General features: G+C 73.0%; 56 protein-coding genes and 1 pseudogene (2 of these 57 only partly in view). 24 read left to right on the top strand and 33 right to left on the bottom strand.

Annotated features, from left to right (window positions below; translation table 11 throughout):
• The 7 genes from AC3ET4_RS01565 to AC3ET4_RS01535 all read left to right on the top strand — a co-directional run.
• Positions 1–692, top strand: partial view of a sugar ABC transporter substrate-binding protein gene (locus tag AC3ET4_RS01565; RefSeq protein WP_431945085.1) — the 3' portion only. 313 nt of this gene lie to the left of the window's left edge; the window shows 692 of its 1,005 coding nt (coding positions 314–1,005); its start codon lies off the left edge, out of view; its stop codon occupies positions 690–692.
• On the top strand, positions 692–1,771 hold the full coding sequence (locus AC3ET4_RS01560) for an ABC transporter permease (RefSeq protein ID WP_431945083.1): 1,080 nt from the start codon (positions 692–694) through the stop codon (positions 1,769–1,771). The genes AC3ET4_RS01565 and AC3ET4_RS01560 overlap by 1 nt, the downstream gene beginning before the upstream one ends.
• A 5-nt stretch (positions 1,772–1,776) precedes the next feature.
• Positions 1,777–2,670 carry an ATP-binding cassette domain-containing protein gene (locus AC3ET4_RS01555; RefSeq protein ID WP_431944985.1) on the top strand — a complete coding sequence of 298 codons (894 nt, stop codon included), beginning with the start codon at positions 1,777–1,779 and terminating at the stop codon, positions 2,668–2,670.
• Positions 2,671–2,861: 191 nt separating this feature from the next.
• A complete protein-coding gene (locus tag AC3ET4_RS01550; RefSeq protein WP_431944983.1) occupies positions 2,862–3,773 on the top strand; it encodes a sugar phosphate isomerase/epimerase family protein in 912 nt (303 codons plus the stop codon).
• A gap of 31 nt (positions 3,774–3,804) precedes the next feature.
• Positions 3,805–4,824 (top strand): Gfo/Idh/MocA family protein, encoded by a 1,020-nt coding sequence (locus AC3ET4_RS01545; RefSeq protein ID WP_431944981.1) that lies wholly within the window; start codon positions 3,805–3,807, stop codon positions 4,822–4,824.
• A 201-nt stretch (positions 4,825–5,025) separates the two neighbouring features.
• Positions 5,026–6,069: a Gfo/Idh/MocA family protein gene (locus tag AC3ET4_RS01540; RefSeq protein ID WP_431944979.1), complete on the top strand. Its 1,044-nt coding sequence runs from the start codon at positions 5,026–5,028 to the stop codon at positions 6,067–6,069.
• Positions 6,070–6,275: 206 nt separating this feature from the next.
• On the top strand, positions 6,276–6,944 hold the full coding sequence (locus tag AC3ET4_RS01535; protein WP_431944977.1) for a hypothetical protein: 669 nt from the start codon (positions 6,276–6,278) through the stop codon (positions 6,942–6,944).
• A gap of 28 nt (positions 6,945–6,972) precedes the next feature.
• Here the strand turns inward: AC3ET4_RS01535 and AC3ET4_RS01530 are convergent.
• The 14 genes and pseudogenes from AC3ET4_RS01530 to AC3ET4_RS01465 form a co-directional block, all read right to left on the bottom strand.
• A pseudogene (locus AC3ET4_RS01530) lies at positions 6,973–7,711 on the bottom strand (SAM-dependent methyltransferase).
• Between the two features lie 137 nt (positions 7,712–7,848).
• Complete coding sequence (locus AC3ET4_RS01525) at positions 7,849–8,238, bottom strand: hypothetical protein (RefSeq protein ID WP_431944976.1); 390 nt, start codon at positions 8,236–8,238, stop codon at positions 7,849–7,851.
• A 175-nt stretch (positions 8,239–8,413) separates the two neighbouring features.
• The gene (locus AC3ET4_RS01520) at positions 8,414–9,640 is read right to left on the bottom strand and encodes a cytochrome P450 family protein (RefSeq protein WP_431944974.1); all 1,227 of its coding nucleotides are present in this window, start codon (positions 9,638–9,640) and stop codon (positions 8,414–8,416) included.
• A gap of 81 nt (positions 9,641–9,721) precedes the next feature.
• The gene (locus tag AC3ET4_RS01515; protein WP_431944972.1) at positions 9,722–10,699 is read right to left on the bottom strand and encodes a sugar kinase; all 978 of its coding nucleotides are present in this window, start codon (positions 10,697–10,699) and stop codon (positions 9,722–9,724) included.
• Positions 10,700–10,708: 9 nt separating this feature from the next.
• Positions 10,709–11,599: an SMP-30/gluconolactonase/LRE family protein gene (locus tag AC3ET4_RS01510; protein WP_431944970.1), complete on the bottom strand. Its 891-nt coding sequence runs from the start codon at positions 11,597–11,599 to the stop codon at positions 10,709–10,711.
• A complete protein-coding gene (locus tag AC3ET4_RS01505; protein WP_431944968.1) occupies positions 11,596–12,231 on the bottom strand; it encodes a bifunctional 4-hydroxy-2-oxoglutarate aldolase/2-dehydro-3-deoxy-phosphogluconate aldolase in 636 nt (211 codons plus the stop codon). The genes AC3ET4_RS01510 and AC3ET4_RS01505 overlap by 4 nt, the downstream gene beginning before the upstream one ends.
• 27 nt (positions 12,232–12,258) lie before the next feature.
• Positions 12,259–13,056, bottom strand: coding sequence for a hypothetical protein (locus tag AC3ET4_RS01500; RefSeq protein ID WP_431944966.1), 798 nt, complete (start codon positions 13,054–13,056; stop codon positions 12,259–12,261).
• A complete protein-coding gene (gene dgoD, locus AC3ET4_RS01495) occupies positions 13,050–14,195 on the bottom strand; it encodes a galactonate dehydratase (protein WP_431944964.1) in 1,146 nt (381 codons plus the stop codon). Before dgoD ends, AC3ET4_RS01500 begins: the two co-directional genes overlap by 7 nt.
• A complete protein-coding gene (locus AC3ET4_RS01490; RefSeq protein ID WP_431944962.1) occupies positions 14,192–14,953 on the bottom strand; it encodes a FadR/GntR family transcriptional regulator in 762 nt (253 codons plus the stop codon). Before AC3ET4_RS01490 ends, dgoD begins: the two co-directional genes overlap by 4 nt.
• Before the next feature lie 49 nt (positions 14,954–15,002).
• The gene (locus tag AC3ET4_RS01485; protein ID WP_431944960.1) at positions 15,003–15,761 is read right to left on the bottom strand and encodes an SDR family NAD(P)-dependent oxidoreductase; all 759 of its coding nucleotides are present in this window, start codon (positions 15,759–15,761) and stop codon (positions 15,003–15,005) included.
• A gap of 55 nt (positions 15,762–15,816) precedes the next feature.
• Positions 15,817–17,928 carry an alpha-galactosidase gene (locus AC3ET4_RS01480; protein WP_431944958.1) on the bottom strand — a complete coding sequence of 704 codons (2,112 nt, stop codon included), beginning with the start codon at positions 17,926–17,928 and terminating at the stop codon, positions 15,817–15,819.
• A complete protein-coding gene (locus AC3ET4_RS01475) occupies positions 17,925–18,845 on the bottom strand; it encodes a carbohydrate ABC transporter permease (RefSeq protein WP_431944956.1) in 921 nt (306 codons plus the stop codon). The genes AC3ET4_RS01480 and AC3ET4_RS01475 overlap by 4 nt, the downstream gene beginning before the upstream one ends.
• The gene (locus tag AC3ET4_RS01470; RefSeq protein WP_431945081.1) at positions 18,845–19,741 is read right to left on the bottom strand and encodes a carbohydrate ABC transporter permease; all 897 of its coding nucleotides are present in this window, start codon (positions 19,739–19,741) and stop codon (positions 18,845–18,847) included. The genes AC3ET4_RS01475 and AC3ET4_RS01470 overlap by 1 nt, the downstream gene beginning before the upstream one ends.
• Positions 19,742–19,743: 2 nt before the next feature.
• Complete coding sequence (locus AC3ET4_RS01465; RefSeq protein ID WP_431944954.1) at positions 19,744–21,036, bottom strand: ABC transporter substrate-binding protein; 1,293 nt, start codon at positions 21,034–21,036, stop codon at positions 19,744–19,746.
• 441 nt (positions 21,037–21,477) lie between these two features.
• Here AC3ET4_RS01465 and AC3ET4_RS01460 point away from each other — a divergent pair, with 441 nt between their 5' ends.
• Positions 21,478–22,299, top strand: coding sequence for an HAD hydrolase family protein (locus AC3ET4_RS01460; RefSeq protein WP_431944953.1), 822 nt, complete (start codon positions 21,478–21,480; stop codon positions 22,297–22,299).
• Positions 22,300–22,344: 45 nt separating this feature from the next.
• Here the strand turns inward: AC3ET4_RS01460 and AC3ET4_RS01455 are convergent, their stop codons facing one another.
• The 4 genes from AC3ET4_RS01455 to AC3ET4_RS01440 form a co-directional block, all read right to left on the bottom strand.
• Positions 22,345–23,277 (bottom strand): LysR family transcriptional regulator, encoded by a 933-nt coding sequence (locus tag AC3ET4_RS01455; RefSeq protein ID WP_431944951.1) that lies wholly within the window; start codon positions 23,275–23,277, stop codon positions 22,345–22,347.
• Between the two features lie 4 nt (positions 23,278–23,281).
• Positions 23,282–24,475: a glycine C-acetyltransferase gene (locus AC3ET4_RS01450; protein ID WP_431944949.1), complete on the bottom strand. Its 1,194-nt coding sequence runs from the start codon at positions 24,473–24,475 to the stop codon at positions 23,282–23,284.
• 63 nt (positions 24,476–24,538) lie between these two features.
• Complete coding sequence (gene tdh / locus AC3ET4_RS01445; RefSeq protein WP_431944947.1) at positions 24,539–25,567, bottom strand: L-threonine 3-dehydrogenase; 1,029 nt, start codon at positions 25,565–25,567, stop codon at positions 24,539–24,541.
• A 247-nt stretch (positions 25,568–25,814) separates the two neighbouring features.
• Positions 25,815–26,297 carry a peroxiredoxin gene (locus AC3ET4_RS01440; protein WP_431944945.1) on the bottom strand — a complete coding sequence of 161 codons (483 nt, stop codon included), beginning with the start codon at positions 26,295–26,297 and terminating at the stop codon, positions 25,815–25,817.
• A gap of 224 nt (positions 26,298–26,521) precedes the next feature.
• Here AC3ET4_RS01440 and AC3ET4_RS01435 point away from each other — a divergent pair, with 224 nt between their 5' ends.
• Entirely contained in the window at positions 26,522–27,124 is a 603-nt protein-coding gene (locus AC3ET4_RS01435; RefSeq protein ID WP_431944943.1) for a TetR/AcrR family transcriptional regulator, read from the top strand.
• Positions 27,125–27,328: 204 nt separating this feature from the next.
• On the opposite strand, the gene AC3ET4_RS01430 is transcribed toward AC3ET4_RS01435, so the two are convergent.
• Together AC3ET4_RS01430 and AC3ET4_RS01425 are read right to left on the bottom strand one after the other, a co-directional pair.
• Positions 27,329–28,144 carry an AIM24 family protein gene (locus AC3ET4_RS01430; RefSeq protein WP_431944941.1) on the bottom strand — a complete coding sequence of 272 codons (816 nt, stop codon included), beginning with the start codon at positions 28,142–28,144 and terminating at the stop codon, positions 27,329–27,331.
• Between the two features lie 34 nt (positions 28,145–28,178).
• The gene (locus AC3ET4_RS01425; protein WP_431944939.1) at positions 28,179–29,450 is read right to left on the bottom strand and encodes an ROK family transcriptional regulator; all 1,272 of its coding nucleotides are present in this window, start codon (positions 29,448–29,450) and stop codon (positions 28,179–28,181) included.
• A 139-nt stretch (positions 29,451–29,589) separates the two neighbouring features.
• On the opposite strand from AC3ET4_RS01425, the gene AC3ET4_RS01420 reads away from it, so the two are divergent.
• Genes AC3ET4_RS01420 through AC3ET4_RS01405 form a run of 4 tightly spaced genes read left to right on the top strand, consistent with a single transcriptional unit; the run spans position 29,590 to position 34,180 of the window.
• Positions 29,590–30,906: an ABC transporter substrate-binding protein gene (locus AC3ET4_RS01420; protein WP_431944937.1), complete on the top strand. Its 1,317-nt coding sequence runs from the start codon at positions 29,590–29,592 to the stop codon at positions 30,904–30,906.
• Positions 30,907–30,920: 14 nt separating this feature from the next.
• Positions 30,921–31,931 carry a carbohydrate ABC transporter permease gene (locus tag AC3ET4_RS01415; RefSeq protein WP_431944935.1) on the top strand — a complete coding sequence of 337 codons (1,011 nt, stop codon included), beginning with the start codon at positions 30,921–30,923 and terminating at the stop codon, positions 31,929–31,931.
• Positions 31,924–32,784 carry a carbohydrate ABC transporter permease gene (locus tag AC3ET4_RS01410; RefSeq protein WP_431944933.1) on the top strand — a complete coding sequence of 287 codons (861 nt, stop codon included), beginning with the start codon at positions 31,924–31,926 and terminating at the stop codon, positions 32,782–32,784. Before AC3ET4_RS01415 ends, AC3ET4_RS01410 begins: the two co-directional genes overlap by 8 nt.
• Positions 32,785–32,821: 37 nt before the next feature.
• The gene (locus AC3ET4_RS01405) at positions 32,822–34,180 is read left to right on the top strand and encodes a GH1 family beta-glucosidase (protein WP_431944931.1); all 1,359 of its coding nucleotides are present in this window, start codon (positions 32,822–32,824) and stop codon (positions 34,178–34,180) included.
• Positions 34,181–34,536: 356 nt separating this feature from the next.
• Here the strand turns inward: AC3ET4_RS01405 and AC3ET4_RS01400 are convergent, their stop codons facing one another.
• From AC3ET4_RS01400 to allB, 3 genes are all read right to left on the bottom strand, one after another.
• Positions 34,537–35,136 (bottom strand): SMI1/KNR4 family protein, encoded by a 600-nt coding sequence (locus AC3ET4_RS01400; protein WP_431944929.1) that lies wholly within the window; start codon positions 35,134–35,136, stop codon positions 34,537–34,539.
• A gap of 266 nt (positions 35,137–35,402) precedes the next feature.
• Complete coding sequence (gene alc, locus AC3ET4_RS01395) at positions 35,403–36,512, bottom strand: allantoicase (protein ID WP_431944927.1); 1,110 nt, start codon at positions 36,510–36,512, stop codon at positions 35,403–35,405.
• Positions 36,509–37,870: an allantoinase AllB gene (gene allB / locus AC3ET4_RS01390; protein WP_431944925.1), complete on the bottom strand. Its 1,362-nt coding sequence runs from the start codon at positions 37,868–37,870 to the stop codon at positions 36,509–36,511. Before allB ends, alc begins: the two co-directional genes overlap by 4 nt.
• A gap of 260 nt (positions 37,871–38,130) precedes the next feature.
• Between allB and AC3ET4_RS01385 the strand changes: the two genes are divergently transcribed.
• From AC3ET4_RS01385 to AC3ET4_RS01370, 4 genes are all read left to right on the top strand, one after another.
• Positions 38,131–38,895 (top strand): IclR family transcriptional regulator, encoded by a 765-nt coding sequence (locus tag AC3ET4_RS01385; protein WP_431944923.1) that lies wholly within the window; start codon positions 38,131–38,133, stop codon positions 38,893–38,895.
• 98 nt (positions 38,896–38,993) lie between these two features.
• Positions 38,994–39,479 (top strand): DUF2975 domain-containing protein, encoded by a 486-nt coding sequence (locus AC3ET4_RS01380; RefSeq protein ID WP_431944921.1) that lies wholly within the window; start codon positions 38,994–38,996, stop codon positions 39,477–39,479.
• Positions 39,479–39,715 (top strand): helix-turn-helix domain-containing protein, encoded by a 237-nt coding sequence (locus AC3ET4_RS01375; RefSeq protein ID WP_431944919.1) that lies wholly within the window; start codon positions 39,479–39,481, stop codon positions 39,713–39,715. The genes AC3ET4_RS01380 and AC3ET4_RS01375 overlap by 1 nt, the downstream gene beginning before the upstream one ends.
• Before the next feature lie 170 nt (positions 39,716–39,885).
• Entirely contained in the window at positions 39,886–40,770 is an 885-nt protein-coding gene (locus AC3ET4_RS01370) for an LLM class F420-dependent oxidoreductase (protein WP_431944917.1), read from the top strand.
• Positions 40,771–40,944: 174 nt separating this feature from the next.
• On the opposite strand, the gene AC3ET4_RS01365 is transcribed toward AC3ET4_RS01370, so the two are convergent.
• The gene (locus AC3ET4_RS01365; RefSeq protein WP_431944915.1) at positions 40,945–41,253 is read right to left on the bottom strand and encodes a DUF5955 family protein; all 309 of its coding nucleotides are present in this window, start codon (positions 41,251–41,253) and stop codon (positions 40,945–40,947) included.
• 158 nt (positions 41,254–41,411) lie between these two features.
• Positions 41,412–42,077: a histidine phosphatase family protein gene (locus AC3ET4_RS01360; RefSeq protein ID WP_431944913.1), complete on the bottom strand. Its 666-nt coding sequence runs from the start codon at positions 42,075–42,077 to the stop codon at positions 41,412–41,414.
• Positions 42,078–42,138: 61 nt separating this feature from the next.
• On the opposite strand from AC3ET4_RS01360, the gene AC3ET4_RS01355 reads away from it, so the two are divergent.
• On the top strand, positions 42,139–42,792 hold the full coding sequence (locus tag AC3ET4_RS01355; RefSeq protein ID WP_431945079.1) for a nucleotidyltransferase family protein: 654 nt from the start codon (positions 42,139–42,141) through the stop codon (positions 42,790–42,792).
• 170 nt (positions 42,793–42,962) lie between these two features.
• The gene (gene aceB / locus AC3ET4_RS01350) at positions 42,963–44,585 is read left to right on the top strand and encodes a malate synthase A (protein WP_431944911.1); all 1,623 of its coding nucleotides are present in this window, start codon (positions 42,963–42,965) and stop codon (positions 44,583–44,585) included.
• A gap of 77 nt (positions 44,586–44,662) precedes the next feature.
• On the opposite strand, the gene AC3ET4_RS01345 is transcribed toward aceB, so the two are convergent.
• Positions 44,663–44,983 (bottom strand): nuclear transport factor 2-like protein, encoded by a 321-nt coding sequence (locus AC3ET4_RS01345; RefSeq protein WP_431944909.1) that lies wholly within the window; start codon positions 44,981–44,983, stop codon positions 44,663–44,665.
• 255 nt (positions 44,984–45,238) lie between these two features.
• Between AC3ET4_RS01345 and AC3ET4_RS01340 the strand changes: the two genes are divergently transcribed.
• Positions 45,239–46,237 (top strand): hypothetical protein, encoded by a 999-nt coding sequence (locus tag AC3ET4_RS01340; RefSeq protein ID WP_431944907.1) that lies wholly within the window; start codon positions 45,239–45,241, stop codon positions 46,235–46,237.
• Between the two features lie 67 nt (positions 46,238–46,304).
• Here AC3ET4_RS01340 and AC3ET4_RS01335 read toward each other — a convergent pair whose 3' ends face one another.
• The 6 genes from AC3ET4_RS01335 to AC3ET4_RS01310 all read right to left on the bottom strand — a co-directional run bounded on the left by AC3ET4_RS01335 (position 46,305) and on the right by AC3ET4_RS01310 (position 50,325).
• Positions 46,305–47,690, bottom strand: coding sequence for an 8-oxoguanine deaminase (locus tag AC3ET4_RS01335; protein WP_431944905.1), 1,386 nt, complete (start codon positions 47,688–47,690; stop codon positions 46,305–46,307).
• 12 nt (positions 47,691–47,702) lie between these two features.
• Entirely contained in the window at positions 47,703–48,590 is an 888-nt protein-coding gene (gene pucL, locus AC3ET4_RS01330; protein WP_431944903.1) for a factor-independent urate hydroxylase, read from the bottom strand.
• A gap of 7 nt (positions 48,591–48,597) precedes the next feature.
• On the bottom strand, positions 48,598–48,936 hold the full coding sequence (uraH, locus tag AC3ET4_RS01325; RefSeq protein WP_431944901.1) for a hydroxyisourate hydrolase: 339 nt from the start codon (positions 48,934–48,936) through the stop codon (positions 48,598–48,600).
• Complete coding sequence (gene uraD, locus AC3ET4_RS01320) at positions 48,933–49,448, bottom strand: 2-oxo-4-hydroxy-4-carboxy-5-ureidoimidazoline decarboxylase (RefSeq protein WP_431944899.1); 516 nt, start codon at positions 49,446–49,448, stop codon at positions 48,933–48,935. Before uraD ends, uraH begins: the two co-directional genes overlap by 4 nt.
• Positions 49,449–49,696: 248 nt before the next feature.
• Positions 49,697–50,077: a helix-turn-helix domain-containing protein gene (locus AC3ET4_RS01315; protein ID WP_431944897.1), complete on the bottom strand. Its 381-nt coding sequence runs from the start codon at positions 50,075–50,077 to the stop codon at positions 49,697–49,699.
• Positions 50,074–50,325 carry a YkoF family thiamine-binding protein gene (locus tag AC3ET4_RS01310; RefSeq protein WP_431944895.1) on the bottom strand — a complete coding sequence of 84 codons (252 nt, stop codon included), beginning with the start codon at positions 50,323–50,325 and terminating at the stop codon, positions 50,074–50,076. The genes AC3ET4_RS01315 and AC3ET4_RS01310 overlap by 4 nt, the downstream gene beginning before the upstream one ends.
• A gap of 116 nt (positions 50,326–50,441) precedes the next feature.
• Here AC3ET4_RS01310 and AC3ET4_RS01305 point away from each other — a divergent pair, with 116 nt between their 5' ends.
• The 4 genes from AC3ET4_RS01305 (at position 50,442) to AC3ET4_RS01290 (ending at position 53,985) form a co-directional block, all read left to right on the top strand.
• Complete coding sequence (locus AC3ET4_RS01305) at positions 50,442–51,272, top strand: TIM barrel protein (protein ID WP_431944893.1); 831 nt, start codon at positions 50,442–50,444, stop codon at positions 51,270–51,272.
• A 15-nt stretch (positions 51,273–51,287) separates the two neighbouring features.
• Positions 51,288–52,187: a 2-hydroxy-3-oxopropionate reductase gene (locus AC3ET4_RS01300; RefSeq protein WP_431944891.1), complete on the top strand. Its 900-nt coding sequence runs from the start codon at positions 51,288–51,290 to the stop codon at positions 52,185–52,187.
• A gap of 399 nt (positions 52,188–52,586) precedes the next feature.
• The gene (locus tag AC3ET4_RS01295) at positions 52,587–53,312 is read left to right on the top strand and encodes a hypothetical protein (protein ID WP_431944889.1); all 726 of its coding nucleotides are present in this window, start codon (positions 52,587–52,589) and stop codon (positions 53,310–53,312) included.
• A 127-nt stretch (positions 53,313–53,439) separates the two neighbouring features.
• The gene (locus AC3ET4_RS01290) at positions 53,440–53,985 is read left to right on the top strand and encodes an EF-hand domain-containing protein (protein WP_431944887.1); all 546 of its coding nucleotides are present in this window, start codon (positions 53,440–53,442) and stop codon (positions 53,983–53,985) included.
• A gap of 109 nt (positions 53,986–54,094) precedes the next feature.
• On the opposite strand, the gene gcl is transcribed toward AC3ET4_RS01290, so the two are convergent.
• A protein-coding gene (gcl, locus tag AC3ET4_RS01285; protein ID WP_431944886.1) for a glyoxylate carboligase crosses the window boundary here: on the bottom strand, positions 54,095–54,565 show its 3' portion. Its footprint extends 1,317 nt past the window's final position; the window shows 471 of its 1,788 coding nt (coding positions 1,318–1,788); the start codon falls outside the window, past its right edge; the stop codon is at positions 54,095–54,097.

Here is a 54,565-nt window from a genome sequence, read left to right as displayed (position 1 = left end):
AGGTCGACGGCATAGCCGTCACCCTTGCCAAGCCCGACGCCATGAAGGACGTCGTCGCCAAGGCCGAGGCCGCGGGCATCCCGGTGGTCGGGTTCAACGCGGGCCTGGACGACTGGAAGGAGCAGGGGCTGCTGCAGTACTTCGGCCAGGACGAGAGCGTCGCCGGTGAGGCGCTGGGCGAGAAGCTCAACGACCTGGGCGCCCGGCACAACCTGTGCGTGATCCACGAACAGGGCCATGTCGCCCTGGAGGCCCGCTGCGCCGGCGTGAAGAAGACGTTCAAGGGGAAGACCGAGAACCTCTACGTCAACGGCACGGACATGCCGTCGGTGAAGTCCACGATCACGGCCAAGCTGAAGCAGGACGACGGCATCGACTATGTCGTCACCCTGGGCGCGCCCTTCGCCCTGACCGCCGTGCAGTCGGTGGCGGACGCCGGCAGCAAGGCGAAGGTCGGCACATTCGACCTCAACAAGGACCTGGTCAAGGCCGTCCAGGACGGCGGGGTGCAGTTCGCCGTCGACCAGCAGCCCTATCTGCAGGGCTATCTGGCCGTCGACTCCCTGTGGCTCTACAGGACCAACGGCAACGTCAGCGGCGGCGGTGTGGCGCCGGTGCTGACCGGCCCGGCCTTCGTCGACAAGGACAACGTCGCGTCCGTCGCCGCGTTCGCCGCGAAGGGCACCCGGTGATCCCTGTGCCGCGGACCGCCGCCCCAGCGCAGTCCCCGCCACCGCCCGCGGCCCCGGCCCCCTCGGCGGACGGCCGCGCCGCCGCACGCCCGCTGCTGCGCCGGGCACTGGCCCGCCCGGAGACCGGCGCGCTGATCGCCGCCGTCGCGGTCTACCTCTTCTTCTTCGCGGTGGCGCCGTCCTTCCGCGAGGCGGGCTCGCTGGCGACCGTGCTCTACCAGGCGTCGGTCATGGGCATCATGGCGCTGCCCGTGGCGCTGCTGATGATCGGCGGCGAGTTCGACCTCTCGGCCGGCGTCGCGGTCACCGCGTCCGCCCTGACCGCGAGCATGTTCAGCTTCCAGCTGAGCATGAACGTGTGGACCGGCGTGGCCGTCGCCCTGGTGGTGTCCCTGGGCGTCGGGACGCTCAACGGCTACCTGCTGGTGAGGACGGGGCTGCCCAGCTTCCTCATCACCCTGGCCACCTTCCTGATGCTGCAGGGACTCAATCTGGCGGTCACCAAGGTCTTCACCGGCAACGTCGCCACCGACTCCATCAGCGACATGGACGGCTTCGCCCAGGCGCGCGCGGTGTTCGCCTCGGAGATCGGCATCGGCGGGGTCCGGCTCAAGGTGACGGTGCTGTGGTGGCTCGGCTTCGCCGCGCTCGCCACCTGGGTCCTGCTGCGCACCAGGTTCGGCAACTGGATCTTCGCGGTCGGCGGCGACAAGGACAGCGCGCGAGCCGTCGGCGTACCGGTGGCCTTCACCAAGATCGCGCTGTTCACGGCCGTGGGCTTCGGCGCCTGGTTCACCGGCATGCACCTGCTGTTCTCGTTCCGCGCGGTGCAGTCCGGCGAAGGCGTCGGCAACGAGTTCCTGTACATCATCGCGGCGGTCATCGGCGGCTGCCTGCTCACCGGCGGCCACGGGTCCGCGATCGGGGCCGTGGTCGGCGCCTTCATCTTCGGGATGGTCTCGCAGGGCATCGTCTACGCCAACTGGAACCCTGACTGGTTCACGTTCTTCCTCGGCGTGATGCTCCTGATCGCCACCCTCGTCAATCTGTGGGTCCGCCGCACGGCGACCCGGAGGTGAGCCCGATGACCACCGCCAGCACCGCACCGGGCGGCGCCGCCCCCGCCCCCGCGCCCCTCGTCGACCTGGTCGGGGTGGGCAAGAGCTACGGCAACGTCCGCGCCCTGCACGGGGTCGAGCTGTCCGTCCGGCCGGGGCAGGTCACCTGCGTCCTCGGCGACAACGGCGCCGGCAAGTCCACCCTGATCAAGATCGTCTCCGGGCTGCACCAGCACACCGAGGGCGAGTTCCGCATCGACGGCGCACCTGTACGACTCAGCAGCCCGCGGGAGGCCCTGGACCGCGGCATCGCCGCCGTCTACCAGGATCTGGCGACCGTGCCCCTGATGCCCGTCTGGCGCAACTTCTTCCTCGGCTCCGAACTGACCCGCGGCCCCTGGCCCGTACGCCGCCTCGACATCGCCCGGATGAAAGAGACCGCGGACGGGGAACTGCGGGCGATGGGCATCGTCCTGGACGACCTGGAACAGCCCATCGGCACCCTCTCCGGCGGCCAGCGGCAGTCCGTGGCCATCGCCCGCGCCGTCCACTTCGGCGCGCGGGTGCTCGTCCTGGACGAGCCGACGGCGGCGCTGGGCGTCAAGCAGTCGGGGGTGGTCCTGAAGTACATCGCGGCCGCACGCGACAGGGGGCTGGGCGTCGTCCTCATCACCCACAACCCGCACCACGCGTTCCTGGTGGGCGACCACTTCTGCGTGCTGCGGCTGGGCACGCCGGAACTGAGCGCGGGCCGCGGGGACGTCACCTTGGAGGAGCTCACCCACCACATGGCCGGCGGCGCCGAACTGGCCGCGCTCAGGCACGAACTGAGCCAGGTCGGCGGTGTGGCCCCGGAGGAACCGCCCGAACCGGGGCTGCCCGAACGCGAGGAAGCGGGCGGGGGCCGCCCCGCCCCGTGACAGCCGCGGCGGCCTCCTCAGAGCTGACATGACGTCCGTATGTCAGGACCAACTCTTGACGGCTGCCCGGCCGGACGGCGAAGCTTCCAGCGGGACAACGGAGCTCCGCGGGCATCCGTACCACCGCCCTGCCGGGGCGCCCTGCCGAACCACGACCGGTCCCGCGGCGACCGGTGAGAGGAGCCCTCCTCATGACTGCCCCCTCCCCCGTTCTGGACCGGATCCGGATCGGCTCCGCGCCCGACTCGTGGGGCGTCTGGTTCCCCGACGACCCGCGGCAGGTGCCCTGGCAGCGCTTCCTCGACGAGGTCTGCGAGTCCGGCTACGAGTGGATCGAGCTCGGCCCGTACGGCTACCTGCCGACCGACCCCGCCCGGCTCACCGAGGAGACCGCGCGCCGGGGGCTGAAGGTCTCCGCGGGCACGGTCTTCACCTCCCTGCACCGCGGCCCGTCGGTGTGGGACGCCACCTGGGAGCACGTCGGCCAGGTCGCCGCGCTCGCCCAGGCCATGGACGCCCGGCATCTGGTGGTCATCCCCTCCTTCTGGCGCGACGACAAGACCGCCGAGGTCATCGAGCCGCGCGAGCTCACCGCCGAGCAGTGGGGACACCTCGCCACCGGCATGGAGCGGCTGGGCCGCCAGGTCCGCGACACCTACGGCCTGGACATCGTGGTCCACCCGCACGCCGACACGCACATCGACACCGAGGAGCACGTCGAGCGCTTCCTCGACGCCACCGACCCGGGCCTGGTGAGCCTCTGCCTGGACACCGGCCACTACGCCTACTGCGGCGGCGACAGCGTCAAGCTCATCGAGACCTACGGCGAGCGGATCGGCTATCTGCACCTGAAGCAGGTCGACCCGGAGATCCTCGCCGACGTCGTGAAGAACCAGATCCCCTTCGGCCCGGCCGTGCAGCGCGGGGTCATGTGCGAGCCCCCGGGCGGGGTACCCGCCCTGGAGCCGGTGCTGGCCGCGGCGCAGGGCCTGGGCGTCGACCTGTTCGCCATCGTCGAGCAGGACATGTACCCCTGCGAGCCGGAGCGGCCGCTGCCCATCGCGCAGCGCACCCGGAAGTTCCTGCGCTCCTGCGGTGCCTGACGCACCGCCCACGAAAGGGAAGACACGCATCATGACGCAGCACGGACCGCTCGGGGTCGCCGTCATCGGTACCGGCAAGATGGGCGCCGACCACGTACGCCGCATCAACGACGTCGTGAGCGGCGCCCGGGTGACCGCCGTCGTCGACGTCGACGCCGAGCGCGTGAAGGCGGTCGCCGACGGCATCGAGGGCTGCACCGCCTACACCGACCCCGCGGCGGCGATGGCCGCTGCCGATGTGGAGGCCGTCCTCATCGCCTCGCCCGGCCCCGCCCACGAGGCGGCGCTGCTCACGGCCTTCGCGCACGACCTGCCGGTGCTGTGCGAGAAGCCGCTCACACCGGATGCCGCCTCGGCGCTGCGGGTGATGGAGGCCGAGCAGAGGCTGGGGCACCGGCGGGTGCAGGTCGGCTTCATGCGGCGCTACGACGCGGAGTACACGAAGCTCAAGGCCCTGCTCGACAGCGGTGAACTGGGCCGCCCGCTGATGCTGCACAACCGGCACCGCAACGCGAGCATCCCGCCCGGCTTCACCAACGCCAACCTCGTCAACGACTCGCTCGTCCACGAGATGGACGTGACCCGCTGGCTGCTGGGGCAGGAGATCACCGCCGTCACCGTGCTGCGCCCGCGCCCGTCCTCCCACGCGCCGCAGGGCCTGGACGACCCGCAGTTCGTGGTCTTCGAGACCGACGGCGGGGCGGTCGTCGACGTCGAGGTCTACCTCAACTGCGGCTTCGGCTACCAGGTGCAGGCCGAGGCGGTCTGCGAACGCGGCAGCGCCCGCATCGGCGACGCGCACGACCTGCTGGTCAACACCGCGGGCCGCTGGGGCGGCAGGATCGCCCAGGACTTCGTGGAGCGCTTCGCCGACGCCTACGACCGCGAGGTCCAGGCGTGGGTCGACGCCACCCGGCGCGGTGAGGTCACCGGCCCCAGCGTCTGGGACGGCTACGCCGCCGCCGCGGTCTGCGAGGCCGGTGTCCGCTCGCAGAGCACGGGCGGGCGCGTCGAGGTCGAACTGGCCGACCGCCCCGCGTTCTACCGCTGAGGCGCCTTCCTCGACCTCCTGGATCCGGCGCGGGGTGGGAGGTCACTCCCTGGCCCCCGCCCGCGCCTCCCGCGCCTCCCGCGGACCCGTGGACCCGTGGACCCGCGAGTGCGCGATCGATGAGACGAGCGGGACCCGTGGACCGCGAGACCTGCGAGACCTGCGAGACCTGCGAGACCGTCAGAAAGGACCCGCACCACCATGCGCGTCGTCCTGTTCGGCGTGGGGCGCCTCGGCTCCTTCCACGCGGCCACCCTCCATGACCACCCCGAGGTCTCGGAACTCGTCCTCGCCGACGCCGACGCCCGGCGGGCCGCCGGGGCCGCCGCACGACTGGGCCCCGGTGTGCGGGCGGCGTCCTCGGTCGAGGCGGCGTTCGCCGAAGGCGCGGACGCGGTGGTCATCGCCTCCGCGACCTCCTCGCACGCGGAGCTGATCTCCCGCGCGGTGCGGGCCGGGCTCCCGGTGTACTGCGAGAAACCGGTCGCCCTCGACCTGGAGTCGACGGTCACCGCACTGCGCGAGGTGGAGGAGGCCGGCACCGTCCTGCAGATGGGCTTCCAGCGCCGCTTCGACCCCGGCTACCGGGCCGCCCGGGAAGCAGTCCGGGCCGGCCGACTGGGACGGCTGCACACCGTGCGGGCGCTGACCTCCGACATGGCGCCCCCGCCGCCGGAGTTCGTGCCGCTGTCCGGCGGGATCTATCGGGACTGCCTGATCCACGACTTCGACGCGGTGCGGTGGGTGACCGGACGCGAGGTCGTCGAGGTGTACGCCACGGGCACCGCGGGCGGCGCGGACTTCTTCCGCGCGGCGGGCGACGTGGACACCGCGGCGGCCCTCCTCACCCTCGACGACGGCACCCTCGCGACCGCCACCTCCACGCGCTACAACGGGGCCGGGTACGACATCCGCATGGAACTCGCCGGGACACTGGACCAGATCGCGGTCGGCGTCGGCCCCCGGACGCCGGTCACCTCCGTGGAACCGGGCGCGGCGCCGGGCGTGCCGGATCCGTGGACCGGCTTCGTGGACCGTTTCGGGGACGCCTACCGGGCGGAGATCGACGCCTTCCTGCGGGTGGTGACGGGCCGATCGGGCAATCCCTGCGACGGGCGGGAGGCGCTCGCCGCGCTGCTCGTGGCGGAGGCGTGCGAGGTCTCGCGCCGGGAGCGGCGCCCGGTCGCGATCGCCGAACCGGCCGAGGTCGCGGAGCGCCTCCGGGGGCGCGCGGGACGGTCATAGGGCCGCGTCCGGGACGGTGTCGGGCACGGTGTCCGTGACCGTGTCCGCGGCGGCGTCCGGGGCTGTCTGCGGGGTGACCGCACGGGACGTCGCCGGCATGTCACCCCGGCGGTCCGCTCCGGGTGGCGTGATCGCCTCCGGGGGTGCTTCCTGGATGCGTTCTGCCCCACCGGCCGAAGCCCGTGGGTTCCCTGCCGGGAGGCCGGATGGCGACGAGGATCCAGGCGCTGCGCACCCCCCGCGCGGCGGGACTGGTGGGGATCGCCTTCGCGGTGCTGATCGGCGCCGCCATCGTCCTGGTACGGGTCTCCATCCCCAGCGGTGAGGGCGCGCTGACCGCATCGCCCCTCAGCCACTCCGCGCGCGGCGGGGTGCGGACGGCGCTGGCCCTGATCCCCTTCGCGGGCGTCTTCTTCCTCTGGTTCATGGGCGCGGTGCGCGCGCACATGGGCGAGGGAGAGGACAAGTTCCTCTCGACGGTGTTCCTGGGCAGCGGCCTGGTGTTCGTCGCGACGCTCTTCGGCGCCGCCGCCGCGGCCGGCAGCCTGCTGGCCACCACGCAGATGGCCGCGCCCGGTGCGCCGCGGGCCGAGCTGTCGTACTTCGGACAGCACCTCACCTACAGCCTGCTGACGACGTTCTCGATGCGGATGGCCGCGGTGTTCGTGCTGTCGGCCTCCACCATCTCGCTCCGGCTCGGCTCGTTCCCGCGCTGGCTGGTGCTGCTGGGGTACCTCGTGGGCGTCGCCTTGCTGTTCGTGGTGCCGGGCGTGCCGCTGGCCGAGCTCGTCTTCCCCCTGTGGGCGCTGATCGTCAGCCTCCACGTCGTGGTCGCGAGCTTCCGTTCCCGGCCGCCGCGGCCGCGGGCCGTCTGAGTGGTGCCGTCGGTCCGAGCGGATGCCGTCAGGACGACGTGCGGCGCAGCAGCAGCGTGACGAAGCCGAGCACGCCGCGGTAGCCGCGCAGCCACTCGGCGCGGTGGACGGCGGCTGCCTCGAGGGCGGCCGCGCTGTCGGGGTCGCCGGGGTGGTCCAGGGCCCATTCGGCGAGGGAGCCCGTCCAGGACCACTCGTAGTCGTCCCACTCGCGCAGGGAGCTGACGTGGGCGAGGACGGGCGTCCAGCCGGCCTCGGCGATCCTTGTCCAGGGTGCTCGGCAGGTCCGCGTACTCCCCCATCTCCTGCACGAGGTCGGGGGCCGGTTCGCGCTCCCAGAATCCGTCGCCCACGAGGAGCATGCCGCCGGGGGCGAGGTGCGCGCGGGCCGCGGCGAGCGTCGGCATGAGGCCGCCGAAGGCGTGCGCGGCGCCGACGCTGAGGACGACGTCGAACGGCTGCGGGGAGGCGAAGTCCGCCGCGTCCCGCTCATGGAGCGTCAGCCGGTCGCCGACGCCGAGCGCGGCGGCCTCGCGAGCCGCCTTCGCCAGGGCGTCGGCGTCCAGGTCGACGCCCTCCGCGGTGACACCAGGCCGACCGGCGAGGGCCCGCAGGAGCCAGGCGCCCTCTCCGCACCCGAGGTCGAGGACGCGCTCGTCGCCGCGGCGGAGCGCCCGGTCGAGGAGGCGGCGCACCGCAGCGTCGTCGAGCGGGGCGGCGATGGGGTGGTGGGTGTGCGCGATGCGGGAGACACGGCGTCGTTCCATCCGAGAAGCCTGTCAGGGCGGGGGCCGGCACCGCATCCGGTTAGAGGTCGCGCATGCGGGGCCCGCGCCGGTGCCGGCCGGTCCCCACGAGGTGGTCGATGCACAGGGGCCGACCGCGGAGGGTGCGGGGGCGGCGGTCAGGCGTCGGGGTCGACGTCCGGATGCGTGAACCGCACGGGCTTGCCCAACGACCGGGCGTAGGCGATCTCGGCCCGGGTGCTGTCCCCGATGTAGTCGCCGACGACGAGCACGTCGTCGGCGAGCCGGATCTTCGCCCGGTGCAGATCGTCGAGCCGCGCCTTCAGCGCCTCGGCCTCGACGGGATCGGACCAGAGCGCGTGCGGCGACTTCATGTCGCAGCCCGGCTTGACGACGATCCTTCCGGCTGCCGTCTCCCGCAGATCGGCCTCGGCCATGTCGCTCATGAAGCGGGTGGAGCCGCAGATCACGACGATCCCCGGCAGGCCCAGCCGCTTCTTCGCGTCGGCGAGTTCCTGCTCGGGGGTGAGCGGTCGAGGGTATGACACGGGTTCCTCCCGGTGGTTGCGGCCGTACCCGCACGACCGTCTCACGCTCCGGCCCCAGGCCGGGAGGCGCGTCCTCGCGCTGATCGCCGCGCCCCGGCTCGACGACGCCACCGGACCGGCCGTCACCTGCGGTCACTGATCGCCTGAGGTCACTGATCGCCTGCGATCACCGACCTCACGGAACGGAGGATGAGACTCCCGGCGCGCCGCGCCCGGCGGGTGTGAAGCGTACGGGGAGCCGGCGCACACCGCGGATCAGCATTCCGGGGAGCCAGTCCAGCCCCGCCGGATCGGCGTCGAGAGCGAGGTCGGGGCAGCGCTCCAGCAGAGCGCGGACGGCGATGCGGCCTTCGAGCCGGGCCAGCGGCGCGCCGAGGCAGTAGTGCAGGCCGTGCCCGAAGGCCAGGTGGCCGCGGGTGTCCCGGCGGATGTCGAAGCGGTCCGGCTCGCTGAAGCGGCCCGGGTCGCGCGACGCGGAGGCCAGGGCGACGAGGACGGGGGCGTGGGCCGGGATGACGGTGCCCGCGATCTCGACCGGCTCCGTCGTGAAGCGGAAGGTGGCGGTCTCGACCGGGCCGTCGTAGCGGAGCATCTCCTCCACGGCGCCGTCGATGAGGCTCATGTCGGCTCGCAGGAGCGCCAGTTGCTCCGGGTGGGAGAGCAGTGCCCGGACGCCGCCCGAGATCAGGTTGACCGTGGTCTCGTGTCCGGCGATCAGCAGCAGGAAGGCCATCCCGCTCAGTTCGGTGCGCGAGAGCCGGTCGCCGTCCTCGGTCGTGGTGCGGATGAGGGCGCTCATCAGGTCGTCGCCGGGCGCGCGGCGCTTGTCCTCGATCAGCTCGTGGAGGTAGACGGCGAGTTCCTCGAAAGCCTTGCGCTCGGCGTCGGCGCCGGTCGGTGCGACGACCTCGTTCGACCAGGCGCGGAAGGCGGCCCGATCCAGGTAGGGCACACCGAGCAACTCGCAGATGACCGTGATGGGCAGCGGGTAGGCGAGGGCCTCGACGAGGTCGGCCGCGCCGTCCGGGCGGGCCAGCATCGCGTCGAGCAGGCCCGCGGTGATCGCCTCCACGCGCGGTGCCAGCTCCTCGACCCGGCGGCCGGTGAACTCCCGGGCCACCAGCCTGCGCAGACGGGTGTGCTCCGGGGGGTCGGTGACGAGCATGTGGCGGCCGAGGAGTTCCTCGTCATAGGTGACCAGGCCGAGCGCTCGGGCGTCCTTGGCGAACCGGTTGTCGGCGAGCACGGCCCGCGCCTGCTCGTGGCCGACGATCAGCCACAGCTCCCCTGTGTCGGCGGTGCGCACATGGTGCACGGGCCCCTGCTCGCGGAGTCTGGCGTAGACGGGATAGGGATCGGCGGTGAACTCCTTGCCGTATTCCGTGAGATCGACCGTTTCCATGGCCCGCACGGTAGCCGGGGGCCCGTCCCGGCACATCCCCCTGCGGGACGAGATGCCCCGGGAGGTCTCGCCCGCAGCGGTTCAGCCGATCGTGGCGGCACGCCAGGTCTCGTCGTCCGCCTCGAGCAGCGAGGCGAGGACGGCGGGCTCGGGGAGCGGCCCGTGGTCGGCGGCCACGCGCAGTGCCGAGGCGGCGGTCAGGTGGCCCAGCCGCAGGGCGCGCTCCACGGGAAGGGAGCGCAGCAGGCCGCTGAGGAAGCCCGCGGCGAAGGCGTCCCCGGCGCCGACCGGTTCGACCACGCGGACGGTGAGCGCGGGCACGCTGTGGGCGTCGTTCCCGGTGAAGGCCGTCGCGGCCCGGGAGCCGTCCTTGACGACCAGGACGCCGGGGCCGGGCAGCAGCTCACGGACCGAGCGGGCGTCGGTGATCCGCTCGCCCCACAGTGCCTGGGCCTCGTCGAGGCCCACGAGGACGATGTCGGCGCGGTCGGCGAGCGGTCGCAGGACGTCGGCGGCGGAGCGGCCGGTCCACAGCGCGGGGCGGTGGTTGACGTCGAAGCTGACGGGCCAGGGGCGGTCGGGGCGCAGCGCTTGTTCGACGAGGGCGTGGCAGCCGGGCGACAGGGCGGGCGTGATGCCGCTGAGGTGGACGAGCGCGGCCCCGGTCAGGGCCGGGTCGTCGAGCACGTCCGCGGTGAGGGCGGAGGCCGCGGACCCCGCGCGGTGGTAGTGGACGCGGGTGCCGTCCTCACCGGGGTCCTTCAGCAGGAGCCCGGTGGGCCGCGCGGGGTCGGTGCGCACCCCGGTGACGTCGACGCCGCCCGCGGCGATCCGCGCGCGGACGCGCCGGCCGAAGGGGTCGTCGCCGACCGCGGAGACCCAGCGGGCGGGGATGCCGTGGTCGGCGAGGAACAGCGCGACGTTGGACTCGGCGCCCGCGATGTCGACGCGCAGCAGATCCGCGTCGTCCAGCGGCCCGAGCGGGGTGGGCGCGAGGGCGGCCATGGTCTCGCCGACGCAGACCACGGGTCCGTGGCGCAGCGGCCGGGGGGTGCTCATCGTGGCTTCCTAGGGGGTGTCGGCGGGGTCCGCCGGGCGGTACGGGGCGGCCGGCGCTCCGGGCACGTCGACCCGGACGGCGAAGACGGCGCCGTCGAGCGGTCCGGGGGCGGCCAGGCCGATGTGCGCGCTGGTGACGAGGAGGGTGCGCCCGTCGGCGCCGCCGAGGCAGAGTCCGGCCGGCTGTCCGGCGGGCAGCTCGACGATCCGGTCGAGGCTGCCGTCCGGCAGGTAGCGGTGGACGCGTCCGGTGCCCCAGACGGCGGTCCACAGGCCGCCCTCGCTGTCGGTGGTCATGCCGTCGGGGCTGCCGTCGGTGACGGTGGCGAAGGTCTCGGGGGCGCCGGGGTCGCCGCTCGCGGGGTCGATCGGGTAGCGCCGGATGACGCCCCGCGCGCTGTCCGCGAGGTACATGACGGTGCCGTCGGCGGTGAAGGCCGGGCCGTTGGGGATCGTGATGCCGGTCAGCACACGGGTGACGCGGCCGTCGCGGTCCAGCCGGTAGAGCGAGCCGGCGTCCTCGGTGGTGTCGTAGGCCATGCTGCCCGCCCAGAAGCGGCCGTGCGGGTCGGCGACCCCGTCGTTCATCCGCGTCGGCACCGCGGCGCCGTCCTCGGGGCGGGCGATCCACTCGGTCCTGCCCGCGGGGCCTATGCGGCAGATGCCGGTGCCCGCGGCCGCGACCCAGTGGCCGGGGCGCCCCTCGACCGGCGCCACCGCACCCAGGGGGCACGGCAGGTGCGCGATGAGCCGGTGCGACTCGGCGGGGCCGTCCGCGGCTGCCAGCAGCCGACCGCTGAGGATGTCGGTGAGCACCGCGCGGCCGTCCGTCCAGCGGATGCCCTCGCCGAGTTCGAGGCGGTCGGTTCCCAGGACCGCCGGGGGCACGGTGGCGGTCATGCGCGGTCCTCCGCCCGGACGACGTCCAGGAAGGCGCGGGCCCGGTCGCGCAGGGCGGCGACACTGCCGCCGTCCGCGGCGTCGCCGATCAGGGGCGACCCGACGCCGACGGCGACGGCGCCACCCCGCAGGTAGACCTCCGCGGCCTGCGCGTCCACGCCTCCGACCGGCACGAAGGGCAGGTCGGGGAAGGGACCGCGCAGGTCCCGAAGGTAGCCGGGGCCGCCGGCGCTGCCCGCGGGGAAGAGCTTGAGGGCGTCGGCGCCGAGCCGCAGCGCCTGGAGGATGTCGGTGGGCGTCATCACTCCCGCCAGCACGGGGAGCCCGAGTTCCCGCCCGGCGGCGATGCCGTCGCTGACCGCGGGGGTGACGAGGAAGGCGGCGCCGGCCTCGTGGGCGGCCCGTGCGTCGTCGGCGCTGAGCACGGTGCCGGCCCCCAGGGGCGCGTCCGGGCCGAGCGCGGCGCGCGCCTTGGCGATGACGTCGAGCGCGTCACGTCCGCTGAGGGACACCTCGACGAGGGTGATCCCCTCCTCGGCGAGGGCGAGCACGGTGGCCAGTGCGGCGTCCGGGTCGCTGCCGCGGACGATGGCGAGCAGTCGGCGGGCGCGCAGCGCGGCGAGCAGATCCATCCGACATCCCTTCTGGTGATGGGTGGTTCAGGGGCGGCGGGTCGCGGTGATCGTGAGCCGCCAGGCGACCTCGCCGGAGGGCGGGACGACGACCGTGTCGCCGTCGCCGGCCCCGGTGCGGTCGAAGACGCGGCCGAGCATCGGCTCGACGCCGATCGACCGGTAGGGCGCGTCGTGGGGGAAGCCGCCGAGGTTGCGCCAGAGCGCGACCGCGACGGGCCGGCCGCCGGCCTCGACGGCCAGGTGCAGCGCGTCGGGACCGTCGTGCACGGTCACCCGCGGGGTCAGGACGATCGCCCCGACGGCCGTCTGGTCGTCCGGGCCGAGCCGGTCGAGGGGGACGCCCTCGACGCGCGGCCAGGCGCCGGTGACCCAGGTCGCGCCCTCGTCGGGGTACAGCCGGGTCTCCGCGCCCGCGTCGATGGCGATCCACGCGTCGGGGGAGAGGTCCAGCAGGGCGTGGCCGGCCCACACGAAGCGGTAGCCGGGCTCGGCGGTGAGCGTGTAGTCGGCGACGGCAGCCCCGCCGTGCGTGCTCAGGCGCCGGACCAGCCGGAAGTCGGGGCAGTCCACGACCTCCGCGTCCGCCTCCCCGCGCCAGGTCCGCGACCAGGCGTCGCCGTGGTCGGGCAGCCCGCGCACGGTGGGGACGCACTCCTCCAGGCCGCCGGCGTCGGCGAAGGGGTCACCGGGCCGGACGAGGGCGCGCCGGGGCTCGTCGCGGTGCCACAGCCATTCGCGTCCGCCCGCGGTCAGCGACGTCCAGCGGCCGCCGTGATCCGGGTCGGTGACCACGCGGACGGGGAGCCGCTCGCCGGTCACCATTCGGCGAAGGAGCCGTCGGCGTGGCGCCACACCGGGTTGCGCCAGGCATGGCCGGAGCGGTCCGCGGCACGGACCGCGTCCTCGTCGACCTCGACGCCGAGTCCGGGCTGCGCGGTGCGGTGCGCCTGGCCGTCGACGAAGCGGAACGGCTCGGTGTCGACCACGTAGGACAGCAGGTCGGCGTCCTTGTTGTAGTGGATGCCCCGACTCTGCTCCTGGATCAGGAAGTTCGGCGTGGCGAAGGCCACCTGCAGGCTCGCGGCGAGCGCGATCGGTCCGAGCGGGCAGTGCGGCGCCAGGTGCGCGCCGAAGGTCTCGGCGAGTGAGGCGATCCGGGTGACCTCGGAGATCCCGCCTGCGTGCGACAGGTCGGGCTGGGCCACGGCGATGCCCGCCGTGAGCGCGGGGAGGAATTCGGCCCGCCCGTAGAGCCGTTCCCCGGTGGCGAGCGGCACGGGCGAGGCCGCGACCAGGCCCGCCAGCAGGTGCGCCTGGTCGGGCAGGACGGGTTCCTCGACGAACAGCGGGTGCAGCGCGGCTATCTCGTGCAGCACACGCCGCGCGTTGGCCGCGGTGAAGCGCCCGTGGAAGTCGACGGCGACGTCCCGGTGAGGGCCGAGGGCCTCGCGGGCGACCGTGACGCGTTCGACGACGGCGGCCGTCTCCGCGGGGCTGCCGAGCGCCGGGGTGCGCCCCGCGGCGTTCATCTTGACGGCCGTGAAGCCCGCCTCCACCTGGGCGGTGATCTCCTCCTTAAGCCGGTCCGGCTCGTCGCCGCCGACCCAGGCGTACACCCGGACCGAGTCGCGGACGGGGCCGCCGAGCAGGGTGTGCACGGGTGCTCCGAGGACCTTGCCCGCGATGTCCCACAGGGCCTGGTCGATGCCGGCCACGGCGCTGGAGAGCACGGGACCGCCCCGGTAGAATCCGCCCTTGCTGAGCACCTGCCAGTGGTCCTGGATGCGCAGGGGGTCCTGGCCGACGAGGTGTTCGGCGAGCACCTCCACGGCGGTCCGCACCACCTCGGCCCGGCCCTCCACCACCGGCTCGCCCCAGCCGACGACGCCGTCGTCGGTCTCGATGCGGCAGAACAGCCAGCGGGGCGGGACGAGGAAGGTCTCGACGCGCGCGATCTTCACTGTGCCTGGCCGTCCTTCTGTTCGGTGGAGCCGTCCGCGCCCTCGGGCGCCTGCGGGCCGTTGACCTTGTCGAGGTCGCGCGTCGCCTGGTCGAGCAGGGCGCGCATGGCGTGTTCCGCGGCGTCCGGGTCCCGGTCGCGCACGGCGTCGAGGACCGCGCGGTGGCTCGGCACCGGGTCCTCGCTGTGCGGGGCGCTGTGCACCAGCTGGTCGCGCTGGGCCAGGCCCGACTCGATGACCACCTCCATGCGCTCCAGCAGTTCGTTGTGGGTGGCCGCGAGCAGCGCCCGGTGGAAGGCGAGGTCGGCCTCGACGGCGTGGCTGGCGCCGATCTTCTCGCCCATCGCTGTCAGTGCCTCCTCCAGCGCCTGCATGTCGGCGTCGGTGCGGCGGGCTGCGGCCAGCCGCGCGGCGGCCGGCTCGACGATGCCGCGGACCTCGCCGAGGTTGCGCAGCAGCGCCGGATCGGCGCCGGTGTCGCTGCTCTCGGAGAACTGCCAGCGCAGCACGTCGGCGTCGAGCAGGTTCCAGTCCGAGCGGGGCCGGACGAAGGTGCCGCGCTTCTGCCGGGCGTCGACCATGCCCTTGGCGGCGAGCACCTTCAGTGATTCCCGCAGAGCCGTCAGGCTGACGTCCAGCTCGCTCTGCAGGGCCGCCATGTCGAGCGTCGCTCCCTCGGGGATCTCGCCGCTGAGCACCCGGCGGGCGAGTGTCTCCACGGTCTGGCCGTGCACTCCGCGGCGCGCGTATGGCGTCATGTGTTTGCCTTTCTTGCTGTTCCGTCGGTGGCCGGGGCGTGCGTTTCCGTCAGGCCGAGGCCTTGGTGACGCTCCAGCCGCCGTCCACGAGCAGGCTCGATCCTGTGATGTAGGAGGCTTCGTCGGCGGCGAGGAAGGCGACGGCGGCGGCGACTTCCTCAGGGGCGCCGAAACGGCGGGCCGCCGTCTCGGCGACGCTCGACTCACGGTCGGCCTGCGGGACCCGGTCCCAGGCGGCGGTCAGGATCGGCCCGGGCAGCACCGCGTTCACGCGGACGTCCGGACCGTACTCGACGGCGAGTTGACCGCACAGCGACAGCAGGGCGCCCTTGCTGGCCGCGTACGCCGGGTGGCCGGGGACACCCCGGTGCGCGTGGACCGAGGAGACGAGCACCACGGCCCCCTGCTGCTCGCGCAGGTCGGGCAGCGTCGCCTTCACCCCCAGGAAGGCGCCGGTGAGGTTGACCGACAGCTGCCGTTCCCAGGACGCGAGGCTGGTCTCGTGGGCGGGCGCCACGGCCACCGTGTACGCGTTGCTGACGAGCACGCCCACCGGCCCGAAGTCCTGGGCCGCGGTGACCACCCGCTGCCAGTCGGCCTCGTCCGCGACGTCGGCGGCGACGAACCGGGCCCTGGCCCCGGCCTCCCGCAGCCGTTCGGCGGTCTCCTCGCCCCGGTCGGCGGCGACGTCAACGAGGACGACGGCCGCGCCCTCCTCGGCGAGGCGGGCCGCAGTCGCCGCGCCGATGCCCGACGCGGCGCCGGTGACGACGGCGACGCGGTTGGTGAAGCGGGCCGCTGGGTTCATGGGGTGGTTCTTCTCCTGTTCGGGGGTCAGGTGGATGCAGATTCTTCCGCTGTCGTCACTGCCGTACCAGGACGGTCAGGTCCGCGTCGTGCCCGGCGGTCCAGGCGTACGGCAGCCCCGAGTGGAGCAGGTACGCGCCGCTGTAGCGGGTGCCGGTGGCCGCGTCGGCGTAGACGGCGTCCGGTCGCAGCCCGCGCAGGCGCAGCCGGGCGGCGCGGCCGGGCACCAGCGGCGCGCCGTCGAGGGGGCCGGTGTTCCAGGCCGTCACCACCAGCCGGTCGCCGCCCGGTTCCTCGTACTGGATGCCGCAGGTCGGGTCGACGGGCCTGCCCAGCAGGTGGACCTCGCCGTGGTGGACGATGTCGCGGATCTCCTTGTAGCGGGCGATCCATCGCGCGGCCTCGGCCCGCTGCTCGGGCGTCCAGTGGCGGATGTCGGCGCCGATGCCGAGCACGCCGGCCATGGAGTTGACGAAGCGGAAGGCGAGGGAGCGGGGCCGCGGGTCGAAGACGCCAGGGGCGTCGGTCACCCAGGAGCTCATGGTGTGCGGTGCGTGCGCGTGCAGGTAGCCGTACTGGATGCGCAGCCGGTCCATGGGCGCGGTGTTGTCGCTGGGCCAGACCACGTCGGTGCGGGCGATGGTGGCGTGCTCGACGCGGCCGCCGCCGCCGGCGCAGCCCTCGACGGTGACGTTCGGGTGGGCGGTGCGCAGGTGGTCCAGGACGCGCAGGTAGCCGGCGACGTGCGCGGCGTCGAGGTCCTGGCGCTCGGGGTCGGGGCCGGCCGGGTGGCCGGGGCGTCCGCGCTCGGTGGGCGGGCGGTTCATGTCCCACTTGAGGTAGCTGATGGCGTGGGAGCCGAGCAGCCGGTCCAGGGTGCCGATGACGAATTCCTGGACGTCCTCACGGCCGAGGTCGAGCAGCAGCTGGTTGCGCACCAGCGTGGCGGGGCGGCCGTCGATCCGGTACACCCACTCGGGGTGCTCGGCGTACAGCTTCGAGCGGGGGCTGATGCCCTCGGGCTCGACCCAGAGGCCGAAGTCCAGGCCCAGCGCCCGGACGTCCTCGACGAACCGGTCGAATCCGCCGGGGAACTCGGCCGGGTCCGGGTCCCAGTCGCCAAGGCCCCCGGTGTCGTCGGGCCGTCCGGTGAACCAGCCGTCGTCGACGACGAAGAGTTCGGCGCCGAGCTCGGCGGCGACCTTGGCGAGTTCGAGCTGGCCGGCGGCGTCGACGTCGAAGCCGGTGGCCTCCCAGGAGTTGTAGAGCACCTTGCGCGGCCGGTCCATGCGCCCGCCTGTCAGGCGCCGCTCATAGCGGTGCCAGACACGGGCCAGGCCGTCGAGGCCGTCGGGGCTGAAGGCGCAGGCCAGCCGGGGCGTGACGAGGGTGGCGCCGGGGGCGAGGCGGACGGCGCCCTCGTGCGGCACCCGGCCGGCGCGGACGCGCACCGCGCCGCCGGGCTCGGCGTCGGCGGTGATCCGCCAGTTGCCCGACCACTCCAGGGCGATGCCGTAGGTGGGGGTGGCGCCCTCGGCGGGGGATGCGGCGTCCTGGATCGCGAGCCACGGGTGGTACGCGTGCCCGGCGGAGCCCTGGGTGCTCTCCATCTCGAAGCGCCCGCGCTCCAGCGTCACGTCCTTCAGCTGGAACTCCTGGGACCACTGGCCCGCCAGGTAGCTCAGCCGCGCGCCACCCTGGACGGGCACGTTGACGGCCGCGGAGTCGAAGCGCTCCAGCCGCACCTCCTCCTCGCCGGTGCAGGTCAGCTCCGTCCACCGCAGAACGACGTCGGTGCCGGGCACCGTCTCGTAGTGCAGCGAGGTGCGCAGCCCGAGGAGGTCGTCGGCGAAGTCCAGGCGCAGCGCCCGGTCGCCGTCCGGAGTGGCGCCGTCGAACCGCCACCAGCTGCCGCGGTCCCCGCCGGGGCGGGAGGCGACCAGGTCGGCGCCGGTGAACGGCCTCAGCCCGTAGGGGATGTACTCGGCCGGGGCGGCGTCGGCGGGGGTGATGAAGTGGGTGCGGCGCGACCAGTCCAGCGGCGACGGGCCGTCCTCGGCGCCGTGCGGCCCCCAGGCGGCGAGCTCGGCCCAGTGGCCGTCGCCGCCGAGGACGACGGCGTAGGTGGTGGTGTCGGTGCGCAGCAGCCACCGGTCGTGCGCGGTCACTTGACGGCTCCGAGGTTGAGTCCTGCCACGAAGTGGCGCTGGAAGCGGAGGAAGACGGCCACCGTCGGGGCGGCGGCGATCACCGAGCCGGCCGCGATGACGTTCCACATGGACACGTACTGGCCCTGCAGTCCGATCAGGGACGCGGTGATGGGCATCTGGGTGTCGGTGCGCAGCACCGTGATGGCCCACAGCAGGTCGTTGAAGATCCACGTGAACGACAGGGCGCTCAGCGCGGCCAGCGCCGGTCGGGCCAGCGGCAGGATGATCCGCCAGTAGATCTGCCAGGGGCCCGCGCCGTCGATGACGGCGGCCTGCTGGATCTCACCGGGGATGGCCCGCATGAAGCCGTGCAGCACGAAGACGTAGAAGCCGACGCCGAATCCCACCTGCACCCCGATCAGGGCGTACAACTGGTCGTAGATGCCGAGCACTTCGCTGAGCTTGGAGACCGGGATCAGCAGGATCTGCGGGGGCAGCAGATTGCCGCCGAGCATCAGCAGCAGCAGGACGCGCCGCAACGGCAGGTCGTAGCGGCTGAGCGCGAAGGCTGCCATGGAGGCCAGGCCCAGCGACAGCAGCACGGTGGGGATCGTGACCAGCAGGCTGTTGATGAGGGCGCGCTGCTGGCCGCCGTCCACCCACGCCTGGCGGAAGCCGTCGAGGGTGAAGGAGTGCGGCCAGCTGCCGACGCCGTGCGCCGCGATGTCGTCGAAGGTGCGGGTGCTGGTGACCAGGACAAGGACGATCGGCAGCAGCCACAGCGCGGACAGCGCGATCCCGGTGACGTGGAAGCCGGCGGTGCGCAGGGCGCGGCCGCTCGGCACGGGCCGGCGCGGCGCCGTGGCCGGGGCCTCGGCGGCGCCGTCGCCGCCGGCCGGGTCCTCGAGGCGCGCGGTGGCATGGGTGGCGGTCATCAGTCGGCCTCCCGGAAGGCGCGCACGAGGTAGCTCGCGATGACACCGAAGGCCAGCACGAAGATGACGACGGCGAGCGCGGAGCCGTAGCCCAGCCGCAGGGACTGGAACGCGGTGGAGTACATGTAGGTGCTCAGCAGTTCGGAGGAGTGGTACGGGCCGCCGCGGGTGAGCGCCCACACCACGTCGAACGAGCGCAGCGAGTCGATGATGATCACCGACAGGACGACCGCGTTGACGCTGCGCAGCTGCGGCAGCGTGATGTGCCGGAACTGCTGCAGGCGCGTGGCCCCGTCGACCTTGACCGCCTCGTACAGGGCGGGGTCGATGCCCTTCAGCCCGGCCAGGTACAGCACCATCACGTAGCCGACCTGGCGCCACAGCGCGGGCACGATCACCGCGTAGAAGGCGGTGTCCTGGTCGGCGAGCCAGGCGTGCTTCCAGCCGCCGAGGCCGATGCCGTCGAGCACATTGTTGATCAGGCCGTCCGGCTGGTACATGGCCTGCCACACCAGCGCGGTGGCGACCAGTGAGAAGACCACCGGCAGGAAGAGCGCCGCCCGGTAGAACCCGACGCCGCGCCGCTCCTGCTGGAGCAGCAGCGCGGCGCCGAGGCCCAGGGCGGCGGAGAGCCCGCCGAAGAGCAGCAGCCACAGCACCGTGTTGACCGCGGCGGTGCGGAAGACCGGGTCGTGCAGCATCTCGCTGAAGTTGCCCAGGCCCACGAACTTAGGGGCGGCCAGGCCGTCCCAGGAGGTCAGGGAGAGGTAGAAGCCCTGGAGGGCCGGCCAGAAGACCCAGAAGGCCTCGGCGAGCAGCGGGACGAGGACGAAGGCCAGGACCACCGGGGGCACCCGGGTGGCCCTGGACCGACGTGTTGAGCCGAGCAGCGCCATCGTCACTGGCTCCAGATCTTCTGCGCGCCGCGCTGCCACGTGGTGAGGATGGAGCCGATCTCCTTGGGCTTGGCCAGGTAGTGCACCAGCGCGGTGTCGGCGGTCGGCTGGAGGGCGTCGCTGGAGTCGCGGTTGAAGAACTGCGTCACATCGGAGGCGCTCTCGATGAGCTTGCGGCCCTTGACCACCAGCGGGGTGCCGGCGTCCTTGGCGTCCGGGTGGGTGGGCAGCGCGGTGCCGGAGGAGTTCTTGAGGTAGAGCTCCTGCGCCTCGGCGGTGGCCAGGTAGCTCAGCAGCTCCTTGACGCCGTCGGCGCGCTTGCTGCGGGCGCTGGCGAAGTAGCCGTCGGTGGGCGCCTCCTCGGCGACCGGAACCTTGGGGTCGATGATGGGGAACTGGAAGAAGTCCAGGTCGCCCAGGGCGTCCTTCGGCGCGGCGTCGGCGAAGAAGGTGCCGATGAGCATCATGCCGGTGCGGCCCTGCAGCAGGGCGGTGGTGGCGTCCTGGAACGGTATCGCCGTGCCGTTCGGGTCGAAGAACGGGCGGGCCTGGTCCCACGTGTCGAAGACCTTGCGGACCTCGGGGTCGTCGAAGCGGTGCTTGCCCGCCAGCAGTTCGCGGTGGTAAGTGGCTCCGTTGACGCGGATGTTGAGGTAGTCGAACCACGCGGAGGCGACCCACGGGGTGTCGCCGCCGGCGCCGAGGCCGATCGGGGCGACGCCCTTGCTCTTGAGCTTGTCGCACAGATCGAGGAACTCGTCCCAGTTCTTCGGCTCCTGCACGCCCCACTTGGCGAAGTGGGACTTCCGGTAGAACATGCCCCACCAGTAGTAACTGGTGGGCACGAAGACCTTCTTGCCGCTGGAGGCGGAGGTGGACAGCTTCTTCAGGGCGTCGGTGTAGCCGGACAGCTCGGGCTTGGCCCAGATGTCGTCCAGGTCGAGGAGCAAGTCCTTCTTGGCGTACGACTCGGCGACGGAGCCCGGGTACCAGGTGTAGATGTCCGGCGGGTTGGCCGAGGTGAGGTACGTCGGCAGCTGGGTGCGGAAGGTCTCCGACGCGACGGTGTTGAGCTTCGCCTCGGCGCCGCCGCGCTTGTTGAAGGCGGCCACGAGCTGCTGCATCGAGCTCTTCGCCTGCGGGGAGGAGAGGTTGGACTGCAGGGTCACCGGGCCGCCGGACTTTCCTCCGGAGGCGGACGGGCTCTGGGTGACGCAGCTGCTGAGCAGCGCGCCGGTGCCGACGGCGCCGGAGACGGCGAGGAACCGGCGGCGACTGGCGTTGAAGGCGGTCATCTGTGCACTCCCTTAGTGCCCACGGAACGGAGCTGAGGCCCCCTGACGGCCCGGCTCTTGGTGCGGCAGGCACAGCCTGTCGCAGGGGTCAGCGTCCCGTCAAGATTAATTAGTAATTTATTTCTGTGGGGCGTCGCGGGCCCCGCAAGGCCCTTCAGGCGCCCCCGCCGGCACGGGCCGACGCGCACCGCAGCAAGCCGACACGGCCGAGACAGGCCCGACGGCGGACACAGCGGCGGAGGAACGGGGGTGGAGCAGGTGCCGCACCGTGACGCCGCGACGTCGCGCCGGGCGCCGGTGCCACGGCGGAAACTGTGGCCGGACCCCGGAAGCCTGTCAATATTAATTGCTAATTAACTTAAAAACGGGATCTGCCGGTGACCTGCCGGGCACGCGCCGCCCCGAGCCGCGCCGCCTTCCGCGGACCCCTAGGATGCCGCGATGCCCCGCCCCCGCCTGGTCGCCACCGATCTCGACGGCACGCTGCTGCGCGACGACGGCACGCTCTCCACCCGCACGCTGGACGCCCTGCGCACCACGTCCGGCGCCGGCGCCGAGGTCGTCCTCGTGACCGCCCGGCCGCCCCGCTACCTCGACGCGCTCGCGGCCGCCACCGGCCTCACCGGGACCGCGGTGTGCTCCAACGGCGCGATCGTGTACGACATCGCCGGACGCACCGTCACGGGGTCTACCCCGCTCGCCGCCTCCGTCGCACGAATGGTCGCCGCCGCGCTGCGGGACGCGGCACCCGGCGTCGGGTTCGCCGTGGAGACGGGCCACCATCTGCGCTGGGCACCGGGGTACGGGCACCACCTGCCCGAGGACGCGGACGCCGAACTCCCCGTGCGCTCGCTCGCCGAACTGTGGACGGCCCCGGGCCCCGTGGTGAAGCTGCTCGCCTGGTCGCCCGCGCTCGACGCGGACGCGCTGCTCGCCGTCGCGGAACAGGCCGCCCGTGGCCGGGCCCAGTTCACCCATTCCGGCGGCCGCGGCCTGCTGGAGGTCAGCGCCCTCGGCGTCACCAAGGCGGCCGCCCTCGCGGCCCTGTGCGCGGACCGCGGCATCCCCGCCGAGCGGGTCGTCGCCTTCGGCGACATGCCAAACGACCTGCCCGTTCTGACCTGGGCGGGCACCGCGTGCGCCGTCGCCAACGCCCACCCGGCCGCGCTCGCGGCGGTCCCCCACCGCACGGCCTCCAACGAGGACGACGGCGTGGCCCGCGTCCTGGAGCGGCTCTTCGGAGCAGGAGCGCGGGAGCGCTGACACACCGAAGGGCGATTCCCGGGAGTTCACACCGTCCGGACTGGGTCAGCCGATTCCGTCCGTGCCGCCCGCGCCCTGCGCCGCCTCGCGCAGCGCGTCGAGCACGGGGCGCAGCAGCGGGTGGTCCTCGGCGCCGCGGCGGACCGCGGCGAAGACCCGGCGGGTGGCGACGACGTCGTCGACGGGCCGGACGGCGACGTCGGACAGATCCATGTCGCGCAGCGCGCTGCGCGGGACGAGAGCCACGCCCGCGCCCGCCGCCGCGAGGGCGACGACCGCGCGGAAGTCGTCGGAGGAGTGCTCGAGACGGGGCTGGAACCCGGCGTACTCGCACGCCAGGACCACCACGTCGTGGCAGGGGTTGCCGGGGTAGGGGCCGATCCAGGTCTCGCCGGCGAGGTCGGCGACGCGAACGGAGCCCGTCCCGGCGTCGGCGAGGCGGTGCCCCGACGGGAGGACGGCGTCGAAGGGCTCGGCGTACAGGGGGACGCGGGAGAGCCGCTGGTCGTCGGCGCGGGGGGCGCCCCGGTACTCGACGGCGACGGCGATCCCGGCGCGGCCGTCGAGCACCATGGGCAGCGACTCGTCGCCCTCGGCGTCGCGCACCCGCACGCGGATGCCCGGGGCGGTGCCGCCGAGCGCGGCGATGGCGGGGGCGAGCACCAGCGCGATGCCGGTGGCGAAGGAGGCCACCGTCACCTCTCCGGCCGCGCCGGAGGTGTAGGCGGCCAGCTCGGCCTCGGCGCGTTCGAGCTGGGCGAGGACGGTGTTGGCGTGGGTGAGCAGGATCTCGCCGGCGGGGGTGAGCTGGACGCCGCGGCCGCCGCGCTCCAGCAGCCGGTGGCCGGTCTCGTGCTCCAGGGCCGCGAGCTGCTGGGAGACCGCGGAGGGGGTCAGGTACAGGGCCGCGGCCGCGGCGGTCACCGTTCGGTGGTCCGCCACGGCCCTCAGGGTCCGCAGCCGTCGTGCGTCAATCACCCATTCATCCTGCCAGGGCCTCGCGCGCGGCGATGAACGCGTCCACCGCCTTCTCTACGTCCGCGGTGGAGTGCGCGGCCGACAGCTGGACCCGGATGCGGGCCTGGCCGTGCGGCACGACGGGGTAGGAGAAGCCGATGACGTAGACGCCGCGCTCCAGCAGCAGCTCCGCCATACGGCCCGCCTTGGCGGCGTCACCGATCATGACCGGGGCGATGGGGTGCTCGCCGGGCAGGATCTCGAATCCGGCCTCGGTCATACGGGAGCGGAAGAGCGCGGTGTTCTCCGCGAGGCGGGTGCGCAGCTCCTCGGAGTCCTCGATCAGGTCGAGGACCTTCAGGGAGGCGGCGGCGATGACCGGCGCGAGGGAGTTGGAGAACAGGTACGGGCGCGAGCGCTGGCGCAGCAGCGCGACGATCTCCGCGCGGGCCGCGACATAGCCGCCGGAGGCCCCGCCGAGGGCCTTGCCGAGGGTGCCGGTGATGATGTCGACGCGGTCCATCACCCCGTGCAGGGCGTGGGTGCCGCGGCCGCCCGGGCCGGTGAAGCCCACCGCGTGGGAGTCGTCGACCATGACCATGGCGTCGTAGCGGTCGGCGAGGTCGCAGATCTCGTCCAGCGGCGCGATGTAGCCGTCCATCGAGAAGACGCCGTCGGTGACGATCAGGCGGCGGCGGGCGTCGGACGCCTCCTTCAGGCGCGCCTCCAGCTCGGCCATGTCCCGGTTGGCGTAGCGCAGGCGGCGGGCCTTGGACAGCCGGATGCCGTCGATGATGCTGGCGTGGTTGAGCGCGTCGGAGATGACGGCGTCGTTCGCGTCGAGGAGGGTCTCGAAGACGCCGCCGTTGGCGTCGAAGCAGGAGCTGTAGAGGATCGTGTCCTCGGTGCCGAGGAAGGCGGAAAGGCGCGCCTCGAGCTCCTTGTGGACCTCCTGGGTGCCGCAGATGAAGCGAACGGAGGCCATGCCGTAACCCCAGCGGTCCAGGGCCTCCTTGGCGGCGGCGGTGACCTCGGGGTGGTCGGCGAGGCCGAGGTAGTTGTTGGCGCAGAAGTTGAGGACGTCGCCGGGGACGCCGCCGCCGGTGACCGAGACGGAGGCGTTCTGCGGGCTGCCGATCACGCGCTCGGGCTTGAAGAGCCCGGCCTCGCGGATCTCGTCGAGGGTGCCGCGCAGGTCGTCGCGGACGGAGTCGAACATCGGGAGTCTCCCTGGGAAGCTGCGGGTGGTGCGGTGGGGCCGTGCCCTCGGGGCCGGGAGGGGTCAGGAGGTCCAGTCCAGGACGATCTTGCCGCACCGGCCGCTCGCGGCGTCGTCGAAGGCGGCGTCGAAGTCGCGGTAGGAGTAGCGGCCGGTGACCACCGGGGCGATGTCGAGGCCGCCCTCCAGCAGCACGGACATGGCGTACCAGGTCTCGAACATCTCACGGCCGTAGATGCCCTTGATGGTGATCATCGACGTGACGATCTTGGCGAAGTCCACGGAGAAGTCCTCCGCGGGCAGGCCGAGCATCGCGATGCGGCCGCCGTTCGTCATGTTGGCGATCATGTCGCGCATGGCCTCGGGGCGGCCGGACATCTCCAGGCCGATGTCGAAGCCCTCGCGCAGGCCGAGCTCGCGCTGCCCCTCGGCGATGGTGGTCTCGGCGACGTTCAGGGCGAGGCTGACGCCGACCTTGCGGGCCAGCTGCAGGCGGTACTCGCTGACGTCGGTGATGACGACGTTGCGCGCGCCGGCGTGCTTGGCGACGGCGGCGGCCATGATGCCGATCGGCCCGGCCCCGGTGATCAGCACGTCCTCGCCGACCAGCGGGAAGGACAGAGCGGTGTGGACGGCGTTGCCGAACGGGTCGAAGATCGCCGCGATGTCGAGGTCGACGGGGACCCGGTGCACCCACACGTTGGACGCGGGCAGCGCGACGTACTCGGCGAAGGCGCCGTCGCGGCCGACTCCCAGGCCGATCGTGTTGCGGCACAGGTGGCGGCGGCCGGCCAGGCAGTTGCGGCACTTGCCGCAGACGAGGTGGCCCTCGCCGCTGACGAGGTCGCCGGTCTTGATCTCGGCGACGTCGGAGCCGACGGCCGCCACCTCGCCGACGAACTCGTGGCCGAGCACGAGCGGCGTGGCCACGGCCTGCTGGGCCCAGCCGTCCCAGGCACGGATGTGCAGGTCGGTGCCGCAGATCCCGGTCCGCAGCACCTTGATGAGGACGTCCCCGGGACCGATCTCCGGCTCCGGGACGTCCCGCAGCCACAGGCCGGGCTCGGCCTTCTCCTTCACCAGTGCCTTCACTCTTGCGACTCCTGCCGGCAGACGTTGTGGCCCGGCCCGCGCGGGGGGACGCGGACCGGGCGCGGGGGAGCCCGGGCGGGAGCGGCGGCGCCCGTCGGCGCCGGCTCGCGCGATGTGCCGGGCAGACGACAATCTGCCCGGCTTCGAGCGTTCAGTCCATCGATCTTTTCTTAAGCTCGGCAACAGCGCAGCTTCACGCTCGGCCGGAAGGGCGACACGGGCGGCTGCCGCCCGGCGGCGGCACGGCTCAGCGCGGGGCCAGCGCGGCCAGCTGCGCGGTGATCGTGCCGGTGTCCTGGAAGGTCAGGCCGAGGCGGGCGACGTGCTTCCAGCGCACGATGCCCTCCGCGTCCACGATGAAGACCGAGCGCTTCAGTCCGAGGCCCGGCATGGTGATGCCGTAGGCCCTGGCCACGGTGCGCTCGGTGTCGGCGAGCAGCGGGAAGCGCAGGTCACGCTTGCGGGCGAACTGCTCGTGGCTGTCGAGGTCGCTGAAGTTGACACCCCACACCGTCGCCCCGAGGTCGCGGAAGCGGTCCAGGTCGGAGGTGTAGGAGCAGAGCTGCTTGGTGCACACGGCCGAGTCGTCGCCGGGGTAGAAGGCGAGCACGACGGGCGCGCCGCGCTGCGCGGACAGGGAGTACCGGCCGCGCTCGGCGGTCGTTCCGTCGAGCAGGACTCCCGGAAGGGCGAAGTCGGGGGCGGGCGTGCCGATCTCGGGCACGGGCATGGCAGGTCTCCTCACAGGGGGCGGGCGCGGCGGCCGCGCCGTCCGGGGCTCGGTGCGCCGGAGAACCCGGAATTCCGGACCCTCGGGCTCCGGCGCGGGCTCCAGCTCGGGCCCGGGCTCCGGCTGTCCGGCGTCCCCGCGCGGGGGACGCGGCGCGGTCGCGCGATGCAGAACGTTCGTTCTTGGCGAGACGGTACGTGGTGCGTTCCGCTACCGTCAAGGACATGAGTGCCCCTGCCGCCGTCCCTCTGGCCACGCACGCCGCAGCCGGCGCACCGCCGCGCGACCGCATCCTGGCCACCGCGGCCCGGTTGTTCTACAGCGAGGGCATCCACGCCGTGGGAATGGACCGGATCGTCACGGAGGCGTCCACCACCAGGGCCACTCTCTACCGGCACTTCCTGGGCAAGGAGCAGCTCGTCCTGAGCTACATCCAGGCCACCGACGAGCAGATCCGCGCCTTCACCTCGGCCGCGCTCGAAGGCCTGGACCCGCGGGAGGCGGTGCTGGCGGTGGCCGGGGCGCTCGGCGACCAGCTGTGCGCGCCGGGCTTCCGCGGCTGCCCCTTCCTCAACGCGGCCGCGGAGTACCCGGACCTGTCGGACCCCGTCTCGCGCGCGATCGTCGCCCATCGTGACTGGCTGCGCGAACTGGTCGCCCGGCTGCTCGCGGAGGCGGGCGACCCCGAGCCCGCCGAGGACGCGGCGGACCTGATGATGCTGCGCGACGGCGCCGTGATGGCCGCCGCGCTCGGCGACGCGGATGCGGTGCGCGCCTCCCTGGCGCGGGCGGTCCGGCACGTCCTGGAGCGCGCCGGGGTGGTGTGACGCCGGCCGCGTGAGATCCACCGTTGGCCATGCCGACCGGGCTGGGCGGCGAGTGCGGGCGCGACGAACGGCCGCTACTTCGACGAGGACGGCCCGCCCTCTGGTAGCGGCCGGCCGCGTGGACCTCACACCGCGGTTCCGGCACACGCCCCGGCGCGCGAGTGCGCACGCCGCGCTGCCGCACCGGGGCGGCCGGGGCGGGGATCAGCCCGCGTGGGTGGAGAACAGCCCGCCGGTGGGGCCCTGCTTGTCGCCGCCCTGGGCCTTCTTCAGCGCGTTGGCCAGGCCCTCGATGGTCATGGACTGCAGGATGACGCGCCCGTCGCCCTCCAGGGTCGCCAGCGACAGCCCCTCGCCGCCGAAGACGGCGTTCATGATCCCCTGCCGGTTGAGGCCGCCGATGCGCTGCACCCCGTAACGCACGCCGTCCTCGAAGGCGACGATGCAGCCGGTGTCGACCTCGATGCGGCCGCCGAAGTCGGCCGGGTTGAGGTCGATGAAGTTGCCCGCACCGGCGATGATCACCGTGCCGCGGCCGGTGAACTTCTCCAGGATGAAGCCCTCGCCGCCGCTCATGCCGCTGCGGCCGCCCTGGAAGGCGATGCCGAAGTCGACGGTCGACTCCGCCGCCACGAAGGCGTCCTTCTCCGCGTACCAGGCGCGTGACCCGTCCAGTTCGAGGGTGCGCATCTCCCCGGGCAGGACACCCGCGAAGCCGACGGTGCCCTCACCGCCGCTCGCGGTGAAGTACTGGAAGGCGATGCTCTCGCCCGCCAGCACCCGCTGGCCGACCTGCATGGCCGTGCCCATCGCCTGGCGCAGCATGCCGCCCATGCCGCCGCCCGCACCGCCGCCCTCGGCGCGGCGCTGGGCGCCGGGGCCCGCCAGCCGGGTGTCCATGCTCACGTTCGCGGTCTTGAACAGGAACTTCCCCGCCTCGCAGTAGACGGTCTGGCCCGGCTGAAGGGTGCAGACGGCCATCTGCATGGCGTTGCCCACGATCTGCTGCTTGAGGGTCACTGCGGTACTCCGGTCGTTCTCGGCGTGCTCTCGTTCACACGGATGTACCGGACAACGAACGACCCGGACGATTCGGTTCCGCCTGTTCCCGCGGGCGGGCGGCGGAGGCGGCGGGCCGGCCGCCGGCGTCGAGGAAGCGGGCGAGCGGCAGGGTGGCGGCGCCGACGGTGACCGCGTCCGTCCCGAGCCGCCCCAGCTCGATGGAGGTCTGGGCGCAGGGGTGGTGCAGGGCGTACGCGGCGGTGGCCTCCCGGACGGCGCCGAGCAGGCGCGGGCCGATCATCAGGCCCGTCCAGCCGGACAGCACGATGCGCTCGGGGTTGAAGAGGTTGACGAGGTCGGCGATGCCGGCGCCGAGGTACTCGGCGGTCTCGTCGAGCAGCGCGACGGCGGCGGCGTCCCCGGCCTCGGCCGCGTTCAGGAGGGCGGCGATCGCGGCCTCCTCGCTGAGCCCGGCGGGCGCGTTCCAGCGTTCGATCAGCGCTTCGGCGCCCACATAGGCCTCCAGGCAGCCGCGGGCGCCGCAGCGGCAGCGCCGTCCGCCGACCTGCAGGGTGGTGTGGCCCCACTCCCCCGCGCTGCTGCTGGCCCCGCGGTACGGCGTGCCGTCGGCGACCACGCAGGCCCCGACCCCGGAGCCGAGCAGCGCGATCACCGCGTTGCGGGCGCCGCGTCCGGCGCCGAACCACATCTCGGCCTGGCCGAGGGTCTTGGCGCCGTTGTCGATGTGGAGCGGCAGCGCGGTGCCCTCGGCGAGCAGCGCGCCGAGGGGGACGGCTTCCCAGCCGATGGTCTGGCCGTGCACGACCGCCCCGGCGCCGCCGGCGCCCTGCTCGACGATGCCGGGCACGCCGATGCCGACGCCGAGCACGAGGGCGGGGTCGACGCGGGTGTCCTGCAGGACGACGGACAGGCCGTCGAGGATGAGCTGGACGACCAGGGCGACGTCGTGGCCGCTGTCGGCCAGCGGGCGGTCGGTGGAGGACAGTTCGGTGAGGGCGAGGTCGAAGAGGGTGACGCGGACGCGGGTCTCGCCGACGTCGACGCCGATGAGGAAGCCCTGGCGCGGTGCGACCTTGAGCATGACGCGGGGGCGGCCGCCGTCGGACTCGACCGAGCCGGCCTCCTCGACGACGCCGTCGGCGATGAGCTCGGCCACGACGTTGCTGATGGAGCCTGTGCTCAGTCCGGTGTCCCTCGCCAACTCCTGACGGCTGAGCGGTCCTTCGAAATACAGGTGCCGCAAGAGCGCCGAGCGGTTGCCCCGCCGCAGGTCGCGTACGGTCCGCTTGCCTCGGTCTGCCATGGTGCTCCCTCCCCGGCTGAATCTATCGCTGCGCCAAGTCTTGACGCCATGTTTCCTCAGACGTTAAATCACGCCTTGAATTAAGGCGTGACGTACTTCATTCCCCTAAGGCACCCACCCTGGAGAGGGACCCCCGGTCATGCACATCACCCGCACCACGGCCGCCGCGGCGCTCGCGGCCGCGCTCATCGCCTCCGCCACCGCGTGCGGCGGCGGCTCCTCGACCGACGGCAGCGGCAACGGCAGCCCCAAAGAGCTCACTTACTGGGCCAGCAACCAGGGCGCCAGCCTCGAAGCCGACAAGCAGACCCTGACGCCCGAACTCAAGAAGTTCGAGCAGCAGACCGGGATCAAGGTCAAGCTCGAGGTCATCCCGTGGTCCGACCTGCTCAACCGGATCCTCGCCGCCGCCACCTCCGGCCAGGGCCCCGACGTGCTCAACATCGGCAACACCTGGTCCGCCTCCCTGCAGGCCACCGGCGCCCTGCACCCCTTCGACGCCAAGGCGTTCGAAGCCATCGGCGGAAAGGACCGCTTCGTCCCCTCCGCTCTGGGCGCGACGGGCGCCGAGGGCAAGGACCCGGCCGCGGTGCCGCTGTACTCCCTCGCCTACGGCCTCTACTACAACAAGAAGATGTTCGCCGACGCGGGCATCGCCAACCCGCCCACCACGTGGGACGAGCTCGTCGCCGACGGCAAGAAGCTCACCAAGGGCGGGAAGTACGGCCTCGCCGTCGAGGGCGGCAACCTCTCCGAGAACGCCCACCACGCCTTCGTCTTCGGCAAGCAGCACGGCGCCGACTTCTTCGACGCCTCCGGCAAGCCGACCTTCACCACCCCGGAGGCCGTCGCCGCGGTCAAGCAGTACATCGACTTCATCGCCAAGGACAAGATCGCCGCCCCTGGCAACGCCGAGTACGCCGCCAACCAGTCCGTCGCCGACTTCGCCACCGGCAAGGCCGCCATGCTGCTGTGGCAGGCCGCCGGCTCCTCCCTGAAGTCCCACGGCATGAAGCCCGAGGACTACGGCGTCGCCCAGGTGCCGTTCCAGAGCGCGGGCGCCACCGGCGACACCGCGGTGAACTCGATGGTCGCGGGCATCAACCTGGCTGTCTTCAAGAAGACCGACAACCTCGACGGCGCGCTGAAGTTCGTGAAGTTCATGACCAGCGACGACGAGCAGAAGATCCTCAACGGCGCCTACGGCTCGCTCCCGCCGGTCAAGGCCGCCCAGTCCGACCCGGCCTTCGCCACCCCTGACCTGAAGGTCCTCGCGGACGCGCTCGCGGGCAGCGCGGCGCCGCTGCCGCAGGTGGCCAACGAGAGCCAGTTCGAGACCACCGTCGGCACGGCGATGAAGGACCTGTTCGCCGACGCCGCCGCCGGCCGCCCGGTCACCACCGAGAGCGTCAAGGCCGCCCTCGAAAAGGCCCAGCAGCAGATGCCGGCGTCGTGAGGACGAAGGAACCGATGACCGCCACCGTGCCGCCCGTGCGGCACAACTCCAAGGCGCCTTCCCCCGGCGGCCGCGAGGCCGCCGGGGGAAGGACCCCGCTGTCGCGGCTGCGCCCGCCGGCGCGGCTGCGGCGCGCGTCGCTCCCGTACGTCCTGCTACTGCCCGCCCTCGCGCTGGAACTGCTCATCCACCTGGTGCCGATGGTCGTCGGCGTGGTGATGAGCTTCAAGGAGCTCACCCAGTTCTTCATCAGCGACTGGTCGTCCGCCCCCTGGAAGGGCCTCGACAACTACCGCGTGGCGGTGGACTTCAACGCACCCGTCGGCGCGGACCTGCTGGGGTCCTTCCTCGTCACCTGCGAGTTCACGGTGCTGGCGGTCGGGCTGTCCTGGCTCTTCGGAACCGCCGCCGCGATCCTGATGCAGGACCGCTTCCGCGGTCGCGGTCTGCTGCGCGCGGTCTTCCTCGTGCCGTACGCGCTGCCCGTCTACGCGGCGGTGATCACCTGGTCGTTCATGTTCCAGCGGGACACCGGCATGATCAACCACGTGATCCACGACCAGCTGCACCTCACCGACGGCCGGCCCTTCTGGCTGATCGGCGACAACAGCTTCTTCGCGCTGGTGACGGTGTCGGTGTGGCGGCAGTGGCCGTTCGCGTTCCTGTGCCTGATGGCCGGCCTGCAGAACATCCCCCGCGAGCTGTACGAGGCGGCGGCGATGGACGGCGCCGGGATCTGGCAGCAGATCCGCCGGATCACCCTGCCGTCGCTGCGCCCGGTCAACCAGGTCCTGGTGCTGGTGCTGTTCCTGTGGACGTTCAACGACTTCAACACGCCCTATGTGCTGTTCGGCCGGGCGGCGCCGGACGCCGCGGACCTGATCTCGATCCACATCTACCAGTCGTCCTTCGTGACCTGGAACTTCGGCTCCGGCTCGGCGATGTCCGTGCTCCTGCTGCTCTTCCTGCTCGTCGTGACGGTGCTCTACCTGCTCGCCACCTCCCTGAGGAGGAAGGATGCCTGAGGTCCGCAGCCCCATGGCCGCGCCGCGCTCCTTCGTGTGGACCCGGCGGATCGTTCTGGCCGTGCTGACGGCCTTCGCGCTGGCGCCGGTGTTCGTCATGGTCGTCTCGTCGCTGAAGCCGCTGCAGGACGTGCAGGGCCCGTTCCGCTGGTTCCCCAGCGGTTTCACCCTGCGCCCGTACGCCGACATCTGGCACACCGTGCCGCTCGCCCGCTACTTCGTGAACTCGCTGGTCGTGGCGGGCGGGGCGACGATCTGCTCGGTCGCCGTGGCGGTCTTCGCGGCGTACGCGGTCAGCCGCTACGACTTCAAGGGCCGCCGCTTCTTCTCGGTGACGATCCTGTCCACCCAGATGTTCCCCGGCATCCTCTTCCTGCTGCCGCTCTTCCTGATCTTCGTCAACCTCGGCAACGCGACGGGCATCGCCCTGTACGGCAGCCGCGGCGGCCTGATCCTGACCTACCTCACCTTCTCGCTCCCCTTCTCCGTCTGGATGCTGGCGGGCTACTTCGACTCGATCCCCCGCGACCTGGACGAGGCCGCCATGGTCGACGGCTGCGGGCCGCTGGGAGCGCTGTTCCGGGTCGTCGTCCCGGCCGCCGTGCCCGGCATCGTCGCGGTCTGCGTGTACGCCTTCATGACGGCCTGGGGCGAGGTGCTGTTCGCCTCCGTCATGACCAACGACACCAGCCGCACGCTCGCCGTCGGCCTGCAGGGCTACGCCACGCAGACCGACGTGTACTGGAACCAGGTCATGGCCGCCTCGCTCGTGGTCAGCGTGCCCGTCGTCGCCGGGTTCCTGCTCCTGCAGCGCTACCTCGTCGCCGGGCTGACCGCCGGCGCCGTCAAGTGAGCCCCCACCCTCAGCACCCCCGAACGAAAGGCAGTCCGTGACCCTCGACCTCAGCGCCCTCCCCGACCAGTTCGTGTGGGGCGCCGCGACGGCCTCGTACCAGATCGAAGGAGCCGTGGCCGAGGACGGCCGAGCGCCCTCCATCTGGGACACCTTCTCCCGCACTCCGGGCAAGGTCGCGAACGGCGACACCGGTGACATCGCCTGCGACCACTACCACCGCGTGCCGGAGGACATCGGCCTGATGAGCCGGCTCGGCCTGGACGCGTACCGCTTCTCGATCGCCTGGCCGCGCGTGGTGCCGCAGGGCGGCGGCACCGTCAACCCCGCTGGCCTGGCCTTCTACGACCGCCTGGTCGACGCCCTGCTGGAGGCGGGCATCACCCCCTTCCCCACCCTCTACCACTGGGACCTGCCGCAGGCGCAGCAGGACCGCGGCGGCTGGCCGGAGCGCGAGACCGCGCTGCGCTTCGCCGACTACGCCGCCGTTGTGGCCGAGCGGCTCGGGGACCGGGTCACCCACTGGGCCACGCTCAACGAGCCGCTGTGCTCCGCCTGGATCGGCCACCTGCAGGGCGAGATGGCCCCCGGCCTCACCGACCTGACGGCCGCCGTCCGCGCCTCGTACCACCTGCACCTGGGCCACGGCCTGGCGGTTCAGGCGCTGCGCGCCGCTGTCCCGAACGCCCAGGTCGGCATCGTCAACAACCTCAGCCCCTGCGAGCCGGCCTCCGACCGGCCCGAGGACGTCGCGGCGGCGCTGCGCGCCGACGGGCACACCAACCGCTGGTGGCTGGACCCGATCCACGGCCGCGGCTACCCCGAGGACATGCTGGAGCTGTACGGGGTCGACCTGCCCGTCCAGGCGGGCGACATGGAGACCATCGCCGCGCCGCTGGACTGGCTGGGCCTCAACTACTACTTCCGGGACGTCGTCGCCGACGACCCCTCGGGGCCGGTCCCCCGCACCCGTGCCGTGCGTCTCCCGGACGTCCGCCGCACCGCGATGGACTGGGAGGTGCACGCCGACGGCCTGGAGCGGCTGCTGCTGCGGCTGACCGAGGAGTACGGCGCCCGCACGATCTACGTCACCGAGAACGGCTCGGCGTACGAGGACCGTGTCGGCCCCGACGGGCAGGTCCACGACCCGGAGCGCACCGCCTACCTGGAGGAGCACCTGGCGGCCTGCGCGCGCGCCGTGCGCGCAGGCGCCCCGCTCGCCGGCTACTTCGCCTGGTCGCTGCTGGACAACTTCGAATGGGCGTACGGCTACGCCAAGCGCTTCGGCCTCGTCCACGTCGACTACGCGACCCAGCGCCGGACCGTGAAGGGCAGCGGCCGCCGCTACGCCGACATCATCGCCGCCCACCGGCGCCGCGGCCGCAGCGCGGCCTGACGCCACCTCGGCGGCGGCTTCGACCTCTCGGCGTGCCTGCACCCAACGGTGCTCCGCACGCCGTGAGGGCTGGCCACCTCGCGTCGAGACGACGTTTGTCCGCTGGTCCGGGGCGCAGCCGGAGCGGGCCGCTGCCGGGCCGCGTGCCGACGGGCTCTCACACCCGCTTGGCTGGAGTGCTACCTGCCCAGAGCGGGCTTGCCCTGGGGTGAACCGGGTTGTCGCGCCTCATACCCGCCCGCTCGACAGCCGGATCCGGCGAACCAGGTACAGGTGGCTGCCCGGTACTGGACGGCCGGCGCCACGCTGAGAAGGTGCTCTCATCAGGTGGCTGCTGTAATGGAAGTGGCGACCTCTCACATGCCGCGGTCTGGGCCGTACCAAGGTTCGGTGCGTTCGCCGGCGGACATCGGAAGGCGCTGCAACTTCACGGGGCCAGGGTAGAAGGCTGCACTGTTGGGCCCGCTCATGTCCTCGCCGACAAGATAGCGGTAGAGCCATTCCACGAAAAGAATGCGGTGCTCTGCCCAGGTTTCGTGATAGCTCACCAGGAGCCTCGGAGCCTCGGAGGCAGCGATCAGGAAGATGGTCTCGCCTCTGTCGGTGCCCGCGATCGGCCACAGCCCGTTGGGGGTGCCAAAGCTCAGCTCGTCGAGTCCGAAGAGCTGGCGGGGGTCCTTGTCCGGGTCGAGATGGAGGTCGTCCCACGGCACCTCGGACCACGCCTTGATCGTGCTGCGCATGTGTTCGCCCAGGTTCCACCGTTCGGTCGCGGGGTGGTGGAGGTACAGGTGCCCGTTGATCTGGATGGGGGCGAACGCGTCCACGAGTGCCCTGTAGTCGGGCGGTAGTTCTATGCCGAGCTCTGCGTGGAGACGGTCCCAGGCAGCTGGGTCCGCGAAGCCGTTCTGGGCCGGGCCGAGCATCTCCAGCACGGCAGCCAGGTAGTCAGTCATGAGTTCCTCGACGGTGTGTCGTGGCACGGTCCCCCGCCTTGGGCCGCACCCTTTGGAGCCGCACTCTACGGATCACGTCGAGGTGATGACCTTCACAAGTCTGCGGTAGCAGATCAGAGCGGCGGGGATGCCGGCGAACGCGAGGAAGTGTCCTGCCTTGCGTTCGTACCGACGGTGCAGGCGATGTTGCGGCGCGCGGCGTGCCCCGACAAAACCGCGTCCCCGTATGCCGCTTGCCGGGCGGTCGGCGCCGCGGTCCCGGGCGCTCAGGCCAGGTCCTCCCAGCGCCGGGCCAGGCGGGCGGCGCCCGTTTCGGTGAGCGAGCCCCACAGGCGCAGGCGGGCGACGCCGCCGTCGGGGTAGGTCTCCAGGCGTACGTGGGTGGCGGGCGGGACGTCGACGACGAAGCGGTGGACGGTGTCGGGCCGCAGGGGGCAGCGCGGCACGATCTCGAACCAGTCGCCGTGCTCTCCGTCCCGGCCGAGCAGGGCGGCCCAGCCGGGGGCGTTGCCCTTGTAGTAGGCGGTGTCGATCTCGACGGCGCGGACGGTGCCCTGCCCGGCGAGGCGGTAGCGCACCCAGTCGTGGCCCTTGTCGCGGCGCCGGCGGGTCTCCCAGCCGTCGCCCATGCGGTGCGACCTGCCCGGCAGGACGAGGTTGACCGGGGAGGAGTAGAAGCGGTCCGAGACGTCCTCGGGGGCGCCGCCGTTCTCCAGCGCGACCAGGTCGAAGGTGCCAAGCGCGGACAGCCACGCCGGGTCGGGGACGACCTCGCCGTGGACGCGCAGCCTGGCGATGCCGCCGTCGGGGAACTGCTTGAGCCGCAGGTGGGTGAAGCGGCGTTCGACGGCCACCTCGAATCCGTTGGCGGCATGGCCGCCGACGGCCGTACGGGGCACCAGTTCCGTCCACCGCACACCGTCGCCGAGCAGGTCCGCGGGCGCGGCGGACAGCGGTGCGCAGACGGCCTCGAGGGCGATCTCCGCGGGATGGTTGCCGCGGAAGTGGGCGGTGTCCACGACCACGCCGCGTACGACGCCGGGGGCGGCGAGGCGGATCAGCGCCCAGTCGTGCTCGGCGTCGCCGGGGTGCGGGCTGTCAGGGCCGGTGCCGCGCCGGCGGCGGGTCTCCCAGCCGTCCATGACCTGGCCCTTGTGTCCGAAGTGCCCGGGTCGGAACTCCGCGCGTCCTGGGACGAGCAGGTTCTCCCGTTCGGCGAAGAACTCGTCGCTGGCGGCGGTCACCGCGGCGCCCAGCCGCCGGTCGGCGAGGTCGACGAGACGTGTGAAGGACAGGTCGGCGCCCCGGTAGTCGGCGTAGGGGTCGCCTCCGCCGTAGGGCTGGGCGGCGCCGGTGTGCCGGGGGACGGCGGTCATGCGTTCTCCCTTGCGATGAGGCGGCCGCAGGGGTGGGCGGCCGCGCCGTGGCCGGCGATCTGCTCCCCGCGCAGCCAGGTGCTGCGCACCACCCCGGTGAGGGTGCGGCCCGCGTAGGCGGTGACCGGGTTGCGGTGGTGGAGCGCCGCCGGGTCCACGGTGAAGCTCTCGTCGGGCGCCAGGACGGCGAAGTCGGCGTCGTGGCCCGGGGCGACGGCGCCCTTGGTGCTGAGCCCGGCGAGGCGTGCCGGGCCCGACGCCATCCAGCGGACCACGTCGGTGAGTGCGGCGCCTCGCCGGCGGGCGTCGGTCCAGACCGCGGGCAGGCCGAGTTGCAGGGAGGAGATGCCGCCCCACGCCGCGCCGAAGTCCCCGGTGTCGAGATGCTTGAGGTCGGCGGTGGAGGGCGAGTGGTCGGACACGACGCAGTCGACGGTGCCGTCGAGCAGGCCCTGCCACAGCGCCTCCCGGTTGCCCGACTCGCGGATCGGCGGGCAGCACTTGAACACCGTCGCGCCGTCCGGGACCTCCTCGGCGGTGAGCGTCAGGTAGTGCGGGCAGGTCTCGGCCGTCAGGCGTACGCCGTCGCGGCGGGCGGCGGCGATCAGGGGCAGGGCCTCGGCGGAGGACAGGTGCAGGACGTGCACCCGGCAGTCCACACGGCGGGCGAGGTCGATCAGCGCCTCGACGGCGGCGTTCTCGGCGGCGCGGGGACGGGAGGCGAGGAATCCGGCGTACGCCCGGCCGGAGGGCGGCGGGGCGGCGTCGATGAGCCGGGGGTCCTCGGCATGGACGATCAGCAGGCCGTCGAAGCGGGCGATCTCCCGCATCGCCGCCTCCAGTTCGACCGGGGCCAGCGGCGGGAACTCGTCGACCCCGGAGGGCAGCAGGAAGCACTTGAAGCCGAAGACCCCCGCGTCGTGCAGAGGACGCAGATCGCCGGCGTTGCCGGGGACGGCGCCGCCCCAGAACCCGACGTCGGTGTGGACCCGGCCGCGGGCGGTGGCGCGCTTGACCTCCAGATGGGCGGCGGTGGTGGTCGGCGGGACGCTGTTGAGCGGCATGTCGACCAGCGTCGTGACGCCGCCGGCCGCGGCCGCCCGGGTGGCGGTCGCGAAGCCCTCCCACGCGGTGCGGCCGGGCTCGTTGACGTGGACGTGGGTGTCGACGAGGCCGGGGAGCAGGGCGTCCGTGCCGAGGTCGACCAGACGGGCGCCCGCCGGGGGCTCGCCCCCGTACGGCAGAACGGCGGCGATCCGGCCGCCCGCGACGGCCACGTCGGCGGCGCGTTCGCCGTGCGGGGTGACCACCCGCGGTGAACGCAGGACGAGTTCGATCCCGTCAGCGGCCTCGGACACGGGCTCCCCTTCCCCGACAAACGCCCAGGACGTCAACGTTCTGTTGAACCGCATCCTCCGCCCGCCCCCGAGCCACGTCAACCCCGCCCCGGGGGCACCGCGAGGCGTCCCCGCAGTACAGTTGAAGGATTCCGTCCAATGGAATGCGCTTTCCGTAGCCCGACGGCCACCGCCCGCCCCACGACCGCCGCTCACGGCGTCGCCTGCCTGGTCAGGGCCGGTAGGCTGCGCTTTCACCACCGTCCGCCTGGGGAGGAAACGTGGCGTCAGACCGCGCCGGGGGCGTCCAGTCCATCGAACGCGCCTTCGACCTGCTGGAGCGGATGGCCGACGCGGGCGGCGAGGTGGGCCTCAGCGAACTGTCCGCGAGCAGCGGGCTCCCCCTGCCCACGATCCACCGGCTGATGCGCACCCTGGTCGGCTGCGGCTACGTGCGCCAGCAGCCCAACCGCCGCTACGCGCTCGGCCCCCGGCTGATCCGCCTCGGCGAGAGCTCGGCCCGCCTCCTGGGCACCTGGGCCCGCCCCTATCTGGCGGAACTGGTCGAGGCCACCGGCGAGACCGCCAACATGGCCCTCCTCGACGGCGACGAGGTCGTCTACATCGCCCAGGTCCCCTCACGCCACTCGATGCGGATGTTCACCGAGGTCGGGCGGCGCGTCCTGCCGCACAGCACCGGCGTCGGCAAGGCCCTGCTGGCGCACGTCCCCCCGGAGGAGGTACGGGCCCTGCTGGCCCGCACCGGCATGCCGGCGGCCACCGAGCGGACCATCGTCGACCCGGACGCCTTCCTCGCCGAGCTGGAGCGCATCCGCGCCCAGGGCTACGCCGTGGACGACAACGAGCAGGAGGTCGGTGTGCGCTGCCTGGCCGTCACGGTCCCCGACTCCCCCACGGCCGCCGCCATCTCCATCTCCGGACCCGCCGGACGGGTCACGGAGGCGGCCGTCGAGAAGATCGTGCCGGTGCTGCAAGGCGTGGCGCGGAGTCTGTCGGCCGCACTGACCGGCAGCGGCGCCGCCTGACCCCGGGCACCACCACCTTTCGCCCCAGCGGGTACAGCTCTTGCCTCACCTATCGAAAGTCGATAGCTTTCCATCGAAGGACGATCGAGGGAGAGGCAATGGGAAAGCTGACGCTGCTCGCGCTGCGTGCCGTGCTCGCGGTGCTGCTCGCGGGTTCGGTGTGCATACAGGCACTGATGGTGTGGGCGCTGGCCACCGACCCGGAGGACGGGTCGCTCCCGCTGACCCCGCTGCGCCTGGTCACGATCCTGGGCCTCGTGGCGGCCCAGGTGGCCCTGGTCTGCGTATGGCGGTTGGTGGCGATGGTGCGGCGTGGCACCGTGTTCTCCCACGCCGCCTTCCGCTACGTGGACGTCATGATCGGCGCCATCGTGGCGGCCGCCCTCGTCTGGTTCGCTGTCACCCTGCTCAATGCGCCGGGCCAGCGGGACGACCCCGGTGTCACGGTCATCATGGGCGGCGTCGGCGTGGCCGTCCTCGGGGTCGCGCTCATCGTGCTCGTGCTGCGGATGCTGCTCGCCCAGGCCGTCGCCCGCGACGTCGAGGCCGCACGGATGCGGGACGAACTGGCCGAGGTGATCTGATGCCGATCGCCGTCGACATCGACGTGATGCTGGCCAGACGCAAGATGTCCGTGGGCGAACTCGCGGACCGCGTCGGGATCACCCCCGCCAACCTGGCCGTGCTCAAGAACGGCCGCGCCAAGGCGGTGCGCTTCGCGACCCTCGCCGCGCTCTGCGAGGTGCTGGAGTGCCAGCCGGGCGACCTGCTGCGCTGGGAGGCCGACGAACCCGCGACGGCCGACGCGCGAACGGTCTGATGCCCACGCCCCCGGCCGGGCGCGCCGGGTCGGCACGGGGTGACGGCGGCGCCCGGCGGGGTGACGGCGGCGTGCGCCCGGCGGGGTGACGGCAGCCACGGCTGCTTGACCTCGAGCGCACTCCACGACCTACGGTCGTCACCGTAGCGACCACGACGGACGGTGGAACCATGCGACTGGGACTGCACCTCACGAAGTTCGACCACCCCGCGGGACCCGCCGGCCTCGCGCCCGCGCTCGCCGCCGCCGGTGAGGCCGCCGAGTCGGCCGGCGCGAGCTGGCTGTCGGTGATGGACCACTATTTCCAAATGGAGAACAACGGCGGCGCCGAGGCCGCGATGCTGGAGGCCTACACGACTCTGGGCTTCCTCGCCGCCCGCACCTCCTCCGTCCGGCTGGGCGTCCTCGTCACCGGGGTCACCTACCGCCACCCCGGCCTGCTGGCGAAGATCGCGACCACCCTCGACGTCCTGTCCGGCGGCCGGGCGACCCTCGGCCTCGGGGCGGCCTGGTACGCACGCGAGCACCTGGGCCTGGGCGTGCCCTTCCCGCCACTCGCGGAGCGCTTCGAACGGCTGGAGGAGACGCTGCGGATCTGCCTGCAGATGTGGGACCAGGACGACGACGGCCCCTTCGACGGCACGCACTACTCCCTGGCGGAGACCCTCGGCCACCCGGCCCCGGTGAGCACACCCCGCCCGGAGATCATGATCGGGGGCGGCGGCGAGCGCAAGACGCTCCGCCTGGTCGCGCGCTACGCCGACGCCTGCAACCTCTTCGCCTCCTCGACCGCCGAGGTCGCGCACAAGCTCGAGGTGCTGCGGGCGCACTGCGACGAGGCCGGACGCGACTACGCGCGGATCCGCAAGACCCTGCTCTTCGCCGGCGACTCCCTCCGCAGCGGTGACACCGATGCCTTCGTCGCCGACATGGCCGGTTACGCCGCGCTCGGCGTCGACACGGTCATCGTGATGCCACCGGACGCCGAGCCGGCCGGCTGGATCGAGAGCCGCTGCGCTCCGGCCGTGCCCCGGCTGGCCGAGCTCGGGGGCTGACCGGCCCCGGCCCCGCCGTCACGGCCGCTCCCCCAGCCGCCCGCGCAAAGACGCCCGGCCCGGCACCGCGCCCCCGCGAGGGCCGGGCGTCCTCATGGCAGGCCCCCGACGACGCGGGCCGTGGACGACCGGACCGGCAAAGGCCCGGACGACAGGGCGCGGCGGCGCCCCGGGTCACTGCGGGCGCGGGGCGCCGAACAGCTCGATGGCCCCCCGCACCTCGGCGAGGGCGCCGGCCAGCGCACTCACGGAGCCGAGCGATCCGGCGATCACCAGCAGGCCGCGGCGCAGCCGCAGGACGTCCGGGACACCGGCGGCGGCCGCGGCGGCCAGCGCCGTCAGCTCGTCCTCGGCGATGCGCCGGTCCGGTAAGTCGGCGCGGTACCCGGCAAGTTCACGGCGGCAACGGGCCACCGCGGCCCGCAGGGCGGTCACCCGCGGGTCGAGGCTGCCGCCCTCGTCGACCGCCACACGGGCAGTCATGTCCTTCACCACTGATACGTCCCCCACGAGTAGGCCCCGGTCATCCCCCAGGCCGGCCGGCCCCATCCGACCCGCCTTGTCGGGGAGGACATTAAACGCGACGGAACGCTCCCCCCGCTACACACAGAGCGAAATCCGTTCCGACCGCGCGCCGCCCGTCACACCCCGCCGCCGCCACCCGCGCGGGCCGCGACCCGGTTCCAGTCCACGAGCCGCCAACCGCCCCCGGCACGCCACCAGCGGGCCATCGAGGCGTTAACCACACGGGCGTCGCCGGGCGGCGGCGTCCCGAGCAGGCCGCACAACGCCAGCACCACCGCGTCGTGCGTGACGACCAGCAGCGGCGGCCCCGGACGGGCGACGACATCCGCCGCAAAGTCCCGGACACGGGCCTCGACGTCCCGCACCGACTCCCCACCCGGCGGGCGGTACACGGCCTCACCCTCGCGCTCGCGCCGCCGCGCCTGCTCCGGGAAGCGCTCACGGATCTCCTCCGGGGTGAGGAGCTCCAGCAGGCCCATCTGGCGGTCCCGGAGCCGCTCGTCACAGGTGACGGGCAGCGGTGCGCCGCCCGCGGCCACAAGGACCTCCTGGACGGCCCTCAGGGTCTGCCGGGCCCGAACGAAGGGCGAGCAGCAGACCCGGCCGGGCGCCTCGGCGTCGGGCAGGGCCAGCAGATCGCGGCCGAGCAGCGCCGACTGCTCCCGGCCGAGCGCGGTCAGCGCCACGTCGGCGTCCCGGACCCCGGGCAGGGACCTGCCTCGGGCGAAAGCCGCGTTCGCCTCGCTCTCGCCGTGCCGCACGGCGATGATCCAGCTCGTCATGCCAGTCCTTTCCCCACTCCCCCGTCCGCGGTATCCAGGAGGCGTGAGACATCCAGGAGGCGTGGAACGCGACGCGGGCACGGGCGCCGTCGCCGGGCTGCTGCTCGCGGCAGGCGGGGGCAGGCGGCTGGGCGGCCGCCCGAAGGCGCTGCTGGAGTACGGCGGCCGTCCGCTGGTCGAGCACGCGGCGGCGACGCTGCGCGCCGGCGGCTGCGGCCCGGTCCACATCGTGCTGGGCGCGGCGGCCGCGCAGGTGCGCCGGCAGGCCGCCCTGGACGGCTACGCCGTCACCGTGAACCCGCACTGGGAGCAGGGCATGGGCTCCTCGCTGCGCGCCGGCCTCGATGCGCTGGCGGGCACCGGCGCGCCGGCCGTCGTCGTGCTCCTGGTGGACCAGCCGGGGATCGGGGCCGCGGCGGTGGCCCGGGTCGCCGCCGCCTGCGCCTCGCCGCGCACCCTCGCCCGTGCCACCTACGGCGGCAGGCCCGGCCACCCGATCCTGCTGGGCGCCGCCCACTGGCCGCCGATCGCCGCGAGTGCGGTGGGGGACCGGGGGGCACGCTCCTACCTGAGGCGGCACGCGGAGGCGATCGTGCACGTCGAGTGCGGGGACGTCGCGGATCCCGCCGACATCGACACCCCGGACGACCTCCGGCTGCTGGCGGCGCCGCCGGAGCGGCCGGAGCCCCCGGCACCGAATACCACAGAACGTTGAAGTTCCGCAATGCAGAAACTATGCTCCACACAGCAGAAGCGCCCGTACGGTCGGCGCGCCTCGCGGCCCTCCCCCGCCCGGACCGGCGCCCCGAGCCGACCGGGGCGCGGCGGCCGCCCGGCTCCCCCGGCCGCACGCCACCCCTCACCGGCAAGAGGAGAGTCAGGGACATGTCCGCACCAGGCCCCGCACCGCACGCCGTCGTCGCCGACACCGCACCCCCCGTCGCGCGCGCCGAGGAGGTACTGACCGACGAGGCACTCGCCTTCCTCGCCGAACTGCACCGCCGGTTCACGCCGCGCCGCGACGAACTCCTCGCCAAGCGCAGGGAACGCCGCGCCGAGATCGCCCGCACCGGCACCCTGGACTTCCTCCCGGAAACCGCCCACATCCGCGAGGGCGACTGGCGGGTCGCCGGCGCCCCCACCGCGCTGAACGACCGCCGCGTGGAGATCACCGGCCCCACCGACCGCAAGATGACCATCAACGCCCTCAACTCCGGTGCCCGCATCTGGCTCGCCGACTTCGAGGACGCCTCCGCCCCCACCTGGCAGAACGTCATCGGCGGCCAGGTCAACCTGATCGACGCCTACGAACGCCGCATCGACTTCACCACCCCTGAAGGCAAGTCCTACGCGCTGGCGGACGAGAAGGACCTCGCCACCGTCGTCATGCGCCCCCGCGGCTGGCACCTCGACGAACGCCACCTCACCGTCGACGGCGAACCCGTCCCCGGCGCCCTCGCCGACTTCGGCCTCTACTTCTTCCACAACGCCCGGCGCCTGCTCGCCAAGGGCAAGGGCCCCTACTTCTACCTCCCCAAGACCGAGTCGCACCTCGAAGCCCGCCTGTGGAACGACGTGTTCGTCTTCGCCGAGGACCACCTGGGCGTCGAACAGGGCGTCATCCGCGCCACCGTCCTCATCGAGACCATCACCGCGGCCTTCGAGATGGACGAGATCCTCTACGAGCTGCGCGACCACGCCTCCGGCCTCAACGCCGGCCGCTGGGACTACCTGTTCTCCATCGTGAAGAACTTCCGCGACGCGGGCGAACGCTACGTCCTGCCCGACCGCAACGCCGTGACGATGACCGCCCCCTTCATGCGCGCCTACACCGACCTGCTCGTCCGCACCTGCCACAAACGCGGCGCCCACGCCATCGGCGGCATGGCCGCCTTCATCCCCTCCCGGCGCGACGCCGAGGCCAACGCCGTCGCCTTCGACAAGGTCAGGGCCGACAAGGACCGCGAGGCCCACGACGGCTTCGACGGCTCCTGGGTGGCCCATCCCGACCTCGTGCCCATCGCCCGCGCCTGTTTCGACGCCGTCCTCGGCGACCGGCCCCACCAGAAGGACCGGCTGCGCGAGGACGTCCACGTCACCGCCGCCGACCTGCTGGCCGTCGACTCCCTCGACGCCAGACCCACCTACGAGGGGCTGCGCAACGCCGTCCAGGTCGGCACCCGCTACATCGAGTCGTGGCTGCGCGGCTCGGGCGCCGTCGCCATCTTCAACCTGATGGAGGACGCGGCCACGGCCGAGATCTCCCGCTCCCAGATCTGGCAGTGGGTGAACGCGGGCGTGGTCCTCGCCGACACCGGAGAGAAGGTCACGGCCGACCTCGTACGCTCCCTCGCCGATCGCGAACTCGCGGCCGTCCGCGAGGAGACCGGCGCACAGGCCTTCGCCGCCGGACGCTGGCAGCAGGCCCACGACCTGCTGCTGAAGACGGCGCTCGACGAGGACTACGTCGACTTCCTGACGCTGCCGGCATACGAACTGCTCGACTGAACCGGGGCCGCCGCCCTCCCGGAGCGACGGCCGGCCGGTCAGGCTCGCCCGCCTGACCGGCCGGCCCGACGCCGTGCTCAGGCCTGGCCGGTGTCGAAACGGCTGATCTTCCCGTCGTCCACGGTGAAGCGCCACTTCGTGCGCATCTCGCCCCACGCGTCATTGCGGTAGTCCGCGATCAGGGTGAGCCCCGAGGAGTCCTGGGACTGCACGTCCATGTGGCCGTGGGACTCGAAGATCTCGCGCTCCGCCCACTCCTTCAGGTCGCGGTCGGAGCCGTCGTCGGACATCGTCGCGTTCTCGGCCAGCGCGGCCTCGAACGCCTCCCGGTCCCCGGAGTTCACCGCCGAGACGAAGGCGCGGACGGCGGGCTCGTTGAGGGCGTCGGTGCGGATCATCGCTGCTGCTCCCTGTGCTCAAGGATCGTGGCACCAGCCTCGCCCGAGCGGACCTGCCGCGCTACCCGGCCCCTGTGCACGGCCCGCCGTTCACCCGCGCGGACCGGCACCGCTGGCCCCTCGCCCACACCGCGGGGACCCTTGCGGCCCGGCGCCGCGGCACGCCCAGCAGCCCGTGCGGGGGCGGACGAAAGTCTGGGCCCTTGCATTACTCTCTGTGTCCGACTGTCGGCGCCCGCCCCTACCCTGCTGAGGGTGAACACGCCCGCCCTCCCCCAGCTGCGTGCGGCGCTGGAAAGCGCCCTCGCCGACCCGGCCATCGCCACCTCCCGGTCCCGGGAGCAACGCCTGCGCAAGGCCACCGCGGTACTGGAACGCGCGGCCGCCGACGTCCCGCCGCACGCCCTGCGCGGCCTCGACGACCTGTTCGACGACGCCGTTCTCGGCCACCCGGGTCAGCCGGACACCGTGCTCGGCCGCATCGCGGCCGGCCGCTACCGCACCCGGGGCGGCCAGGTCGGCCGCCCGCTCACCCCCGCCAGCCAGCGCGACATCATGGACGGCGTCGCCGACCTCAACCGGGCCGCCGGGCGCCCCGCGTTCGCCTGGCAGGCCCGCGGGATGCGCCCGTGGTCCAAGCACACGAAGGAGCCGCTCGACTTCACCGGGCACATCGTGCTGCGCCGGGCGCTGAGCACCCCCGGGGAGCCGCGCCGCGAGCCGTACCGGCTGCGGATGCTGGCGGCGTTGGAGCTGCTGTGGGCTACGGCGGTGCCCCGCGAGGGCCTGGTGGCCGCCGACGTCACCGATCTGTCGGCCGGGGAGTCCCGCATCCGGCTCACCGTGAACCTGCCCGGCAGGACCACGGCGACCCGGCAGGAGTTCGCGCTCCCCCGGTCGGCGCGGGCGGCGCTGCGGCTGTGGCTGCCCGTGCGCCGGGAGGTCGTCGCGCGGCACCTTTCGGCGGGACCGGACCATCCCGCCAACCAGGCGCTGTTCATCACCCTGAGGCACACGGTCGCCGAACCGGCCTCCGGCGCCGCCCGGATGGTGCCGCCCGGCATCCGCATCACCGGAAACGGCCTGGAGACCGACTACAGCAAGTGGGCGCGCAGACTCAACGGCGACCACGCGGGGCAGAAGGGCTGGCCGGTGCCGACCGACCTCTACACCGTCGCCCGCGGCGGCGCGGTCCTGCGCGAGGCGCAGGGCCGCCTCCAGGGGCGGGGCCCGGCGGTGCGCCGTTCGACGTGAACACCGCAGGCGGGTCGGGTGCGGCCAGGTCCCGCACCGCCCCGAAGCCCGCGGCCGGCCGCGCGGGTCAGCCCGCCCGACCGGCGATCCGCGCGAGCCGCCGTGCCTCGTCCCGGGTGGCGCGCGCGATGGCTTCCTCGTCAGCGGTGACCAGGCGGCCGTCCTCGACCACCGGGCGGCCGTCGACCAGGGAGAGGGTCACGGGGGCCGGCGCGCCGAGGACCAGCGCGGCGACCGGGTCGGCGATCGAGGCGTGGGCGAGGGTGTCCATCCGCCACAGGACGAGGTCCGCCAGTTTCCCTGGCTCCAGGGAGCCGATCTGCTCGGCCCGGCCGAGCACCCGGGCGCCCCCGTATGTGCCCAGCCGCAGCGCCTGACGGGTCGTCAACGCGGCTTCCCGGTGGGCGCCGAGGCGGTTGACGAGCAGGGCGTTGCGCAGCTCGGTCCGCAGCTCGCCCGCTTCGTTGGACGCGGTGCCGTCCACGCCGAGGCCCACCGGGACGCCGGCCGCGAGCATGTCGGGGACGCGCGCGATCCCGGCGGCCAGGCGGGCGTTGGAGGACGGGCAGTGGGCGACGCCGGTCCGGGTGCGGGCGAAGGCGGCGATGTCGGAGTCGGCCATGTGGACGCAGTGCGCCATCCAGACGTCCTCGCCGAGCCAGCCGGTGGACTCGAAGTAGTCCGTCGGCCCCATGCCGAACAGCTCCTTGCAGAACTGCTCCTCCTCCACGGTCTCGCTGCCGTGGGTGTGCAGGCGCACCTCCTTGCGCCGGGCCAGTTCCGCCCCCTGGCGCAGCAGTTCGGTGGAGACCGAGAACGGCGAGCAGGGGGCGACGGCGATCTGCGTCATGGCGTCGAACGCGGCGTCGTGGTGCTCGTCGATCGTCTCCTCGGTGGCGGCCAGCGCCGCGTCGAGGGTCTCGACGGCGAAGTCCGGGGGCAGTCCGCCGTCGGACTCGCCGCGGTCCATCGAGCCGCGGGCGAGGGTGAAGCGCACACCCATGCCGGCGGCGGCCCGGATGATGGAGCCGGACAGGTCGCCGGCGCCGCGCGGGAAGACGTAGTGGTGGTCCATGGCGGTGGTGACACCGCCGAGGGCCATCATCGCCAGGGAGCCCTGGGCGGCCGCGTGGGTCATCTGCTCGTCGATCCGCGCCCAGGTGGGGTAGAGCTCGACGAGCCAGCCGAAGAGGTTGCGGTCGGTGGCCAGGCCCCTGGTGATCCACTGGTAGAAGTGGTGGTGGGTGTTGACCAGGCCGGGAGTGAGCAGGTGGCCGGTGCCGTCCACCCTGCGTACGACGCCGTCCAGTCCGGTGGGCGCGGGTCCCGGGCCGACGGACTCGATGCGGTTGCCGGCGACGACGACATGGCCTGACGGGTACTCCGTGTCGTGCGCGTCGACGGTGGCCACGGCACAGTTCTCGATGACGACGCGCTGCGCGAAGACAGTCATGGGCGGGGCCTCTCAGTCCGTCACCGGGATGCGGGGCTCGGCGCCCTCGCGCAGGACCGTGCCCTCGATGAGGCCGTAGGGGCGGTCGGCCGCGAAGTACACCGCGCTGTCGAGGGTGTCGTTCTCGAGGCCGAGCGGCTCGAGGTCGACGAGGAAGTGGTGCTTGTTGGGGAGCGAGAGCCGTACTTCGTCGATCTCGGGGCGGTGCTCGACGACCCGGTCCCCCATCGCGTACAGCGTCTGCTGCAGGGAGAGCGAGTAGGTGCCGGCGAAGGCGTCGAGGAGGTGGCGGCGCACCTCGGCGTAGGACTCCTGCCACCGCGGGGCGGGGTCCTCGTCGCGGGTCCAGTTGAATCGCCAGCGGGCGCTGACCTCAGTGGCGAGGACGCGGTCACCGGTCTCGCGCAGCGTGGTGTAGCGGTCCTTGACGAAGCCCCGGAACTCGGAGTCGGTGGTGTTCATGACGACGAGGTCCTTGAGCCCGGAGACGATCTGCCAGCGCGCGCCGTCGTAGGCGACCTCGGTGGTGCGGGTCTCCCGGCCGCCGCGGACGAAGGAGTGCTCCGGCGCGATCCGCTCCCACGCGTACTCCTCGATGCGGATCCTGGCCCGGTCGATGGACTCCTGGCTGGTGACGAAGTGCCGGGCGAGGTGGATGCCGAACTGCTCGACGGACGCGACGCCGTACTGCTTGGCGAAGGCGAAGACCGTGTTCTTGGCGGTGTCGGTGGGCAGCACTGCGGCGTTGCTGCCGTGGTAGTGGACGTCGTCCATGGCGCCGGAGAGGGCGACGGAGACGTTCAGGTCCTTGACGTGGTGGGTCGCGCCGTCGCGGGTGACGTGGACGACGCGGGTCTCCGCCTTGCCGTACTGGTTCTGGCCGAGTCGGGTGGACGGCATGTCGGTGCTAGCTCCCTCGGTATACGGAGTAGCCGAACGGGTTGAGCAGCAGCGGTACGTGGTAGTGCTCGCCCGGCTCGACGGCGAAGACGGTCGCCACCTCCGGGAAGAAGGCGCCGCCGCCCCGGTCGGCGAGGTAGTGCTCGGTGGCGAACTCCAGCCGGACGTGGGTGGTGCCGTCCGGCAGGTCGGGCAGGTCCTTGCAGCGGCCGTCGGCGTCGGTCTCAAAGGCGCCGTGCGGCACCCAGGCGGCGTCGCTGCCGGAGCGCACCGCGAGCGTGACGGGCACACCCCCCGCGGGGCGGCCGCGGCTGGTGTCCAGGACGTGCGTGGAGACGGAGGTCATGGGGGGTCTTCCTGAGCGGCGCCTCCGAAGAGGCGCGTGAGGCGGACGCGGTTGATCCCCGCGAGTTCGGTGCGGACGATCTCGCGCTCGGTGTCCGGGTCGTTGCCGATCCGCTCCTCGAGCGCGGCCAGCATCTGCTCGCCGGTCCTGCCGGTGGCGCAGATGAGGAAGACGTGGCCGTGCCGCTCCTGGTAGGCGAGGTTCAGCGCGAGCAGTTCCTCGCGCTGGCCGTCCCGCACGCCGCGCTGTTCACGGGCGGAGACCGGGTCGCCGGGGCGGGGACGGCCGATCGGCGGGTGGCCCGCCATCGCCTCGGCCAGGTCGTCGGCGGTGAGGCCGGCCGTGGCGGCGTCGGAGGCGGCGAGGAGCGCGTCGAGGGTGCCGTACGGGCGGGCCGCCAGGACGGCGGCGCCCCAGGAGCGGCTCGCGCAGACCTCGCGCAGCAGCGCTGCCGCCTCCGGTCCGCCGGAGGCGTCGAACCGGGCCAGGCCCGGGAAGGGACGGGACGTCACAACGGCACGCTAGAAGCGTCCACCATGCGACGTCAACAGTTTGTTGAAAGGTCGCCACCCATGACGCCCGGACGGACGCCGGATGCGCGGAGCCGGGGGCCCTGGCAGCGAGCAGGCCCCCAGGGGGAGACCGCCAACGATCTTTCCCGGCGCCGGTTCGGTCCGGGAAGGAGGACGGGGGCGCGCCGCCCGGGGCTGGTGGCGTGCCGGTGCTGGTGAAAGTGGGCCCGGTGGGATCCGGGCCGGCCCTATCCATCGCCCTTCGCCGCGTTCTCCCTGTTGAGGTAGTTGTAGACGGTGAAGCGGCTCACGCCGAGCGCCGAGGCGACCGTCTCGACCCCGTGCCGCACCGAGAAGGCGCCGCGTTCCTCAAGGCTGCGGACGATCATCTGCTTCTCCTTCCGCCCCAGTTCCGACAACTCCTTGCCGTGCCGGCGCCGGAGGTCGGCCAGGATGTGGTCGAGCGAGTCCGCGAGGTGCGGGAGCCGTACGGCGACGACCTCCGCGCCCTCCCAGCTGAGCACCACGTCGTCACCGCGCGCCTCGGCCGGGGGCACCAGTTCGGCGCCCAGCGCGTCGGCGAGCGGCCTGATCGCCGCGCTGAACGGATGCTCGTCCGCCTCGGTCACCGGTCCGCCTCCCGAAGGACGTTGACTTGCAGCGACACCCTGGTCGCGCCGGCCTCCAGGGTGCGCCGCAGCAGCTCGCCGACGACCGCGACGACCTGCTCCGTCCCGCCCTCCGCCGAGTTGCCGAAGGGGCCGACGTCGACGGCGTCCAGTCCGGCCGTCTCCAGGACCTCGCGGCCGACCACGGCGTGGCGCGGGGGCTCGGACAGGTCGAACGGCTCGGTGGTGAATTCGACTCTCAAGCGCACGTCCTCAACCTAGCTGGTCAGGGGCTTGCCCGGACATCCCCCTTGACAGCCGCAGTCCGGCTCCTAGACTTCCGTTAGGCAGAAACAAGTTTCCGTATTACGGAAGGGCGCATGTGATGGGCTTCGACTCCACGCGCTTCGATGTGAACCTCTCGATCCTCTTCACGGAACTCCCGCTGCTGGAGCGTCCCGCGGCGGCCGCCGCGGCCGGCTTCTCCGCGGTCGAGCTGTGGTGGCCGTGGACCCGGATGCCGACCCCTCCGCAGTCCGAACTCGACGCCCTGCGGGACGCCCTGCGGGAGGCCGGCACCCAGTTGGTGGGGCTGAACTTCTACGCGGGCGAGCTCCCCGGCCCCGACCGCGGCGCCCTGTCCGTGCCGGGCGAGGAGTCCGCGCGCTTCCGCGCCAACATCGACGTCGCCGCCGACTTCGCCCGCTCCGTGGGCTGCACGGCGCTCAACGCGCTCTACGGCAACCGGATGGAGGGCGTGAGTCCCGAGGCGCAGGACGAACTCGCCCTGGAGAACCTGGTCAGGGCCGCGCACGCGGCCCACCGGGTCGGCGCGGTGCTGCTGGTCGAGGCCCTGAACAAGCCGGAGTCGCCGGACTACCCGCTGGTGAGCGCCGCCGCCGCGGTCGAGGTCGTCGACAAGGTCAACGCCGAGACGGGTCTGGACAACGCCCGGTTCCTGCTCGACCTCTACCACCTGTCGATGAACGGCGAGGACCTGCCCGCCGTGATCGACGCCTACGCGGACCGCACCGGCCACGTCCAGATCGCCGACGACCCCGGCCGGGGCGCGCCCGGCACGGGTTCCCTGCCGCTCGCCGCCCTCCTGGACCGGCTCCACGACGCCGGCTACGACGGCTGGGTCGGCCTGGAGTACAAGCCGGGCCCGCAGGGCAGCGCCGCCTCCTTCGACTGGCTCACCCCCGCCGACAAGTGATCCGGAGAGGACATCATGACCACCGTACTTCCGAGGGTCGCGTGGATCGGCCTCGGCATCATGGGCTCCCCCATGTCGGAGAACCTGATCAAGGCCGGGTACCCCGTCACCGGCTACACCCTTGAGCAGGACAAGCTCGACCGCCTGGCCGCGGCGGGCGGCACGCCCGCCGGATCGGTCGCGGAGGCCGTGAAGGAGGCCGACGTCGTCGTCACCATGGTGCCGGCCTCCCCCCAGGTGGAGGCCGTCGCCTACGGCGAGGACGGCATCCTGGCCAACGCCCGGCCGGGCACCCTGCTGATCGACATGTCCTCGATCACCCCGCAGACCTCGGTCGACCTCGCCGCCGCGGCGGCGGACAAGGGGATCCGCGTCCTGGACGCGCCCGTCTCGGGTGGCGAGGCGGGAGCGATCGAGGCGGTGCTGTCGATCATGGTGGGGGGCGATCAGGCCGACTTCGACGAGGCGCGGCCCCTGTTCGACGCCCTCGGCAAGACCGTCGTCCTGTGCGGTCCGCACGGCGCCGGGCAGACCGTCAAGGCGGCCAACCAGCTGATCGTGGCGGTGAACATCCAGGCCTGCGCGGAGGCGGTGGTCTTCCTGGAGAAGTCCGGCGTCGACCTCAGCGCGGCGCTGGACGTGCTGAACGGCGGTCTCGCCGGATCCACGGTGCTGACCCGCAAGAAGCGCAACTTCCTCGACCGCGAGTTCGCCCCGGGCTTCCGCATCGACCTGCACCACAAGGACATGGGCATCGTCACCGACGCCGCCCGCACCGTCGGCGCCGCCCTACCCGTCGGCTCGGTGGTGGCGAACCTCGTCGCCTCGCTGCGGGCCCAGGGCGACGGCGGCCTCGACCACTCCGCCCTGCTGCGCGGAGTGGAGCGCCTGTCCGGTCTCCCGGCCAGGGGCTGACCCCGGTTTCCGGGCGGCGGCGCCCCGACCTGTCGTGTCGCGCCCGATGGGGCGCCGCCGCCCGGATCACGAACGTCCGCGCCGCCGAGAGCTTCTGAGGGGTAGGTCGAGGCGGCGCGGACCGGGCCCGCCCGGGGACCGGTGACCGCGACCGGGCCGGGGGCGGGACCGGGCCCCGGGCGGCGGTCGTCGCGTGACGCGGTCGCTGCGTGACCCGGCAGCCGCGTACCGCGACCGGGGACGCCAAGGCGGGTGCGCGAGGGGCGCCTCGTACGCGACGATGGACGGCAGGACCGTACCGCCGAGCACCCGGCGCGCGCCCGGCGAGCACCGCCGTCGCCGGACCGCCGTCGCCGGACCGCCGGTGACCGCCGCCGCACCGCCCAGGAGTCGCGAACCATGGCAGAGAGCGTGCCCGTGCGCTGTCCGGCCTGCCGCCGGGAGCACGCCTACACCGCACCCGCCTTCCCCTGCGCCTGCGGCACGCCGCTGGCCCTGCCGATCCTGCGCGGCGGCATCCCGCTGCGGATCCGCCACCGTTCCTGGGACGACTCCTGGGTGGCCATGCGCTGCCCGGACTGCGGCCGTGACGACCAGTGGCCGCAGCCCGAACTCGACTGCGACTGCGGGGCGGTGGTCCGGCTGCCGGTGGACACCCGGGCCCTGCGGGTGCCCGAGCGCCCGGTCGCCCCGGCGCGGCGGGCCTTCCCGGGGCCGGCGGCGCCCGCGCCGCGGCCGCCGTTCCGGCCGGTGACCATCCGTACCGCGCGGGACGCGGTCGCCGCCGCCGCGCAGTACCTGAAGTGGCTGGGCTTCGCCGATGTCCGCACGGCGGGGGACCGTTCGGCCAACGGCATCGACCTGCGCGGTGACGGGGTCGTGGCCCAGGTCGACCCTGCGACGCGGCCCACTCCCCCGCGGGACGTCGAGACCCTCTGGCTCAACTGCCTCAACGAGGACTGTGCCGGCGCCTTCTTCTCCCTGGCGGGCTACGCCCACGACGCACGCCTGCGCGCGGACCGGCTGGGGGTGCCGCTCTTCGTCATGGACCTCACCGGAACGCCTCAGCCGGTCAACAACGCCGCGGACATCCTCATCAGAAGGGGCCCCCGCGCCACGCCCTGAGCCGCGCGAGCTCTGCCCAGCCCTTCACCGTCCGTGGTCACTCGGGTCGCGCGACCGCCGCTCCCGGGGGAGTATCGAGAGGTTCCCCTCCGTACGGCAATCCCATGACTACGTCAAGGACGCAGCGATGTCTACGGCCCTTCTGAAGCGCAAGCTCGACAAATCCTTCCGCCGTCTGGACACGGACGGCAACGGATATGCCGAGCGCGCCGACTTCCAGGACGTCGGCGCGCGGCTGATCCACGGCTTCGGCATGTCCCCCACCTCTCCCAAGGGCAAGGCGGTGGCGGTGCGGCTGGACGCCGTCTGGGCGGAACTGGCGGCGTACGCCGACACGGACCGCGACGGGCGGCTGTCGTCCGTGGAATACCACCACGGGATGACCAAGGCCTTCATCGAGGGACCCGCCTTCGACCCCGTCTTCCATCCGGCGGCCGAGGCCGTCGTCCACCTGTGCGACACCGACGGCGACGGCCGCGTCGGGCGCGGGGAGTTCGAGGTCCTGCAACGGGCCTTCAACACCCCCGGCACCGACATCGCGGCGGCCTTCAACCGCCTCGATGCCGACGGCGACGGCTGCGTGAGCACGGCCGACCTGGTGGCGGCCATCCGCGCCTACTACATCGGCACCGACCCCGAGGCGCCCGGCAACTGGCTGTTCGGACCGCTCTGAACGGGTAGCGGCCGGCGCGCCGGACACCTCGGGGAGGTGCGCGTGGAGCCCGGCCGCCGCGCCCGGGAGGTCAGGACGGGGCGGCCGGTGGCAGGGCGTACGAGCGCGCTCAGGGGCTCGTGAGCGGGATGATCTCGGTGGGCGCGTGGCCGGGTTCGGTGGCCAGCTCCTCGAACTCCACGACGTTGCCGATGTCGTTGGTGACGCTCATGGCGATGTTGGTGACCCGCTCCAGGATCGCCTCGACGACCACCGGCACCCGGTACTCGGCCGCGAGCTTCTTCGCCTGCTCGAAGGCGGCACCGAGGTCGGCGGGGTCGGTGACCCGGATCGCCTTGCAGCCCAGGCCCTCGGCGACCTTGACGTGGTCGACGCCGTAGACCCCCAGCTCGGGCGAGTTGACGTTCTCGAACTCCAGGTTGACCTGGAAGTCGATGTCGAACGCCCGCTGCGCCTGGCGGATCAGGCCCAGATAGGAGTTGTTCACCAACACGTGCACATACGGGATGCGGTGCTGCGCCCCGACCGCCAACTCCTCGATCATGAACTGGAAGTCGTAGTCGCCCGAGAGCGCCACCAC

This window comes from Actinacidiphila sp. bgisy167, from assembly GCF_057707665.1.
Note: the sequence above shows the minus strand (reverse complement) of the source record. Positions and strands in the feature narration are given on the sequence as shown.

Coding starts and splice junctions, on each gene's coding strand:
- AC3ET4_RS01290 (WP_431944887.1), top strand. CDS start 53,440: ATGTCTACGGCCCTTCTGAAGCGCAAGCTCGACAAATCCTTCCGCCGT.
- AC3ET4_RS01375 (WP_431944919.1), top strand. CDS start 39,479: ATGCCGATCGCCGTCGACATCGACGTGATGCTGGCCAGACGCAAGATG.
- AC3ET4_RS01540 (WP_431944979.1), top strand. CDS start 5,026: ATGCGCGTCGTCCTGTTCGGCGTGGGGCGCCTCGGCTCCTTCCACGCG.
- AC3ET4_RS01410 (WP_431944933.1), top strand. CDS start 31,924: ATGCCTGAGGTCCGCAGCCCCATGGCCGCGCCGCGCTCCTTCGTGTGG.
- AC3ET4_RS01300 (WP_431944891.1), top strand. CDS start 51,288: ATGACCACCGTACTTCCGAGGGTCGCGTGGATCGGCCTCGGCATCATG.
- AC3ET4_RS01555 (WP_431944985.1), top strand. CDS start 1,777: ATGACCACCGCCAGCACCGCACCGGGCGGCGCCGCCCCCGCCCCCGCG.
- AC3ET4_RS01420 (WP_431944937.1), top strand. CDS start 29,590: ATGCACATCACCCGCACCACGGCCGCCGCGGCGCTCGCGGCCGCGCTC.
- pucL (WP_431944903.1), bottom strand. CDS start 48,590: ATGCCGTCCACCCGACTCGGCCAGAACCAGTACGGCAAGGCGGAGACC.
- AC3ET4_RS01360 (WP_431944913.1), bottom strand. CDS start 42,077: ATGACGAGCTGGATCATCGCCGTGCGGCACGGCGAGAGCGAGGCGAAC.
- AC3ET4_RS01345 (WP_431944909.1), bottom strand. CDS start 44,983: ATGATCCGCACCGACGCCCTCAACGAGCCCGCCGTCCGCGCCTTCGTC.
- AC3ET4_RS01365 (WP_431944915.1), bottom strand. CDS start 41,253: ATGACTGCCCGTGTGGCGGTCGACGAGGGCGGCAGCCTCGACCCGCGG.
- AC3ET4_RS01485 (WP_431944960.1), bottom strand. CDS start 15,761: ATGAACCCAGCGGCCCGCTTCACCAACCGCGTCGCCGTCGTCACCGGC.
- AC3ET4_RS01425 (WP_431944939.1), bottom strand. CDS start 29,450: ATGGCAGACCGAGGCAAGCGGACCGTACGCGACCTGCGGCGGGGCAAC.
- AC3ET4_RS01470 (WP_431945081.1), bottom strand. CDS start 19,741: ATGGCGCTGCTCGGCTCAACACGTCGGTCCAGGGCCACCCGGGTGCCC.
- AC3ET4_RS01400 (WP_431944929.1), bottom strand. CDS start 35,136: ATGACTGACTACCTGGCTGCCGTGCTGGAGATGCTCGGCCCGGCCCAG.
- AC3ET4_RS01550 (WP_431944983.1), top strand. CDS start 2,862: ATGACTGCCCCCTCCCCCGTTCTGGACCGGATCCGGATCGGCTCCGCG.
- AC3ET4_RS01440 (WP_431944945.1), bottom strand. CDS start 26,297: ATGCCCGTGCCCGAGATCGGCACGCCCGCCCCCGACTTCGCCCTTCCG.
- aceB (WP_431944911.1), top strand. CDS start 42,963: ATGTCCGCACCAGGCCCCGCACCGCACGCCGTCGTCGCCGACACCGCA.
- AC3ET4_RS01505 (WP_431944968.1), bottom strand. CDS start 12,231: ATGGATCTGCTCGCCGCGCTGCGCGCCCGCCGACTGCTCGCCATCGTC.
- AC3ET4_RS01545 (WP_431944981.1), top strand. CDS start 3,805: ATGACGCAGCACGGACCGCTCGGGGTCGCCGTCATCGGTACCGGCAAG.
- AC3ET4_RS01465 (WP_431944954.1), bottom strand. CDS start 21,036: ATGACCGCCTTCAACGCCAGTCGCCGCCGGTTCCTCGCCGTCTCCGGC.
- AC3ET4_RS01380 (WP_431944921.1), top strand. CDS start 38,994: ATGGGAAAGCTGACGCTGCTCGCGCTGCGTGCCGTGCTCGCGGTGCTG.
- uraH (WP_431944901.1), bottom strand. CDS start 48,936: ATGACCTCCGTCTCCACGCACGTCCTGGACACCAGCCGCGGCCGCCCC.
- AC3ET4_RS01535 (WP_431944977.1), top strand. CDS start 6,276: ATGGCGACGAGGATCCAGGCGCTGCGCACCCCCCGCGCGGCGGGACTG.
- AC3ET4_RS01515 (WP_431944972.1), bottom strand. CDS start 10,699: ATGAGCACCCCCCGGCCGCTGCGCCACGGACCCGTGGTCTGCGTCGGC.
- AC3ET4_RS01475 (WP_431944956.1), bottom strand. CDS start 18,845: ATGACCGCCACCCATGCCACCGCGCGCCTCGAGGACCCGGCCGGCGGC.
- AC3ET4_RS01370 (WP_431944917.1), top strand. CDS start 39,886: ATGCGACTGGGACTGCACCTCACGAAGTTCGACCACCCCGCGGGACCC.
- AC3ET4_RS01500 (WP_431944966.1), bottom strand. CDS start 13,056: ATGGTGACCGGCGAGCGGCTCCCCGTCCGCGTGGTCACCGACCCGGAT.
- AC3ET4_RS01450 (WP_431944949.1), bottom strand. CDS start 24,475: ATGTTCGACTCCGTCCGCGACGACCTGCGCGGCACCCTCGACGAGATC.
- AC3ET4_RS01435 (WP_431944943.1), top strand. CDS start 26,522: ATGAGTGCCCCTGCCGCCGTCCCTCTGGCCACGCACGCCGCAGCCGGC.
- AC3ET4_RS01460 (WP_431944953.1), top strand. CDS start 21,478: ATGCCCCGCCCCCGCCTGGTCGCCACCGATCTCGACGGCACGCTGCTG.
- AC3ET4_RS01295 (WP_431944889.1), top strand. CDS start 52,587: ATGGCAGAGAGCGTGCCCGTGCGCTGTCCGGCCTGCCGCCGGGAGCAC.
- AC3ET4_RS01415 (WP_431944935.1), top strand. CDS start 30,921: ATGACCGCCACCGTGCCGCCCGTGCGGCACAACTCCAAGGCGCCTTCC.
- AC3ET4_RS01490 (WP_431944962.1), bottom strand. CDS start 14,953: ATGACGCCATACGCGCGCCGCGGAGTGCACGGCCAGACCGTGGAGACA.
- AC3ET4_RS01510 (WP_431944970.1), bottom strand. CDS start 11,599: ATGACCGCCACCGTGCCCCCGGCGGTCCTGGGAACCGACCGCCTCGAA.
- AC3ET4_RS01520 (WP_431944974.1), bottom strand. CDS start 9,640: ATGGAAACGGTCGATCTCACGGAATACGGCAAGGAGTTCACCGCCGAT.
- alc (WP_431944927.1), bottom strand. CDS start 36,512: ATGACCGCCGTCCCCCGGCACACCGGCGCCGCCCAGCCCTACGGCGGA.
- AC3ET4_RS01305 (WP_431944893.1), top strand. CDS start 50,442: ATGGGCTTCGACTCCACGCGCTTCGATGTGAACCTCTCGATCCTCTTC.
- AC3ET4_RS01335 (WP_431944905.1), bottom strand. CDS start 47,690: ATGACTGTCTTCGCGCAGCGCGTCGTCATCGAGAACTGTGCCGTGGCC.